The organism is Paucilactobacillus nenjiangensis (assembly GCF_008632615.1).
In the GTDB taxonomy this organism is placed as follows: domain Bacteria; phylum Bacillota; class Bacilli; order Lactobacillales; family Lactobacillaceae; genus Paucilactobacillus; species Paucilactobacillus nenjiangensis.
Map to the genome: position 1 here is coordinate 1441789 of NZ_CP043939.1, position 57671 is coordinate 1499459.

The 57671-nt window shown below is 37.9% G+C and carries 56 protein-coding genes, 2 pseudogenes and 1 other annotated feature (1 of these 59 running past the window's edge); of the genes and pseudogenes, 12 read left to right on the forward strand and 46 right to left on the reverse strand.

What is annotated here, in order from left to right; genetic code table 11:
* The first annotated feature begins 61 nt into the window (after positions 1–61).
* The gene (locus tag F0161_RS07370) at positions 62–340 is read left to right on the forward strand and encodes a hypothetical protein (protein ID WP_137602434.1); all 279 of its coding nucleotides are present in this window, start codon (positions 62–64) and stop codon (positions 338–340) included.
* Between the two features lie 20 nt (positions 341–360).
* On the opposite strand, the gene obgE is transcribed toward F0161_RS07370, so the two are convergent.
* From obgE to F0161_RS07395, 6 genes and pseudogenes are all read right to left on the reverse strand, one after another.
* Positions 361–1662 carry a GTPase ObgE gene (gene obgE / locus F0161_RS07375; RefSeq protein WP_150204206.1) on the reverse strand — a complete coding sequence of 434 codons (1302 nt, stop codon included), beginning with the start codon at positions 1660–1662 and terminating at the stop codon, positions 361–363.
* 106 nt (positions 1663–1768) lie between these two features.
* The gene (uvrC, locus tag F0161_RS07380; protein WP_150204207.1) at positions 1769–3577 is read right to left on the reverse strand and encodes an excinuclease ABC subunit UvrC; all 1809 of its coding nucleotides are present in this window, start codon (positions 3575–3577) and stop codon (positions 1769–1771) included.
* A gap of 135 nt (positions 3578–3712) precedes the next feature.
* The gene (locus F0161_RS11595; RefSeq protein WP_225423096.1) at positions 3713–4102 is read right to left on the reverse strand and encodes a hypothetical protein; all 390 of its coding nucleotides are present in this window, start codon (positions 4100–4102) and stop codon (positions 3713–3715) included.
* A 114-nt stretch (positions 4103–4216) separates the two neighbouring features.
* Positions 4217–5515 (reverse strand): FtsX-like permease family protein, encoded by a 1299-nt coding sequence (locus tag F0161_RS07385; protein ID WP_225423098.1) that lies wholly within the window; start codon positions 5513–5515, stop codon positions 4217–4219.
* Positions 5516–5527: 12 nt separating this feature from the next.
* Positions 5528–6286, reverse strand: a pseudogene (locus F0161_RS07390) (ABC transporter ATP-binding protein).
* A 161-nt stretch (positions 6287–6447) separates the two neighbouring features.
* The gene (locus tag F0161_RS07395) at positions 6448–7194 is read right to left on the reverse strand and encodes an amino acid ABC transporter ATP-binding protein (protein WP_137602226.1); all 747 of its coding nucleotides are present in this window, start codon (positions 7192–7194) and stop codon (positions 6448–6450) included.
* A gap of 287 nt (positions 7195–7481) precedes the next feature.
* On the opposite strand from F0161_RS07395, the gene F0161_RS11445 reads away from it, so the two are divergent.
* Positions 7482–7625 (forward strand): SPJ_0845 family protein, encoded by a 144-nt coding sequence (locus F0161_RS11445; RefSeq protein WP_190318852.1) that lies wholly within the window; start codon positions 7482–7484, stop codon positions 7623–7625.
* 69 nt (positions 7626–7694) lie between these two features.
* Here F0161_RS11445 and F0161_RS07400 read toward each other — a convergent pair whose 3' ends face one another.
* From F0161_RS07400 to rpsO, 9 genes are all read right to left on the reverse strand, one after another.
* Positions 7695–7988, reverse strand: coding sequence for a nucleoside triphosphate pyrophosphohydrolase family protein (locus tag F0161_RS07400; protein ID WP_137602227.1), 294 nt, complete (start codon positions 7986–7988; stop codon positions 7695–7697).
* On the reverse strand, positions 7988–8581 hold the full coding sequence (gene yihA / locus F0161_RS07405) for a ribosome biogenesis GTP-binding protein YihA/YsxC (RefSeq protein ID WP_137602228.1): 594 nt from the start codon (positions 8579–8581) through the stop codon (positions 7988–7990). Before yihA ends, F0161_RS07400 begins: the two co-directional genes overlap by 1 nt.
* Positions 8582–8664: 83 nt before the next feature.
* Positions 8665–9912, reverse strand: coding sequence for an ATP-dependent Clp protease ATP-binding subunit ClpX (gene clpX / locus F0161_RS07410; RefSeq protein ID WP_150204208.1), 1248 nt, complete (start codon positions 9910–9912; stop codon positions 8665–8667).
* 169 nt (positions 9913–10081) lie between these two features.
* Positions 10082–11407: a trigger factor gene (gene tig / locus F0161_RS07415; protein ID WP_150204209.1), complete on the reverse strand. Its 1326-nt coding sequence runs from the start codon at positions 11405–11407 to the stop codon at positions 10082–10084.
* 158 nt (positions 11408–11565) lie between these two features.
* Positions 11566–12756: an elongation factor Tu gene (gene tuf, locus F0161_RS07420; protein ID WP_150204210.1), complete on the reverse strand. Its 1191-nt coding sequence runs from the start codon at positions 12754–12756 to the stop codon at positions 11566–11568.
* Positions 12757–12940: 184 nt separating this feature from the next.
* Positions 12941–13864 (reverse strand): hypothetical protein, encoded by a 924-nt coding sequence (locus F0161_RS07425; RefSeq protein ID WP_150204211.1) that lies wholly within the window; start codon positions 13862–13864, stop codon positions 12941–12943.
* 77 nt (positions 13865–13941) lie between these two features.
* The gene (locus tag F0161_RS07430; protein ID WP_150204212.1) at positions 13942–15657 is read right to left on the reverse strand and encodes a ribonuclease J; all 1716 of its coding nucleotides are present in this window, start codon (positions 15655–15657) and stop codon (positions 13942–13944) included.
* 20 nt (positions 15658–15677) lie between these two features.
* Positions 15678–16550, reverse strand: coding sequence for a 4-hydroxy-tetrahydrodipicolinate synthase (gene dapA / locus F0161_RS07435; protein ID WP_150204213.1), 873 nt, complete (start codon positions 16548–16550; stop codon positions 15678–15680).
* 160 nt (positions 16551–16710) lie between these two features.
* Positions 16711–16980 carry a 30S ribosomal protein S15 gene (rpsO, locus tag F0161_RS07440; protein ID WP_137602235.1) on the reverse strand — a complete coding sequence of 90 codons (270 nt, stop codon included), beginning with the start codon at positions 16978–16980 and terminating at the stop codon, positions 16711–16713.
* Positions 16981–17224: 244 nt separating this feature from the next.
* Between rpsO and rpsT the strand changes: the two genes are divergently transcribed.
* Complete coding sequence (gene rpsT / locus F0161_RS07445; RefSeq protein WP_137602236.1) at positions 17225–17479, forward strand: 30S ribosomal protein S20; 255 nt, start codon at positions 17225–17227, stop codon at positions 17477–17479.
* Positions 17480–17565: 86 nt separating this feature from the next.
* Here the strand turns inward: rpsT and holA are convergent, their stop codons facing one another.
* The 17 genes from holA to pdhA all read right to left on the reverse strand — a co-directional run bounded on the left by holA (position 17566) and on the right by pdhA (position 37432).
* Entirely contained in the window at positions 17566–18591 is a 1026-nt protein-coding gene (gene holA, locus F0161_RS07450) for a DNA polymerase III subunit delta (protein ID WP_150204214.1), read from the reverse strand.
* Positions 18561–20669: a DNA internalization-related competence protein ComEC/Rec2 gene (locus F0161_RS07455; RefSeq protein WP_190318853.1), complete on the reverse strand. Its 2109-nt coding sequence runs from the start codon at positions 20667–20669 to the stop codon at positions 18561–18563. Before F0161_RS07455 ends, holA begins: the two co-directional genes overlap by 31 nt.
* 192 nt (positions 20670–20861) lie before the next feature.
* Positions 20862–21341: a ComE operon protein 2 gene (locus F0161_RS07460; RefSeq protein WP_137602239.1), complete on the reverse strand. Its 480-nt coding sequence runs from the start codon at positions 21339–21341 to the stop codon at positions 20862–20864.
* 76 nt (positions 21342–21417) lie between these two features.
* The gene (locus tag F0161_RS07465; protein WP_137602240.1) at positions 21418–22050 is read right to left on the reverse strand and encodes a helix-hairpin-helix domain-containing protein; all 633 of its coding nucleotides are present in this window, start codon (positions 22048–22050) and stop codon (positions 21418–21420) included.
* A 50-nt stretch (positions 22051–22100) separates the two neighbouring features.
* Positions 22101–23114 (reverse strand): SepM family pheromone-processing serine protease, encoded by a 1014-nt coding sequence (locus F0161_RS07470; RefSeq protein ID WP_371858085.1) that lies wholly within the window; start codon positions 23112–23114, stop codon positions 22101–22103.
* A gap of 28 nt (positions 23115–23142) precedes the next feature.
* Positions 23143–23625, reverse strand: a complete 483-nt coding sequence (gene coaD, locus F0161_RS07475) for a pantetheine-phosphate adenylyltransferase (RefSeq protein WP_137602241.1) — start codon at positions 23623–23625, stop codon at positions 23143–23145.
* Positions 23622–24188: a 16S rRNA (guanine(966)-N(2))-methyltransferase RsmD gene (rsmD, locus tag F0161_RS07480; protein WP_137602242.1), complete on the reverse strand. Its 567-nt coding sequence runs from the start codon at positions 24186–24188 to the stop codon at positions 23622–23624. Before rsmD ends, coaD begins: the two co-directional genes overlap by 4 nt.
* Positions 24188–24481, reverse strand: coding sequence for a YlbG family protein (locus F0161_RS07485; protein ID WP_318635330.1), 294 nt, complete (start codon positions 24479–24481; stop codon positions 24188–24190). Before F0161_RS07485 ends, rsmD begins: the two co-directional genes overlap by 1 nt.
* Before the next feature lie 126 nt (positions 24482–24607).
* A complete protein-coding gene (locus F0161_RS07490) occupies positions 24608–28033 on the reverse strand; it encodes a pyruvate carboxylase (RefSeq protein WP_150204216.1) in 3426 nt (1141 codons plus the stop codon).
* A 52-nt stretch (positions 28034–28085) separates the two neighbouring features.
* Complete coding sequence (locus F0161_RS07495; protein ID WP_150204217.1) at positions 28086–29255, reverse strand: FtsW/RodA/SpoVE family cell cycle protein; 1170 nt, start codon at positions 29253–29255, stop codon at positions 28086–28088.
* Between the two features lie 154 nt (positions 29256–29409).
* Positions 29410–31254 carry a translational GTPase TypA gene (gene typA / locus F0161_RS07500; RefSeq protein WP_137602418.1) on the reverse strand — a complete coding sequence of 615 codons (1845 nt, stop codon included), beginning with the start codon at positions 31252–31254 and terminating at the stop codon, positions 29410–29412.
* Positions 31255–31351: 97 nt separating this feature from the next.
* Positions 31352–32122 carry an inositol monophosphatase family protein gene (locus F0161_RS07505; RefSeq protein WP_137602417.1) on the reverse strand — a complete coding sequence of 257 codons (771 nt, stop codon included), beginning with the start codon at positions 32120–32122 and terminating at the stop codon, positions 31352–31354.
* 5 nt (positions 32123–32127) lie between these two features.
* Positions 32128–32409, reverse strand: coding sequence for a UPF0223 family protein (locus F0161_RS07510; protein WP_137602416.1), 282 nt, complete (start codon positions 32407–32409; stop codon positions 32128–32130).
* 178 nt (positions 32410–32587) lie between these two features.
* Positions 32588–34009: a dihydrolipoyl dehydrogenase gene (lpdA, locus tag F0161_RS07515; protein ID WP_137602415.1), complete on the reverse strand. Its 1422-nt coding sequence runs from the start codon at positions 34007–34009 to the stop codon at positions 32588–32590.
* 7 nt (positions 34010–34016) lie between these two features.
* On the reverse strand, positions 34017–35309 hold the full coding sequence (locus F0161_RS07520; RefSeq protein ID WP_150204218.1) for a 2-oxo acid dehydrogenase subunit E2: 1293 nt from the start codon (positions 35307–35309) through the stop codon (positions 34017–34019).
* 36 nt (positions 35310–35345) lie between these two features.
* Positions 35346–36323, reverse strand: coding sequence for an alpha-ketoacid dehydrogenase subunit beta (locus F0161_RS07525; protein WP_137602413.1), 978 nt, complete (start codon positions 36321–36323; stop codon positions 35346–35348).
* Positions 36324–36325: 2 nt separating this feature from the next.
* A complete protein-coding gene (gene pdhA / locus F0161_RS07530; protein ID WP_150204219.1) occupies positions 36326–37432 on the reverse strand; it encodes a pyruvate dehydrogenase (acetyl-transferring) E1 component subunit alpha in 1107 nt (368 codons plus the stop codon).
* Positions 37433–37755: 323 nt separating this feature from the next.
* On the opposite strand from pdhA, the gene def reads away from it, so the two are divergent.
* Positions 37756–38319 (forward strand): peptide deformylase, encoded by a 564-nt coding sequence (gene def, locus F0161_RS07535; protein WP_137602411.1) that lies wholly within the window; start codon positions 37756–37758, stop codon positions 38317–38319.
* Positions 38320–38368: 49 nt separating this feature from the next.
* Here the strand turns inward: def and F0161_RS07540 are convergent, their stop codons facing one another.
* The gene (locus F0161_RS07540) at positions 38369–38842 is read right to left on the reverse strand and encodes a hypothetical protein (protein ID WP_150204220.1); all 474 of its coding nucleotides are present in this window, start codon (positions 38840–38842) and stop codon (positions 38369–38371) included.
* Between the two features lie 151 nt (positions 38843–38993).
* Between F0161_RS07540 and F0161_RS07545 the strand changes: the two genes are divergently transcribed.
* Together F0161_RS07545 and F0161_RS07550 are read left to right on the forward strand one after the other, a co-directional pair.
* Positions 38994–39206: a DNA-directed RNA polymerase subunit epsilon gene (locus F0161_RS07545; protein WP_137602409.1), complete on the forward strand. Its 213-nt coding sequence runs from the start codon at positions 38994–38996 to the stop codon at positions 39204–39206.
* A gap of 92 nt (positions 39207–39298) precedes the next feature.
* Positions 39299–40246, forward strand: coding sequence for a diacylglycerol/lipid kinase family protein (locus F0161_RS07550; protein WP_150204221.1), 948 nt, complete (start codon positions 39299–39301; stop codon positions 40244–40246).
* A gap of 56 nt (positions 40247–40302) precedes the next feature.
* On the opposite strand, the gene F0161_RS07555 is transcribed toward F0161_RS07550, so the two are convergent.
* Positions 40303–40512, reverse strand: coding sequence for a hypothetical protein (locus tag F0161_RS07555; protein WP_137602811.1), 210 nt, complete (start codon positions 40510–40512; stop codon positions 40303–40305).
* Positions 40513–40807: 295 nt separating this feature from the next.
* On the opposite strand from F0161_RS07555, the gene F0161_RS07560 reads away from it, so the two are divergent.
* Complete coding sequence (locus tag F0161_RS07560; RefSeq protein WP_150203812.1) at positions 40808–42124, forward strand: ISL3 family transposase; 1317 nt, start codon at positions 40808–40810, stop codon at positions 42122–42124.
* Positions 42125–42233: 109 nt separating this feature from the next.
* Here F0161_RS07560 and F0161_RS07565 read toward each other — a convergent pair whose 3' ends face one another.
* Positions 42234–43412: a C40 family peptidase gene (locus tag F0161_RS07565; RefSeq protein WP_225423100.1), complete on the reverse strand. Its 1179-nt coding sequence runs from the start codon at positions 43410–43412 to the stop codon at positions 42234–42236.
* Between the two features lie 258 nt (positions 43413–43670).
* Positions 43671–44198 carry a hypothetical protein gene (locus F0161_RS07570; RefSeq protein ID WP_150204222.1) on the reverse strand — a complete coding sequence of 176 codons (528 nt, stop codon included), beginning with the start codon at positions 44196–44198 and terminating at the stop codon, positions 43671–43673.
* Positions 44199–44369: 171 nt separating this feature from the next.
* Positions 44370–44591, forward strand: a binding site (T-box leader).
* Positions 44592–44691: 100 nt separating this feature from the next.
* Between F0161_RS07570 and F0161_RS07575 the strand changes: the two genes are divergently transcribed.
* From F0161_RS07575 to tnpA, 4 genes are all read left to right on the forward strand, one after another.
* Positions 44692–45486, forward strand: coding sequence for a 2-keto-4-pentenoate hydratase (locus F0161_RS07575; RefSeq protein WP_137602813.1), 795 nt, complete (start codon positions 44692–44694; stop codon positions 45484–45486).
* 115 nt (positions 45487–45601) lie between these two features.
* Positions 45602–46024: a Spx/MgsR family RNA polymerase-binding regulatory protein gene (locus F0161_RS07580; protein ID WP_150204223.1), complete on the forward strand. Its 423-nt coding sequence runs from the start codon at positions 45602–45604 to the stop codon at positions 46022–46024.
* A 135-nt stretch (positions 46025–46159) separates the two neighbouring features.
* Positions 46160–46819, forward strand: coding sequence for a histidine phosphatase family protein (locus F0161_RS07585; protein WP_150204224.1), 660 nt, complete (start codon positions 46160–46162; stop codon positions 46817–46819).
* Positions 46820–47027: 208 nt separating this feature from the next.
* A complete protein-coding gene (tnpA, locus tag F0161_RS07590; RefSeq protein ID WP_150204225.1) occupies positions 47028–47489 on the forward strand; it encodes an IS200/IS605 family transposase in 462 nt (153 codons plus the stop codon).
* A 155-nt stretch (positions 47490–47644) separates the two neighbouring features.
* Here tnpA and F0161_RS07595 read toward each other — a convergent pair whose 3' ends face one another.
* From F0161_RS07595 to mnmA, 7 genes and pseudogenes are all read right to left on the reverse strand, one after another.
* On the reverse strand, positions 47645–48211 hold the full coding sequence (locus tag F0161_RS07595) for a TIGR01440 family protein (protein ID WP_150204226.1): 567 nt from the start codon (positions 48209–48211) through the stop codon (positions 47645–47647).
* A gap of 34 nt (positions 48212–48245) precedes the next feature.
* On the reverse strand, positions 48246–49244 hold the full coding sequence (locus tag F0161_RS07600) for a ribose-phosphate diphosphokinase (RefSeq protein WP_137602644.1): 999 nt from the start codon (positions 49242–49244) through the stop codon (positions 48246–48248).
* Between the two features lie 77 nt (positions 49245–49321).
* Positions 49322–51793 carry an SF1B family DNA helicase RecD2 gene (recD2, locus tag F0161_RS07605; RefSeq protein ID WP_150204227.1) on the reverse strand — a complete coding sequence of 824 codons (2472 nt, stop codon included), beginning with the start codon at positions 51791–51793 and terminating at the stop codon, positions 49322–49324.
* A 21-nt stretch (positions 51794–51814) separates the two neighbouring features.
* Positions 51815–52489 carry a tetratricopeptide repeat protein gene (locus F0161_RS07610; RefSeq protein WP_137602656.1) on the reverse strand — a complete coding sequence of 225 codons (675 nt, stop codon included), beginning with the start codon at positions 52487–52489 and terminating at the stop codon, positions 51815–51817.
* A 12-nt stretch (positions 52490–52501) separates the two neighbouring features.
* Complete coding sequence (locus F0161_RS07615) at positions 52502–53161, reverse strand: histidine phosphatase family protein (protein ID WP_150204228.1); 660 nt, start codon at positions 53159–53161, stop codon at positions 52502–52504.
* An 87-nt stretch (positions 53162–53248) separates the two neighbouring features.
* Positions 53249–53590, reverse strand: a pseudogene (locus tag F0161_RS07620) (transposase); the annotation flags it as partial.
* 168 nt (positions 53591–53758) lie between these two features.
* Positions 53759–54892: a tRNA 2-thiouridine(34) synthase MnmA gene (gene mnmA, locus F0161_RS07625; RefSeq protein WP_137602647.1), complete on the reverse strand. Its 1134-nt coding sequence runs from the start codon at positions 54890–54892 to the stop codon at positions 53759–53761.
* Positions 54893–55221: 329 nt separating this feature from the next.
* Here mnmA and nrdI point away from each other — a divergent pair, with 329 nt between their 5' ends.
* Complete coding sequence (gene nrdI, locus F0161_RS07630; protein ID WP_137602648.1) at positions 55222–55683, forward strand: class Ib ribonucleoside-diphosphate reductase assembly flavoprotein NrdI; 462 nt, start codon at positions 55222–55224, stop codon at positions 55681–55683.
* 69 nt (positions 55684–55752) lie between these two features.
* On the opposite strand, the gene F0161_RS07635 is transcribed toward nrdI, so the two are convergent.
* The 3 genes in view from F0161_RS07635 to F0161_RS07645 are tightly spaced (at most 17 nt apart) and all read right to left on the reverse strand, a layout consistent with a single transcriptional unit that may run on beyond the window.
* Positions 55753–56094, reverse strand: a complete 342-nt coding sequence (locus F0161_RS07635; protein ID WP_137602649.1) for a DUF1831 domain-containing protein — start codon at positions 56092–56094, stop codon at positions 55753–55755.
* A gap of 17 nt (positions 56095–56111) precedes the next feature.
* Positions 56112–57260, reverse strand: coding sequence for a cysteine desulfurase family protein (locus F0161_RS07640; RefSeq protein ID WP_150204230.1), 1149 nt, complete (start codon positions 57258–57260; stop codon positions 56112–56114).
* A 9-nt stretch (positions 57261–57269) separates the two neighbouring features.
* Positions 57270–57671, reverse strand: the 3' portion of a protein-coding gene (locus F0161_RS07645) for a 5'-methylthioadenosine/adenosylhomocysteine nucleosidase (RefSeq protein ID WP_150204231.1). Its footprint extends 294 nt past the window's final position; the window shows 402 of its 696 coding nt (coding positions 295–696); its start codon lies beyond the right edge, outside the window; its stop codon occupies positions 57270–57272.

Sequence of the window (57671 nt, forward strand, 5' to 3'; positions counted from 1 at the left end):
TACATCACTATAATAATTTTAGCATAGTTTATGCAATCAAAAACACTAACTGGAGGAACTTATGCGATTAATTGACTTCAACACATCAACAGCCGACCTATCCGGTTCGCACATTATTTATGTCGAAATAAATCACCAAAGCCATCCAATTAGTGAATTAAATTTAGGTCCAACGGGCCAAATTATTTTGATTACAAATCTCAAATTGAAACCACTCACCTTGAATCAATTTCAAGCGCGGGTTTCACAATTAAATCCAGACGAACATTTTTACTATCAAGACACAGATACCCGTTTATTTGGATATCGATTAGACCACAATAATATTTTATTAGGCTAATTCGATACTAAGTACACAGATTATTCTACGAAATCAAAAGTAAATTTCCGAATTTGAACGGTGTCGCCAGTTTCTGCCCCGGCCGAACGTAATGCTTCGTCAACACCCATTGAACGCAGTTGACGAGCAAACCGCATTGCGCTTTCTTCATGATCTAAATCAGTCATGTCAAATAAGCGTTCTATCTTATTACCAGTCAAAATCCAGACACCATATTCATCTTGATTGATTTCAAATGGTGCTTCATCTTCTTCAAATTTGTAGAGCTCAGAAACTGTTTCATCTGCATCATCTTTCATCAAGAAGGATGGAGTTTCATCTAATAACTTAGCCGTTGCTTGTAACAATTCAGCGACTCCTTGATGGGTAATCGCAGAAATTGGGAACAGGACAGGTTTGACTTCAAGCGAATCATCTGCTGCCAATTGTTGCTTAAAGATTGCCAAATTATCAGCTGAGTTAGGTAAGTCCATTTTTGTGGCTACCACAATTTGTGGACGTTTCAACAATTCGGGATCATAACTCGCTAATTCAGCATTAATTGCTTTAAAACGTGTAATCGCCTGGTCTTCATCTTCATTACTCATATCAACCATGTGCAAAATTACTCGCGTACGTTCTATGTGACGTAGGAATTGTAAACCAAGTCCAACACCCTTTGAAGCGCCAGCAATTAATCCAGGCAAGTCAGCCATGGCAAAGTCACGACCGTCATCTAGTTTAACCATCCCCAGGTTTGGAACCAACGTGGTAAATTCATATTCCGCAATCTTAGGCTTTGCACCCGTGACCACTGACAGAAATGTTGATTTGCCAACTGATGGAAAACCAACCAACCCAACATCAGCCAGCATTTTCAATTCAAGTTCTATTTCTAACTTTTCTCCAGGTTCACCATTTTCAGCAATTTCTGGCGCTGGATTTTTAGGACTGGCAAAGCGAATATTACCACGACCACCACGACCACCAGCAGCAACGACTAATTCATCGCCTGCATCGACTAAATCGCCCATGATGATACCAGTAGCCGTGTTTCGAACCGTAGTTCCTTGAGGTACAGAGATCACTGTATCTTCGGCACTACGACCAGTCATTTGCTTAATCATACCTTTACCACCATCCGTGGCTTTAAAAATATGATGATATCGGAAGTCCATTAAGGTTCTTAACCCTTCATCGACCCGCAGGACAATACTGCCCCCACGTCCACCATCGCCACCGGCTGGGCCACCGTTTGGGACGTACTTTTCGCGACGAAATGCAACCATTCCATCGCCACCCTTACCGGCCCGTACTTCAATTTTTATTTGATCTACAAACATTTATTTTCTCCGTTCAAATTTATCATAAGCTACTAGTATAGGTGATTTTCAAGTGATAGTCAAAGTATGTCAGCAACGTTAACTAACTGGCTTGCGTAGTCTTCACCTAATCATGACTACTGCCCTTGGCCACTTCTGCATTTTTTTGTAAAGAGACCTTAATTAGTTGGGCGGTGTTTTGTGGAATGCCTAACGCCCGCAGTTCATCAATTGACGCTGCCGCAATTTTACTAATTGATCCCATTTCTTTTAACAATTTATTTCTTGTGCGTGGTCCAACTCCAGCGATTTCATCCAGTCGTGAACTGAGTGAATGCTTATTATGCACTTTACGATGGAACGTAATTGCAAAGCGATGCACCTCGTCTTGAATTCGTTGCACTAAATAAAATCCCTGACTTTTAGGGTCCAAATTAATATGTTCATCATTATCACCAAACAATAAATCTGCCGTTTTATGATGATCATTTTTAACCATTCCCACGACCGGAATTTCAAGTCCAAGCTCATTTTCAAGCACATCCTTAGCCGCATTCATCTGAATCTCTCCACCATCCATAAAAATCATATCTGGCATAGCTTCATGTTCTTTCAATAAGCGGGTATAGCGCCGACGAATGACTTCTCTTGTGCTGGCAGCTTCATCCGCATGATCGACCGTTTCCAACTTATACTTTCGGTATAGATTTTTATTTGGATGGCCATCCGTAAAGACGACCAATGCTGAAACTAAATCTGAGCCCTGAATGTGAGAGTGATCAAACGCTTCAATTTTATGACCTAATGGTAATCCTAAAGCATCTGCAATCTCTTGCATTGCTCCTACTGACTTTCGTTCGTCTAATTCCAACAATCGGAATTTTTCTTCCAGTACAAGCCGAGCATTTTTCTCGGCCAGTTCGAGCAATTCTCGTTTTTCACCACGTTGCGGCGTTCGAACCGGTACGCCTAAAATTTCGCTAATTTCGTCCGCTTGAATCCCTTTTGGTACCAAAATTTCTTTAGGTAACACATTGTTCTTTCGATTATAAAACTGCATGATAAACGTCGTCATTTCTTCTTCAGCCGTATCAATGATTGGAAATAATCGTTTTTCACGTTTCATTAAACGGGTTTGTCGAATAAAGAAGACCTGAATCGATAACCAACCTTTATCCATATAGAAATTAAATAAATCTCGTGGCGTTTTATCGTTAGAAATGATTTTTTGCTTTTCAACGGTTACATCAATATAGTGCAATTGATCGCGTAAGTCACCAGCGCGTTCATATTCCATCGTTTCGGCAGCTTGTTTCATTTCCGCGTTTAATTTTTGTTTGACCTTGGTAGTATTCCCACTTAAAAATGACTTAATCCGTTTGATTTGTGAATCATACTTTTCAACGGTGACCTCTTGAAAACATGCACCCAAACATTGACCCATATGATAGTACAAGCAAGGACGTCCTTGATAACCATTACAGCGTCTTAATGGATACACTTTTTGAATGAAATGAATCGTCTCTTCGGCCGCATAAACATTTGGATATGGTCCGAAATAATAGGCACCATCTTTTTTAACTTCACCGGTAATTTTGATTTGTGGGTCCCGTTCTTTGGTGATTTTAATGTAAGGATAACCCGTGCCACGCTTTAAGCGGATATTGTAATAAGGTTGATGTTTTTGAATTAACGTAATTTCTAATAAAAATGATTCTTTATTAGTCGAGGTCACGATAGTTTCAAAGTCAGCAATCTCGCTGACTAATCGTGCAGTTTTACCTTCATGGGCACTTTTAAAGTATGAACGCACTCGATTACGTAAATTTTTTGCTTTTCCAACATAAATAATCTGGCTGTTTACATTTTTCATCATGTAACACCCAGGTTCTGCTGGTAACAATGCTAATTTATGTTCTAAATATTCACTGGCCATAGGCTCGACCTCCGTTTCAGATAACTTGTTAAATTATAGGCTATTAAAGTACTTTTGGCAAAAAAATGAACTTTATTTCGACAAAAAAACATTGAACTGTTTTTAACACCAGTTCAATGTTTTTTATTTTATCAACTAGTCGGTCATAACAATTTTTTCGTACAACCACACTGTAATTACATAGTAGATCAGATAGATGACGATAAACGCCACAAATGGGATTAGGATTCCATTGTATGGATCAATCAACAATACTTTGAACAGCTGCAGTCCAAACAAGACGTGAACGACACCCAAGACCGCTGGTAATCCAAACAGTACAGCTAATTCGCTTCGAATTGATTTTTTCAATAATGATGGACGAACGCCCATTCTATTAAGCATATGGTAACGTCCCTTGTCATAATCAGCACCTGCTAAAATTTTGAACATCAAGGTACTTGCTAGCATCGCTAAGAATGCTAAGCCCAAGAAGTAACCCATAAAGGCGAGCCCACCGAAGAGTCCAAGATACAATTGATACATTGTGTACTTGCTGCTCAAACGTCCGCTGTTTGAGAATAACTCATTCTCATAGTTTTGAATTTTCTTTGCAACTGTCAGATTAGCCTCAAAATCTTTGAGTCGATACGTAGTCAGTTATTGCGTTGCACCACTCATCTGATTCAATTCAGCCTGCGTCACAAATTTCATTTGATGATTAGCAGTATCATTTTTGACATTAGTTAATCTAATTACTTCATATGAGTAAGATTCTGGCTTTTCACTCAACGTTGCAGGCGTAATCTTTTCATATTTGTTTATCGCCATACCCTTACTATCCCGCTTCGGATAAAGCATTGGTGATTTATCAAATTCAGAGCCAATAAAGTAAACAGTGTTACCTTCCACCTTATATTCATAGGTCGCACTACTTTTAACTCCAGTCAACTGATCGGTTAATTGGTTCATTTTTTGATTGTGCGTATGAGTGACAACATCATATGTTGCAGAACGACTGGTAATTTCAGGAATTTGGTTTTTGAAATTCATCCCCACCGTAATCGCCCCTAAAGCTAAGGCAAACAAAATTGAGAAGACAGATAAAATCATAGTGTATGAATGGACTCGGAAACTTAATTGTGACAGGGTAAAATTCCGTAAGCCTTTATTGGCAAACTTAACGTTACGTTTGACCAAGTTGATGACCACAATCACCACGGCGTTAAACAGTAAATAACTGCCTATGACGATGGTCACAAGCGCAATCGAAATCGACAGTAACTGTAACGTTTCAATCGCAGCCATGGCCCAATAGCCCACCTCTAAAGAGATGAGACCCACGATTGTTTGAAGTAGCTGAACTCCCCATTTAGCCTTGTTACGGGTTGGGGTTTGGTTTGAATGTAATAATTCTAAGATCGGCGTTTGACGCATTTTAGATGCGTTAACTAACGCAGCCAAGAAGAAAATCACAATGAAGAAAATCAACGTATCAATGATGGCTGGAAAATAAAAGGCACTGAAGTTTCCAGCAGAGACACCAATCATTTTAATCAATGCATTCCCGACACCAGCCGTTAATCCAACTCCAACTACCGCTCCGATGACAGTTGCGACGACCCCAATGATGAGAGTTTCAACAAAGATTAATTGGCTAATTTTAGAACTTTTAGCGCCTAACATCATAAATGTGGCATAATCCCGTTTGCGCATCGACAATAAAAATGTATTGGCATACGACACATATACGAAGGTAATCACCATCAATAAGATGGCACCAAACATAAAGACAATTTTGGCATTTGCACCTGCAGCATTATTGGTAATAAAAGATTTGTTTGTAGCTAACGCCATAAACATATAAAAAATTGCACTACTGATAATCAAGCCAGAAAACAGAACAATATAATCACGTAATCGATTTTTAATTCCGGCTAGGGCAAGTTTATTTAACATTAATCCTGCCTCCTAATCTTGAAAAGTGCCAAGTTCATCAAGGATTTCTTTATAGAAATCTTGTTGTGACTTGTCACCACGAACGAGTTCAGTACCAATTTGACCATCTTTAATAAACAAAATGCGTTTCGCATAGCTAGCCGAATATGGATCATGAGTTACCAGTAAAATTGATACGGCGTGTTGTTCATTTAAATCACGCATTGTATCTAATAATTCTGTGGCACTTTGTGAATCCAAAGCTCCAGTTGGTTCATCACCAAACAAAATTGCTGGATTGTGTACCAAAACTCTAGCAGCCGCAATTCGTTGCTTTTGCCCACCACTGACTTCGGTTGGATATGAATCCAAAATTTGTTCAATTCCCAAAGTAGCAGCAATTTCTTCAACTTTTGAATTAATTTGTTTTGGTGAAACACTTTGTAATGATAATGGTAATGCGATATTTTCACGTGCGGTCAAACTTTCCAACAAGTTAAAATCTTGGAAAATAAAGCCAATTTGACTGGCACGAAAATCAGCAAGTTGATTGCCCTTTAATTACGTCACACCACTACCATTAATCAGAACAGAACCACTGGTTGGTTGATCAAGCGTGCTTAAAATATTCAATAAGGTGGTTTTACCGGATCCACTGGCTCCCATAATCCCAACAAATTCACCAGATTCAACTTCAAAGCTAACGCCTTTCAAAGCTTGATACTGTTTCTCGTTTTTCTTACCATACGTTTTGGTAACATCTTGCACTTCAACAACATTTGATTTGTCCATGTTTTTCATCCCCGTTTTTTAATAGTATATTTAATTCCTAATGCAATATTTCATAGTGTATTAGTTTACTATTACACTATATCCACTTTCAGATAATTTTGCAAGCTTTTTCAAAAAAAATAACCACATCGTTAGTTTTAACGGTGTAGTTAATTATAAGCCTAGGCTTCCAAAATCTTTTCCAAAAAGTCTTTAGCACGATCAGTTTTAGGGTTTGAGAAAAATGTTTCTGGATCTGCGGATTCTTGAATATATCCATCCGCCATGAACCAAATTGTATCTGCCACACTCTTAGCAAAGCCCATTTCGTGTGTGACCACGACCATTGTCATGCCTTCGTCGGCTAAGTCTTGCATAACTTTCAAAACTTCACCAACCATTTCAGGATCTAAAGCACTAGTAGGTTCATCAAATAACATTACTTCTGGATTCATAGCCAGTGCGCGCGCGATTGCAACCCGTTGCTGTTGTCCACCAGATAAACTGACTGGGTAAGCATCTGCCTTATCAGACATACCAACTTTTTCCAATAATTCTTTCGCACTTTTTGTGGCTTCTTCATCTGAGACATTTTTAACTTTTTTGGGTGCCAATTTAAGATTTTCAATCACTGTCATATTTGGGAATAAGTTGAAGCTTTGGAAAACCATCCCCATTTTTTCACGTAACTGATTAACATGCTTTTCATCAAGGGTGGTTAAATCAGTGCCCTCAAACAATACAGATCCACTTGTTGGTGTTTCTAATAAATTGAGACAACGTAAAAAGGTTGATTTACCTGCTCCTGAGGGTCCAATGACACAAATCACTTCTCCAGATTTAACTTCTTCTGAAATATCCTTTAAGACAGCATTTTTGCCATAAACTTTTTGTAGCTTATCAATTTTAATTACTGGTTGAGTTTCCATTTTCAGTTCCTCCTCGGCAATTTATATATTGCCCGTTTCAATGTAAGTTATTATACTATTTATTGTTTGTTTATTCAATAACTTTTCTTTATATCCATATTTTATGCAGAAATATGTGAAATATGCGAATATAACTGCATAATATTCATGGTACCTTTGAATATTATTCAACATTTAACAACATTATTCTTGTACCATAATACATAATCAAGATTTCTATTTAATTTACAATCTTGGCTTATCATGCTATGATTTAACACAATAAAGATACCGAAAGGACAAATAATATGGGATTATTAGCAAACCGTAAAGAAGATTTAGACGAAATGTTCGCCAAATTTGCCTCAGAACCAAAACCAAAAACAGAACATAAACCTAAAGACAAAAACGAAAAAGAAACCAAAGACGAAAAGAAAACTACTGACAAGTAGACTTATAGTTTCTATTCAAACAAAAAGCTAGTCCAACTCATAATTATGAGCTGGACTAGCTTTTTTTAGTTAATCTCGATAACCGTCAGGATAACGATCATTTAATGTTTTAATGTTTGTTTGAGCAATCTCTTCAAAGGAAATATCGGCCCATTCTGCGACTTGAGAAAGATACCAGAGAACGTCACCCATTTCGTGTTTCAGCTCTTCTTTGTCGAGTTTTTGGCCTCTGAAGGTATAGTTTTTAACTAGATCAACTACTTGACCAGTTTCACCAGCTAATCCCAAGGCACAATTAGTCAAAACTTGTTCATTTCCGTAAAGCGTCCGGTTGGCAGCTTTTTGATATTCATTAAATTCCATTATTCGACTCCCCCAATATGTTGTTCAATCCAATCCCAAACTTTTTCTTTACCAAACTTGGTTTCGGCAGAAAAGAGGACCAGTTCTGTATCTCCATCCATATTTAAGGATTTTCTGATTTGGCTTTCTGCTTTATTGCGGACACCAGGTTTGATTTTATCAACCTTAGTACCAACCACCAACACTGGAATATCGTAATATCTCAACCATTCATGCATTGAAATATCGTCAGCCGATGGCTCATGCCGTGAATCAACTAATTGAATCACACCGCGCAATTGTTGGCGAGACGTCAAATAATGCTCAATCATTTCACCAAATTTTTCACGTTCTTTTTTGGAAACCTTAGCGTACCCATATCCTGGGACATCCACAAAATACAATTGATGTTCCACTTCATAAAAGTTCAAAGTCCGCGTTTTTCCAGGCTGACTGGATGTTCTCGCCAAACTCTTTCGATTAATCAGTACATTCGTTAAGGATGATTTCCCCACATTTGAGCGACCAACCAATCCAATTTCTGGATATCCGGTTGTTGGGTACTGTGTTTCCGAAACGGCACTCATTACAATTTCAACTTCATGAACTTCCATGTTGTGTAACCTCCACTGCGACTTTTTTACAATAAAAGAGACCCGATCAAGGGCCCCCAATCAACATCATTTAGTATAACATGTTATGATGCTTTTTCTTTTAAAATATATTCTGGTTCTGATCCATTTACAACATTGCGCTTGTTAATCACCACTTTAACAACATCTTCGCGGCTTGGTAATTCGTACATCACGTCACGCATCACATCTTCAATGATAGAACGGAGTCCACGAGCACCAGTCTTACGTTCAATTGCTAACCTAGCCATTGCTTTTAGTGCCCCATCTGTAAATTCAAGGTCACAATTATCGAGCTTAATGAGGCGTTGGTATTGCTTAACCAAAGCATTTTTAGGTTCAGTTAAAATGCGTACCAAATCATTTTCATCGAGTAACTGAAGTGCAGTTAAGATTGGCAGACGTCCGATAAACTCGGGTATCAATCCAAATTTCAACATATCTTCAGGATTAACATGCTGTAGAACATTCTTTTCAGTCACGTCATCAATTTCTCGTGAGTTACTACCGAATCCAATCGTTTTATCACCGAGTCGATCTTTAACAATCGATTCAATGCCATCAAAAGCACCACCAACGATGAATAAAATGTTTTTGGTATCAATCTGAATGAATTCTTGTTGCGGATGCTTACGGCCACCCTGAGGCGGAACATTAGCAATTGTGCCTTCAAGAATTTTCAATAGGGCTTGTTGAACCCCTTCACCGGAAACGTCCCGCGTAATTGAGACATTTTCACTCTTCTTAGCAATCTTGTCGATTTCGTCAATGTAGATAATGCCTTTTTCAGCACGTTCAACATCATAGTCAGCTGCTTGGAGTAGTTTCAAAATAATATTTTCAACATCTTCTCCAACGTATCCTGCTTCAGTTAACGTGGTAGCATCTGCAATTGCAAACGGAACATTCAAGATTCGAGCTAATGACTGAGCTAAATAAGTTTTACCTGACCCAGTAGGTCCAATCAAGCTAATATTACTTTTTTGTAATTCTGTACCGTCCTCATGATCATCAAGCATTGCATTAACACGTTTGTAGTGGTTATAAACTGCCACTGACAAAGTTTTCTTAGCATCTTCTTGGCCAATCACGTAATCGTTCAATTTGCCAACAATTTCAGCTGGTGTTGGTACATCTAAAAATGAAGCTGCAGAATCTTCAGCAATTTCTTCATCAATAATTTCTTTACATAAATCAATACATTCATTACAAATATAAACCCCAGGACCAGCGACAATTTTTTTCACTTGATCTTGTGATTTACCACAGAATGAACAATTTACGGAATCCATTCCAGTAGTATCTTCAAACATTATCAGATTCCCCCTCTTATTGTTTTCATCTATACAATCATATCAAATCTGAGACAACTTTACGAACAATTGACTCACGACTAGATTATAAGGTAAAAAATGAGCTGCACCAAAACAAAAGTTTTGGAACAGCCCACTTTTTTAGTGAATTATTATTTATAACAAAATGTTATTTCTTGTCTTCACTATCAGCAGCTTTTTTTGCTGTCTTTTCTTGTTTGGCTGAATCACGAACGATATCAACAGCTTTCTTAATCGCAATGTCATGTGCCAACATTTCACGAGAAAGTGCTTTTTCAACAGCGTCTTCTTCCATACCGTATTGAGCAGCTAAGTCTGTAATTTCAGCTTTAACTTCATCATCAGTAGGAACAATTTTTGCGTCTTCAACAATAGCTTCCAAGACAAGGTTAGTCTTGACACGACGTTCTGCATCACCAGCAAATTGTTTTTGCAAATCTTCTTGTGAAGAACCAGTGATTTGGAAGTACATTTCAGGATTGATACCTTGTTGTTGCATGTTAGCTAAATATTGTTGCATTTGACGATTAGTGTCATCATCCAACATAGCTTGTGGGATTTCTTTGATTTCAGCGTTATCAACGGCTTGGCCAATAGCAGCTTCTTCAATGGCTTCCTTAGCTTGTGTTTCTTTTTGTTCTTTTAAGTTAGCTTTAGTCTTGTCTTTTAATTCATCAAGGGTGTCAACATCTTCATCAACATCTTTGGCGAATTCATCATCAAGTTTAGGAAGTTGTTTTTCCTTAACTTCATGAATCTTAGTTGCGAAAATAGCTTCTTTACCAGCGAGTTCTTTAGCTTGGTAATCATCTGGGAAAGTCACTTTAACTTCAACATCTTCACCAGCTTTATGACCAACTAATTGATCTTCAAAGCCAGGAATAAATGAGTTTGATCCTAATTCAAGTGAGTGGTTATCGGCAGAACCGCCATCAAACTTTTCACCGTCGATTGAACCAGAGTAATCAATCACAACTGTATCGCCATTTTTAGCTTCTTTGTCTTCTTTAAGCACAAGTTCAGCTTGTTGTTGACGTTGTTTTTCAAGTTCTGCATCAACTTCCTTCACTAAAACACGAGTGCTTTGCTTAGGAACAGTTAATCCTTTATATTCACCAAGTTTTACGTCTGGCTTAACAGTGACGATGGCTTTTAATACCCATGGTTGATCTTTTTCCATGCTTTCAGCATCGATGTGTGGTTGGTCAACTGGTTCGATGCCAGCTTCTTTAATAGCAGCTTCATAAGCTTCTGGTAAAACGATGTTCAAGGCATCTTGATACAAAGCTTCTTCACCATACATTTGGTTGAAGATTTGGCGAGGCATCTTGCCTTTACGGAATCCAGGAACTGCCAAAGTCTTTTTGGCTTTAGCAAAAGCTGAATCGATTCCTTTCTTAATTGTATCAACATCAATATCAAATGTTAATGTTCCTTGGTTGGTTTCGCTATCGCGTTCCCATTTTGCTGACATGTTGTTTCCTCCATACACTATTAATCATTTATTTAAAATACTTTTTTTCATACCTGTTAAGTCTACCGTATCGAACGAAAAAAGTAAACATTTGAAAGTTAAATACAAAAAAAACTTGGTAAACAAAGTTTACCAAGTTTGATTTAAATACTTATATATTAGTCTTCGATTTCTGAAACGACACCGGCACCAACAGTATGGCCACCTTCACGAACAGTAAACTTAAGACCCTTTTCAATAGCAACTGGGTTGATAAGTTCTACATCAAATGTAACGTTATCACCAGGCATAACCATTTCTACACCGTCTGGCAAACCGATAACACCGGTAACGTCAGTAGTATGGAAATAGAATTGAGGACGGTAGTTTGAGAAGAATGGAGTATGACGTCCACCTTCTTCTTTAGTCAAGATATAAACTTCCGCTTTGAAAGTTTTGTGAGTCTTGATTGAGCCAGGAGCGGCCAAAACTTGTCCACGTTCGATTTGATCGCGGTTAATACCACGAAGCAATGCACCAACGTTGTCTCCGGCCTCACCAGCATCAAGAGTCTTACGGAACATTTCAAGACCAGTAACTGTAGTCTTTGTAACGTCATCATGAAGACCAACGATTTCAACTTCATCACCAACGTGTACTTCACCACGATCGATACGACCAGAAGCAACAGTACCACGACCAGTAATAGTGAATACATCTTCAACAGGCATCAAGAATGGCTTGTCTGTATCACGTTTTGGAGTTGGAATGTATGAGTCAACAGTATCCATAAGTTCCATGATAACTTTTTGTTGTTCTGGATCGCCTTCAAGTGCTTTAAGAGCTGATCCACGGATAACAGGAATATCATCACCAGGGAAATCGTATTCTGAAAGTAATTCACGTACTTCCATTTCTACTAAGTCAACTAATTCGTCATCATCAACAAGATCAGTCTTGTTAAGGAATACAACGATGTAATCAACACCAACTTGGCGAGCAAGAAGGATATGTTCACGTGTTTGTGGCATAGGACCATCAGTTGCGGCAACAACAAGGATGGCACCATCCATTTGTGCAGCACCAGTGATCATATTTTTAACGTAATCAGCATGTCCAGGTGCATCGATATGGGCATAGTGACGCTTTTCAGTTTCATATTCAACGTGGGCAGTGTTGATAGTGATACCACGTTCTTTTTCTTCAGGAGCAGCATCAATAGTTGCAAAGTCTGCAGCTTCAGCCAATCCCTTAGTAGCTAACACTGCTGTGATAGCTGCTGTTAAAGTTGTTTTCCCATGATCAACGTGGCCAATAGTACCAATGTTAACATGGGGTTTTGTACGTTCATAATGTTCTTTTTCTGCCATTATTAAAACCCTCCAGATAATTGTGTAAGTATGATGTCAGCCACTCGGTTGCAACTGACACACCTTTAATAAAGATTATACTACTTCCCCTCGATAATTAAAAGTCATTTACGACGCTTCAAGAAGAAACCTTAACCATTATATACAGTACAAATTTATTTGTAAACAATAAAATCCAAACTTTTTAACCCATATTGCGAAAAAGCTGCTCAGCCAAGTCACTTAAAGTTTTTTGCCATACCAGCATTGACTCGATTTCAGGAGCCACTTCAGAAATTTCCTGGTTCTTTATTTTTTTAATGGAAATTTCCACCCAAACCTGGTAATCCACTACGACTTTCTCAATAAACGGATAACTAAAGACCATTTGCAACTTAAATTCTTGTAATAAGCCATTGAGTAATACTGGATCATCATCACCCATCAAATCCCTAAATAATTGGTTCACATTGAGATAAATTGGATTTTCATCTAACGGAGTGACTTTGACTGCATTAAATTCGTGCTCCTGGTCATCAATCCACAACATTTTTAAATCTTGATCTAATTGAAGTTGTTGCAAAATTTGTACAATTGAAGACCGAATCAGAATACTCGTGTAAGCATCTCTTAACAAAAATGCCGCCCCTTTGACGTACTCATTGAGTGGTAATTGATACGCATTTTCAAATCGTTGCTTTTGTTCAGCAAAGGTTGCATCACCCAGATGATAAAAATGTTTAGCATTCGTGGCGATGGTTTCGGTTAAATCAAGCTCCGCCTGTTCTTCCGCCCGTGTTATTTGTGCAATTAATTTAACTCTGTGGGCAAACTCAACTGAATTTGCAAATACTCGCGCACGGATAAATTGATTCGTTGCTAAAAAAACTGCGATGATTAATTCAACGGTTGTTGAATCACTCAAATATTGAGTTTCAAATTCTAAGGCATAGGTTAAGGCAGTTTGATACTGTTCATCTTCGTATAACGACTGCACCAATAATTTATTAACTTCTTCATCTGGGGTTTCTTGATATAGGGTTTCCAGTAAATCGCTGGCTGTCCCCCAATTTTCATTTGTGATAGCAATTTTCGCATCTTCCAACATTTTTAACTGCTTATCATCCATTCATGTCACTTCCTTAAAGAAAAAGAACTGCGACAAAACTAATGTTTTGCTGACAGTCCTTCAAACTTAGCTATTTATTATTCTGATTCTGTTTGCTTTTCTTGTTGCTTAGGTTTTTTCTTGTTGATTTTACGTGCATGTTGATTGACTTCCATGATGACTGGAAGAATCACTGGATGACGCTTGGTTTGTTCAAATAAGAAACGGTTTAATTTGTCTCGCACATCTTGTTTTAGATGTCCCCAATCAAATTCTTTGTTATCTAAATTATCTTGAACAGTTTCTTCAACAAGTTTGGCGCTTTGATTCATTAATTCACGGTTCGTCTTAACAAAAACAAATCCGCGTGAAGTAATTTTTGGTTGTGCCACAATTTTTTTCTTGCGACGATCAATAGTTACTACAACGACAAAGATACCATCTTCAGCCAAGACACGACGGTCTCGAAGGACGATATTTCCAATGTCCCCAACGCCGATACCATCAATCATCGTGTCGCCAACTTCAACACTATCTCCCAGATGCATTTCTTTACCATTAAAATCAAGGACATCACCCTTGGATGTGATAAAGATATTTTCTGGATCAATGCCAACTTCTTCAGCTAGTTTTGCATGTTTACTCAATAAACGATACTCGCCTTGAATAGGAATGAAATATTTTGGCTTCATGAAGTTCAACATCAGTTGTAAATCATTTTGGCTCGCATGACCTGAAGGTTGAAGATCATCAGAGATAGATTTCACTTCTGCCCCGGCACGATAAATCATGTCTCGAGTTTTTTGAACGGTCGTTTCCATTGCGTTTGAAGGAGTTGTAGTAATAAAGACCAGATCATTAGGTCCTAATTTAACGTCCTTGTCATCGCCATTAGCCATCTTTTGTAGTGATTTAATAGGTTCACCCATCTTACCAGTTTCTAAGATAACCACTTGTTCGTCTTCGAGTTCGTTAGCTTCTTCAATTGTAATCAAAATCTTTTCTTCAGGTAATTTGATTTTACCTAATGACATTGCCGTTTTAACAATTTTTTCTAAATCATGACCAGAAAGTACGACTTTACGATCAACTTCTGAAGCTGCATCTAAGACTTGTTGAATTCGTAAGATATTCGATGCAACACTGGCTACGACAATCCGATTTTTCGAATAGCGGAAAGTTTCCACAATATATTCAGCGATTGTTTTTTCGCGTTCGCTTTGGCCAAAGTTCTCGGCACCAGCAGAATCACTTAACAGTGCCAAAACGCCTTCCGTGCCAATTTCAGCTAACCGAGCCAAGTCAGTTTGATAACCTGGTAAGGCAGTTTGGTCGAACTTGAAGTCCCCAGTGTAAACTATGTCTCCACTATCAGTTTTTAAAACGATTCCCAATGATTCAGTAATCGTATGGGTAGTTTTAAAGAATGACACAGTGACGTTGTCAAAATCAATTTCTGTCTTTTGATCGACAACGTGAAAATCATCTGTGTTTTTGCCTTTAACGCCAAGTTTGGCCAAAGCGATTGTTAAATCTGACCCAAACACTGGTACTTGGAAATCATCCAAGAAATATGGTAAAGCGCCAATTGCATCTGCGTGTCCATGTGTCAAAAATACGCCTACGACACGATCTGCATTTTCTTTTAAATATGTCCAGTCAGGAATGACCACGTCAATTCCTAACATCTCATTTTCTGGATATTTTAAACCACAGTCTAAAATAAAAATTTTGTCGTCCACTTCAACAGAATACATGTTTTTCCCATTTTCACGTACTCCCCCAATCGGAACGATCCGAATGTTGTTACTCATTAATTCACCTTTGAATCTTTCTAGATTTCTAAAATCTTAAATAATTTTGCTTCTTCTTCTTTGTCCAATGCCAAGATTGGTAAACGGCATCCCCCAACAGTGTGTCCTTGATAGTTCAATACTGCCTTAACAGGTGATGGTGATGGATACATAAACAATGCATTCATTTTAGGTGTCAATTCACGTTGAATCGCAGCGGCTGCTTTCACATCGCCCTTATCAACATCAGTGAACATTTCACTGATTTCATTACCAAATACATGACTGGCAACAGAGATTAAGCCTGAGCCACCAATTTCTTTAGTAGCTAAAGCTAAGTTATCTTCGCCGGAATAAACATAGAATCCGTCAGCAGAGCCCTTAACGATTGCACCCAAGTCATCAATGTTAGTACATTGCTTAACACCCATAATATTGTCGACATGACTTAATTCAATCACAGTATCAACTGCCATCGTCACACCTGTCCGTCCAGGAATGTTATAAATAATAATTGGAACAGGACTTTCCTTAGCTACCGCCTTGAAATGAGCAATCATTCCTTTTTGGTTAGGCTTGTTATAATATGGTACGACGACTAGCGCAGCATCAACACCATCAATTGCACCAGCTTCTTTAGTGAAGTCAATGGTTTCTTGAGTGTTGTTTGAACCAGTACCGATTACCATTGGTACACGGCCCTTTAAAATGCGTCCACTTTCTTTATACAAAGTGATTTTTTCATCGTGAGACAAGGTTGGTGTTTCACCAGTTGTACCACCAACAATAAATCCTTTGGTACCATTATCAATCAGATAGTTTAATACGTTCTCCAATCTAGCGATATCCAATTGGTTATCGTCATCAAATGGTGTTACAACAGCGGTCATCAAATCTACATTCTCAAATGTCATCTTAAATTTCCCCTTTATTCAATTAATATTAGTCCGAATAGATACTTATTTAAGTTTACCACATAATTCACAAATTGCGATAACTATCACTAGCTACGGCAAAGTTATTTTTTACTATGTACAAAAAAAGGGAAGAGCCTATGCTCAACCCTTCCCCATCTTAACGACGTAATCCTAATTTTTGGATTAGATCACGGTAACGAGCAACATCATTCTTACGAAGATATGCAAGCAAGTTACGACGATGACCAATCTTTTTCATTAGTCCGCGTTGTGAATGAAAATCTTTTTTATGAACACTTAAATGTTCATTAAGTTCGTTAATGTCAGCAGTTAAAACTGCAACTTGAACTTCAACAGAACCTGTGTCACCTTCGTGACGAGCATATTCTGTCATGATTTCAGTTTTACGTTCTTGTGAAATAGCCATGTTAGTTTCCCACCTTTCATAATAATTAATGCGACCATTTTCTAAGTAAAACGTCGGTGAGGATCGCTAAACTGAGAAAAGGTTACGTCAAAACATTTTTTGACTCTTAATAATATACTGTATTTAATCTAATAGTGCAAGTTTGTTTCACTAATCTATCCTTGCAAATACTTGAGTCATTTTGTATAATGTTTAGTGTTGAAAAAATCAGCTTAGATAAACTATATTTCATGGAGGTGAAACCATGCCAATTATCCAATCTGCGTTTAAACGTGTCCGTGTAAACGAAAAGGCTCAAGAACGTAATGCTTCTCAATTAAGCTCAATGCGTACAGCCGTAAAGAAGTTCGAAAAGGCTAAGACTGCAGGTGCAGACAACCTTGAAGAAACTTTTAAGAATGCACTCTCAGCTATTGACCGTGCCCATTCAAAGGGTTTGATTAAAGCAAACAAGGCTGCTCGTGACAAGTCACGTTTGTCAGCTCGTTACGCTAAATAATCAATTTAACTGAAATATAAAGCGTCAAACATCTCTCGGTGTTTGACGCTTTTTTTATTTTTTATAAAATATTTTAAATCAACAATTTAAGAAGCTAACTTCGCATACTTCAACATGAACAGTTCAAATAATAATTGTGGGTTCCGAGTCGTCGTTTTTAACTGTTGTTCAATATCGACTAATCCGACATAGGCTTGCTCAAGTAATTGAGTTGAAAAACGTTTGACGGTTTGCATTGCCATTTTGACACGGAACGGATGTGCTTTGATTTCAGATGCAATCCCACCCTGACTTAACCCACGTTGAGCTAGAACTTGCACTTGAATTAATAACCGAAATTGCCCAACTAAGATTGCATTAATCATGATTGGTTGCTCTTGGCTCTCAATTAAGTCTTGATAGTGTTGAATGGCTAATTGCTGGTTTTTGGCCAAGACTGCGTTCACTAAATCAAACACATTTTGATCTAATGACTGTGGTACCAGGCCTCTTACTCCGTCTAAGGAAATCTTTTTAGTTTGCAAATCAAATAGTTCCAATTTTGAAATTGAACCAGCCATTAAGGAATAATCCGCGTTTGTTCTGGTGACTAGTTCATCTAAGACTGCCTGCTCCATTTGATAACCATCAGCTTGAACTTGCTGTTTGACTAGTTTACGAGCTGCCTGTTCAGTCAATGGTGCTGCGCTGACCTCTTCAGCAACTTTTTTGAGCTGTTTAACAATTTTTTTACGACCATCTAATTTTTCATAAGGCGCCATAAACACTAAAATTGTATCAACTTCTGGATGAGTTAAATAATTTTCTAAACTATCTAAATCGTGATCAATTTTAGTTGATTTATTCTCACCAGTTAAAAAATATGGTTTATTGACGAGCACTAACCGCTTATCACCAAAAAATGGGGCTGACATAGCATCATCAAGCGCCACAGCTAGGGGTGTCGTTTCCATATCATAGCTGCCGACATTCATGACTTTTTGGTCTTCCGGAATCAGCTGGTTAAAGGCTTCTCTGGCTTGTTCCATTAAAATACTTTGTTGACCCAAAACTACATACACTTGCCCCACTGGTTTTGAAGTTAACTGTTTTCGTAAGGTGGTAACATCCATGTCAGTTCATTTCCTTTCAGGATAGTAATCCATTTTTGATGATTAAAAGGATCAAATTCATATTTAATCATACCGTACTTTTGCGTCGATAGCGATGGAACATTTTGTTTCTTTAATGTCTTCATAGTCTTATTATTAGGGTGCCCATAACGATTCATTCGACCGGCGGAAATAATCGCCACTTCCGGCTGCACTTGTTTAATGAAACTAGGTGCCGATGCCGTCTTACTACCATGATGGCCTAATTTTAAGACATCGGTTTTCAAATTAGGATATCTCTTAATAACTTGTTTTTCACCATTTTGATCCAAATCACCCATAAATAGAAATTGCTTGTGGCCAAATTTGCCGGATAAAACCATTGAATCTTCGTTGGCACCCTTGCCGGCCTTAAATGGATGCAATATTTGTAAAGGAAAGTTGGCGATTTGACTACTATCAGTCACCGGTACAAGTTTACTATGTTGGTGTTGGGCCAAAGGTAAGACCTTTTGCTTAAAATTGGCTTGTGATTCCATCCCCGCCGGATAAATAATTTGTTTGACTTTGAGATGTTTTAAAACGTCGGAGCTATAACCGATGTGATCTGTGTCTTGATGCGACAAACAGAGTGTGTCGATTTGACTAATTCCCTTACTCTTTAAATAATTGACACTGACGCGCATTGCTCGACTGGTTGGTGACGTGCCATTAGCCCAATTTGGTTTAGGAAAGGTCAATTGACCCCCAGTATCAATCAAAATAACATTGCGATTAAATGGAGTTCGGATTAGGAAACTATCACCTTGACCAATATCAAAAAAGACCACTTCACCTGCCAACGGAAAATGAATCAGGCAAAAAATTGCTAAATAACTGGCAACTAACCCTAACCAGCAACGACGATTATTCGGTAGCGCAGCCACTATTAAGCTAATCACAAATAAGCCCATTGCCAACATCAATGGTGGCTTCCCGAAATGTATTAATCCTGGTAATTCGCCAATTTGATTGACCACAAATTGAAAAAGATTCAAACATTGCTCAATCAAATTCGTCACTTGTGGCAATGTGCCAAATGAAAGTGCAGCAACAATTACTAATGGAAAAATGACCACTGAAAAAAATGGAATCATCAAATAGCTGGCTAATAGACTCAACACATGCCATTCGAATACGAAATATAAAATTGATGGAAGCCCAACTAAATTGAGCAACACCGCATTCATCAGTGATTCGTGCTGGTCAGGTAAAAACTGCAGCATTAATGCTAATAAGTAGCTTAACTGCCCGCCTAACGTGAGTAACACATTAGGTTGAATCAATAAGCCGCCTAGAAGTCCAAGGCTCCAGATATCTACCTTAGATAAATGACACAGCTTAGCTTGACCAAATAAAGACAATTCGGCCATCAAGATAGACCGAATCAAGCTAGATGATCCGCCACCAATAATTAAATAGGCGGGTAACACAACGATCAAGACCCACGTGGTCCATTCTTTATTAAAATGCAATTCAATCAGTAAGCGCCGTAATAAACTGATGAAGATTACTACGTGCATCCCCGAAATACTGAATAAATGAATTAATCCGAGCTGTTTAACACCAGACATTTTTTCGTAAAAATCACTAGGCGAGTTACCAATTAATAAACTATTGCAATAATCTCGTGTCGTAGCTGGTATTTTGGCAAAATATTGAATTAAAAAGATGCGAATTCGATGACACTGATTTTGCCACACCAATTTAGTCGGAATTTTGGCACGTTGAATTGACTCAATTTTTTCAATATTTACTTGATTGTAGATGTGTTTCGTTAAGTTAAACTGGATGGAATCAAACTGATTTTCATTCGTGGCTGGTAGGATGCCCGAACGTTTCCCTTGGACAATCCATTCTGTCGTATCTTTGATTTTAGTAAATTGCTGTTGCTTAGCTTGCGAATCAATATAACCATACATCTGAACCTTTTGATGATGACTTAGGTCATAGGCAATGGCTGAATAGCGGTCACCATTCACTTTTAACTCATCAGGATAAACACGTAATTTAATTAACTGATCCTGTTGATTATTTAAAGTGGCATTGTTAATTTGCACAGCAAAATAACCACAGTAGCCCACCGCACCTAAGCTAGTGATTAAACAGACAAACAGTACTTTTTTCTTGTTCAGGGTAATGATTCGAATAATTAACCATACTCCGAACCACAGTAATAACCATTGTTTTGAAAACCAAGTGGAACAAATTAGTCCCGCACATAGCGCAGGAAACAGTAGATAATTTTTAATTTAGTCTTGGCTGATAAAGTCTTCTAATTTAGTTTCAGTGATAACATTTTGATCTAATTTGATATGATTTAATTCAATGTTTTTTAGTTTTAATAATTTCATGGCGTACTCGTCATTATGATAATTTCTTAAATAATTAATTTGGGTGATGCCAGCTTGCAATAACATTTTCGTGCATTGCAAACATGGAAAATCAGTCACGTAAATTGCTGCGCCGTCCGTGGACACACCAAAACGTGCACACTGTAAAATAGCATTCATTTCAGCATGAATGGTTCTCACGCAGTGTCCATCGACTAAATAACAATCGTGATCAATACAATGTTCATCCCCAGCAACGGAACCATTATAGCCACCAGCGATAATTCGTTTGTCACGCACAATGGTTGCGCCAACTGATAATCGTTTACAAGTGCTCCGGGAAGCTAAAAGCACCGCCTGAAGCATGAAATATTGATCCCAATCAATTCTCGTATCCATGGATTAACACCCTCTTTTCTTTTCATATATTATAATAAAAAACATTGATTAATCAAACCACTTGTTTCAAAACCAGTTAAATTGAAAGTTGATCTCTGATCTTATCGACACTTTTATCGCCGAAGCCACTCACCTCTTTGAGCTCGTCAATTGATTTAAATTGACCGTGTTGTTCCCGATATGCCAGAATTAAATCAGCTTTTTTGTCCCCCACCCCCGTAATTTGTGTTAGCTGTTCCTTAGTCGCCGTGTTCAAATTGACAATCGCGGCTTGACTTGTACTGTCTGCTCCCGCTTGACTACTTGTTGCACCGATTGGACTGGTGTCTTCCCCTTGCATCGGTACATATAAAACTTGCTGGTCCGTCACGGCTTGAGCCATATTGACGTGATTTGGATCGGCCCCAGTTAATAATCCACCTGCACAATCAATTGCATCCTGAGCACGTAATCCTTGTCGTAATTTATAGACCCCTGGCCGTTTGACTGCCCCTTTTACGTCCACATAAACTCCCGCATGTTGATCAGCATTGGGCGTCGCCAACCTTTTTTGACTGCTACTTTGTTCACTATTAGTCTCTGCTGAAATCGTAACTTCATCATTTTTAGCACCTTGTGAAGTCAGCATCACTACGATTGCGACAACGGCACAAATGCCAATTAAACAATATTTGCGATAATCTTCCCAAATCATTTTTATAAATTCCATCAAAAAAACCTCCTTTACTTAGTAAATACGTAAAAGAGGTCTAAATTGTGTTAATTATTTTGCAAATATTTAATTGCATCATCAAAAGTTTTCACTGGAACAACTTTCATATTTGGTGCATATTTTTTGGCAGTGGCTTTGGCTAATTGATAATTAGTCTTATGCTGCTCTTCGTACTTCAATAATGCTTTTGTCGGTTTCACGTATGGGGCAAAGAAAATTTTAGCGCCTGATTTTTTGGCAGCAATCACCTTTTTATCAATCCCTCCAATTTCACCAACCGAACCATCAGGGTTGATTGTCCCTGTACCAGCAATTTTTTGACCATGACGCAAATTTTGACCGGTTAATTGCTCGTAAATTTGTAAACTAAACATTAACCCGCCAGAAGGTCCACCTAACTGCCCAGGCTCAACATCAACCGGAATTTTAGTGGTTACCTTCACATTATCAGTCAAGACAATTCCAATCCCAGACCGAGTCGTAGTTAACTTAATTAACGGTTGGGTACTGGTTTTTTCTTTACCGTTATGCAAATAAGTCACCGTGACCTTCGTTCCCACTTTTTGCTTACCAATATATTTTTGATAACCAGTGGCCGTATCAAAGTGATGACCATTAACCTTGGTAACCGTGTCTCCTACTTTGATGTCGTGTTTAAATTTAGAATTCTTAGTAATTTGCAGAACATAAATACCTAAATATTTTTTGGTATATTCCTGACCAGCTGCTTTATAGGCAGTCGCAATCGATTCATTAATGGCGCTTTTCATATAAAAATTTTGAACTTTTTCATACGTGGCGTCACTAACACCACCCGTAATGTCATCTTCTTTTTCAATTGAGGCATGCGGATTGGCTAACGCCCATAAATAAGTGGCTGGCCGCGCGCGTTGTAAATAAACCGACGTAATCATAAAACTACCAGATTGCTTGTCTCGCTTATTATTCACACTCACGTAGCTCTTTAAATCATCAGCTGTTCCTGGACTTTCGATATACGAGTTCAACGGAAACAGCATAATGAAAGCTAAAACGACTAGGGCAACAACCCCAATCGTTATTTTTTTCCATCTAGCAAGCTTTTTCAAATTATTTTCCTCGTAACTTTTCCGCTAATTGTTTGCTGATACTACCAGGTAAATAATCATCAATATTGCCGCCATAAATGGCTACTTCTTTTAACAAACTGCTTGAAAGGTGTTGATACTTTGGATCTGCCATCATAAACATCGTTTCTACCTGATTATCCAGATGTAAGTTCATGGCCGCAATATCGCGTTCATATTGGAAATCAGCCGTATTACGCAAACCACGTAACAAATAATCTGCCCCAATTTTATTCATCAAATCAACCGTTAATCCTTCAGTGGTAATCACTGATACGTTCGGTAACTGTTGCACGGCTTCTTTAATTTGGTCAACCCGTTCTTGCACCGTAAATAGTGGTGTCTTAGAAGTATTAGTCATCACTGCCACTGCTAATTGATCAAATAATTGACTACCGCGTTTAATTAAATCTAAATGTCCTAAGGTTAGTGGATCAAAACTTCCTGGAAAAATTGCTACTTTCATCTCTCATTGCCTCCTACATAACGATAAATTGTTAAAACTGTAATCCCGTAATCCTGGTGACGAACTAGTTCAAAATCAGTTAAATCTTCAGGCAATTGTGCCTGTTGGTCGGTTTCGCAAACAATAATCGCCCCGTCGTCCAATAAATTTAACTCAACCATTTGATTCAAGTTATCCAGAATTTTTTGTTTAGCATAAGGTGGGTCCAAGTACACCAGTGCAAAGCTCATCTCGCGTTGTTGCAAGATTGCTAATGCCTTACTAGCTTCTTGTTTATAAATCTCAAATTTTTCTTCTTGCTTGGTTACACTAACATTATCTTTAATAGTTTTAATGGCCTGATAGCTCATGTCAATTAGCACGGCCTTATCTATTCCGCGTGACACGCCTTCTATACTTAAGCCGCCGCTTCCAGCATATAAGTCCAGACTATTGCCGCCATCAAAATAGGGCCCGATAATATTAAATAAGGCTTCTTTAACCTTGTCAGTAGTTGGTCGCGTACCATTGCCTGGAACTGCTTTTAATTTCCGACCACCAAATTCTCCTGCCACAACACGCATTAATTCTCATCCTCATCAATTTTATGATAAATTCCAGCCGCATTCAGATCAGACATTGTTGGATCAACATCTGGCCAATGCGAAATAACCACACGTTTCACGAATTTTAATTTGTTAATTCGCTCTTGTACATCCTCAATTTGTTCCTGATTAGTATACAAAATAACGTAATGCATTCTTGTTGATGAATATTCAATTTTGCCGAAGCGTCTTAATTGTCGCACCATGCGCATATTATTGACGTATATAATTAATGATTGTCTTGGTTTAATTTGAAAATCCATAATTACCATCTCTCTTTTTTATATACGAATATTGTATCAAACTTTGGCTTGTCTTGCTGACTTATCCAAATCCAAAACCAAGTATAAATCAAAACAAAAAATTGTAGCGACAATTTTCGCTACAATTTTAAAATATTAATCTGTAATTTCAATTAACAAGTCATTTGAATCAATCACATCACCAGCGTCAACCAAAACAGCAGCAACTTCACCATCAATTGGTGCTTGAATCGTTGTTTCCATCTTCATGGCTTCGGTAATGACAATTGGATCACCTTTTTTAACTTTGTCACCCTTAGCGACGATGACCTTCAGCACTGAACCACTCATTGTGGCCCCAATTTGACCTGGTTGAGATGGTTCGGCTTTCCGTTTCTTCACAATATTATGAGAAACACTTGCATCATTCACTTTAATTTCACGGGCATGCCCGTTAATGTCAAAGTATAATGTACGATTTCCTTCATCGTCAGGTTCACTGATTTGGTTCAATTGAACGATTTCAGACTGGCCTTCAGCTAAATCGACATCCACCCGTTCTCCAAGACGCATGCCTTGGAAGAATGTTGGTGTGTCAAGCACTGTCACAGGCCCATATTGTTCTTGACGTGATACATAATCTAAATAAACTTTCGGATACATAATATAACTAATCACATCATTGAAAGTAACATTATGACCTAATTTTTCAACTAATTCTGCTTCTAAAGCTTTAAAATCAGCTGGTTTTGTTAAGGTACCTGGTCGAACAGTAGATGGCGTTTTCCCCTTTAACACTAATTTTTGTAGTTCTTTAGGGAATCCACCAGCTGGTTGACCAAGATCACCCATGAAGAAGCTCACCACGGAATCAGGGAAATCTAATGAAGCACCTTGTTCCATCACGTCTTCAGGAGTTAAGTCATGTTGCACCATAAAGAGGGCCATATCACCAACAACTTTTGAAGAAGGCGTAACCTTAATAATGTCGCCAAACATCATGTTAACTTGGCGATATTTCTTTTTAACTTCTTCAAACTTATCACCTAGACGTAACGCATTAGCTTGTTGTTCCAAGTTTGAATATTGGCCACCAGGCATTTCAGTTTGATAGATATCAGTTTGTGGTCCCTGCATTTTGCTAGCAAATTGTTGATAATAAGGACGCACTGATTTCCAATAACGTTCAACTGCTTCAATATTTTCAATTGAAATATCGGGTTGACGATCCGTACCCTTCATTGCGTAATAGAAACTTCCCATACTTGGCTGTGAAGTCTTACCAGACATTGAACTAGAAGCCACGTCGACAATATCAACACCAGCTTTTGTCGCTTGAGCATATGTGTAGATACCATTACCGGTTGTATCATGCGTATGCAAATGGATTGGCACATCGACATTATCTTTCAACGTTGACACTAATTCATAAGCTGCTTCTGGTTTCAACAAACCAGCCATATCTTTAATAGCAATAATATGTGCACCTTGTGCCTGTAATTCTTTAGCTAAGTCAGTGTAGTATTTCAAGTTATATTTTGACTTATCTGAATCTAAAATATCACCGGTATAACACATTGTTGCTTCAGCAATTTTATTATTATCACGAACAAATTGAATACTCTTTTCCATCTGTTCAACCCAATTTAAACTATCAAAAATACGGAAAACGTCCATACCATCTTGCGCAGATTGGTCGATAAAGGCTTTGAGCGCGTTATCCGGATAATTTTGATAGCCAACCGCGTTTGAACCACGGAACAACATTTGAGTTAAAGTTCGTGGCATCATTTTACGTAATTCTCGTAAACGAACCCATGGGTCTTCGCCTAAGAAGCGATAAGCAACGTCAAACGTCGCTCCGCCCCACATTTCGTAAGAGAACAAAGTCGGAAATGCTTTTTGCAGTCTTGGTGCAATTGTTTCCATATCCTTAGTGCGCATCCGTGTGGCAAATAAGCTTTGATGTGCATCACGCATAGTGGTATCGGTCAACAGGACTTTATCCTGATTTTTAATCCAGTCCACTAACGCATCTGGTCCTTTAGCATCCAAAACATCCTTGGCGGTCACTGTGCCAGCTGGAATTGGATCAAAATCTTCATTGTAACTAAATTCAGGATAATATTTCTTTTCACGACTGACACCAGGAAAACCATTAACCGTTGTCGTGGCAATATAGGTTAATAATTGTTCACTTTCATCCGGTTTTTGCGCCAACTTGAATAGTTCCGGGGTTTGATCAATAAAAGTCGTTGAAGCCAAACCACTACGGAAAGTGGGATGGTTGATAACGTTTTTCATAAATTCAATATTCGTTTTCACACCGCGAATGGTGAATTCATCCAACACCCGAATCATCTTGTCACAAGCTTCCTCATACGTATCAGCTCCGACAATTGCTTTGACAAGTAGTGAATCGAAATAACGTGTAATCACAGATCCGGTGTAGGCATTACCACCGTCAAGACGCACACCGTTACCACCTGGAGAGATATATGTAGAAATTTTACCAGTGTTTGGCATGAAATCGTTTGTGGCATCTTCTGTTGTCACCCGTGCTTGAATAGCAGCACCGTGGTACGTAATTTCGTCTTGTTGTGGGTAATTAATCTCTTTGTGTAAATCTAAGCCCTGAGCAATCAAAATTTGCGATTGAACAATATCAAACCCAGTGATCATTTCGGTAATCGTATGTTCAACTTGCACACGAGGGTTAACTTCGATGAAATAGAATTGATCGCCATCAACTAAAAATTCAACCGTAGCGGCATTTAAATAATGTACGTGAGTTAAAAAGTTAACTGCGGCCTGGCAAATTTTTTGACGTAATTCAACTGGTAGCGCCACAGCAGGTGCAATTTCAATCACCTTTTGATTCCGACGTTGCACCGAACAATCACGTTCGAACAAATGAATCACGTTTCCATGCGCATCTGCCAAAATTTGAACTTCAATATGTTTAGGACTTGCTAAGTATTTTTCTAGATAAATCTCACTGTCACCGAAAGCTTTGGAAGCTTCACTTTGAGCAGTATTGTAAGCATCAACTAATTCTTCTTCGTGTTGCACAATCCGCATTCCACGACCGCCACCACCATTGGCAGCTTTAACAAAAATTGGATAACCAATTTTTTCTGCAGCAATTTTTGCTTCTTCAACAGATTCAACTGCGTGATCAGTTCCTGGAATGGTAGGAACGTTGGCTTCATTGGCAGCAATTTTTGCTTCCATTTTGTCACCAAACATTTCCAAGTGCTCTACTTTGGGTCCAATAAAAGTGATGCCTTCTTCGACGCATCGTTTATTAAATTCTGCGTTTTCGGATAGGAATCCATATCCTGGATGAATTGCGTCAATATTGTGTTCTTTGGCAATTCTAATGATATCTTCAATATCAAGATATGCTGCAATTGGTTCTTTACCTTCACCTACCAAATAAGCTTCATCAGCTTTAAAACGATGTTCTGAATATTCGTCTTCTTTGGCATAAATTGCCACCGCTGTCATGTTTAACTCATGAATCGCCCGAAAGATTCGTGTAGCAATCTCACTTCGATTTGCAACCAATACACGTTCCATTAAAGAAGTCCTCCATCCGTTTGTGAAAATTTCTGCATTTGTGAAATTTTAACTATTTTACCACTTTTAAACGCTTTTGTTGAGAAGAAATGTTTATTACTAATCCTAACGACGCGCACAAAACTAGCATACTTGAACCCCCGTAACTAATAAACGGAAATGTAACTCCGGTAATTGGTACCAAGCCTGTTACGCCGCCCACATTGAAAAATGTTTCAACTGCAAAGAATGTGGCCACTCCATAACAGATTAATGACTCATATGTTTTTTGACAACGGACGCCGACCCAAACTGTTCTGACAATAATTATGCCTAATAAGAATAAAATCATCATCACAAACAACACACCCATTTCTTCGGCAATAATCGCTAAAATAAAATCAGTATTGGGTTCTGGTAAATAACCCATTTTTTGAATACTATTACCCAGTCCAACCCCGAACAATCCTCCATGAGCGATTGCATAATATGAATTGACTAATTGATTTCCGGCCCCTCTGGCTGTGCCAAATGGATTGGCAAACGCCACAAATCGTGCCAACTTATAACTGCCGTTGGAACCACTAGAAGCAATATGTGTCGCAACTGGGCCCAGGATAATCATCAATGCTCCCGTAACTAGCACAATGAAACTAGCTCCCCATTTCCAATTAATTCCACTGGCCAAAATCATAACCACTACAATTGCTAAGTTAATAGCTGCACCACCGGTATCAGGTTGAATTGCAATCAGTCCAATTAGCGCCACAATCCAGATATACATTTTAAAAATATCCAATTCATGAAATGACGCTTGTAGCCCATAAGACATTGCTTTTTGATGTTTAGCAAAGATATCTGCGACGTATAAAATTAATAACAGCTTACAGATTTCTGCCGGTTGAATACTCATAAACGGCAGGTTAATCCAACCTTTAGCACCATTAACTGATTGACCCGCAAACAGCACATACAACATCATCGCCACTACGACAAAGAAAAACGTTTTTATCATGATTGGATGTCGCCACTTGTCAATGTTCATTGCAGTCATCAAAATTAACACCAGTAATCCTAAAATCACGTAGATTCCCTGCTTAATTAAATAACCAGTTGGTGTCCCCCCATTTTGAACGGTAATATCTGAACTCGCTGAATAAACCATCACCAGTCCAATCATACATAGTAGGATATATGGCACAAATAACCAATAATCCAAAAATCTTAGCTTTCCCCTTCGCATTTCGTAACGCTCTTTTCTTCATAATTATTATCGAGTTAATTCACTTATTATATCATATCCATAATTGAGAAAAGTTTAAAAATGGATATGGAAAGGCCTAGAAAACACAAAAAATCCTCGGAAAATTTCCGAGGATTGATTATTTATAAATTAATTATTTTTTTGAAGCAATCTTACGTTTTTTAGCTTCTTTTTCACGTAAAGTTGAATCAAGAATTTGCTTACGCAAACGAACATGATCAGGTGTAACTTCACAATATTCATCATCATTCAAGAATTCAAGTGATTCTTCAAGTGAAAGGTTAAGAGGAGTCTTAATCCGTGCCATTTCATCAGAACCTGATGAACGAACGTTAGTAAGGTTCTTACCCTTAGTGATATTAACTGTAATGTCATTTTCACGGCTATTTTCGCCAACAATCATTCCTTCATACACTTCTGTACCAGGTTGAATCATCAACGTTCCACGGCTCTCAATTCCCATCATTGCGTATGTGGTAGCCTTGCCAGAGTTCATTGAAACCAATGTTCCCTTTGAACGACCAGGATTCCAGTTTTTAATTACTGGAGCATACTTTTCAAATGTATGGTTCATAATTCCGTAACCACGAGTTTGTGACATAAATTCAGTTGGGTAACCAATTAGGCCACGTGATGGAGCAAGGAATGTCAAACGAGTTTGACCATTGTCTGTCGATTCCATGTTTTGCATTTCACCCTTACGTTGTGCAAGGCTATCAATAACTCCACCAGTATATTCGTCAGGCGTATCAATTTGAACTTCTTCAAATGGTTCTGACATCACACCATCAACTTCGCGATAGATAACTTGTGGACGTGAAACACCTAATTCAAAGCCTTCACGACGAAGGTTTTCAATTAAAATTGAAAGATGTAATTCACCACGACCAGAAACTGTCCATGCACCAGGTTGATCAGTATCATCAACACGTAAAGAAACGTCGGTATGCAATTCAGACTTCAAACGATCTTCAAGTTGACGTGAAGTAACGAATTTACCTTCGCGACCAGCCATTGGTGAGTCATTAGTCCGGAAAGTCATTTGCAATGTTGGTTCGTCAATCCGAAGAATTGGTAAAGCTTCAGGATGAGCTGAATCAGCAACAGTTTCACCAACGTTAATTTCTTCCATCCCAGCAACCGCAATCAAATCACCTGCAACGGCAGATTCAATTTCAAGACGCTTAAGACCAAAGAAACCAAACAATTTAGTAACACGGTAGTTCTTCTTTGAACCATCAAGTTTCATTACTGAAACGTTGTCACCAACTTTGATTTGTCCACGGAAAATACGACCAATTCCGACACGACCAACGAAATCATTATAATCCAATAAGGCAACTTGGAATTGTAATGGTTCGTCACGATTGTCAACAGGAGCTGGAATCTTTTCAACGATTGTTTCAAAGATTGGCTTCATAGTTTCCTTTTGAGTTGATAAATCTGGATCCAAACTTGATGTTCCATTCATAGCTGAAGCGTACACTACTGGGAAATCAAGTTGTGATTCGTCAGCGCCTAATTCGATAAACAAATCAAGTACTTCATCAACAACTTCTGTAGGACGTGCACCTGGACGGTCCACCTTATTGATAACAACAATTGGTACTAATTTTTGATCCAATGCTTTTTTCAACACAAAACGTGTTTGTGGCATTGTACCTTCGTATGCATCAACGACTAACAATACACCGTCAACCATCTTCATGATACGTTCAACTTCTCCACCGAAATCGGCATGTCCTGGTGTATCCAAGATATTGATTTGGCGGTCGCCGTACTTAACGGCTGTATTCTTTGAAAGAATAGTAATTCCACGTTCACGTTCAATCGCATTTGAATCCAAGGCACGGTCTTCAATCGATGAGTGTTCGTCTAATGTGTCTGATTGTTTCAACATTTCGTTAACTAGGGTTGTTTTACCGTGGTCAACGTGGGCAATGATAGCAATGTTACGAATATCGTCACGTAATTTCAACTTTATTTCTTCCCTTCATTTTTGAGCAAAATTTGGTATCACATTTTTGCAACCGATTAGCATAAAAAAACTGTGACATCGGTCACAGTCAACCAAACTAATTAGCAAGTTCAATGACTTCTTGGCTTGCTCTTTGCGTCGCTACTAATACAACAGTCGATGATAGCATATCTAACTGTGTTCCGTCAATACTTTTGACAACTAAGCCGAGTGTTTCTGCTAACACTTTGCCAGCTCCAAAGTCCCACGGCCGTAAGTAAGATATGTATCCACTCAGCTCACCATTAATAGTTGCAACATATTCAATTCCAGCACTGCCATACATTCTTGGCCCTCGACTAACCCGTGCCACATCTTGTAAATTGAATTGGTTTTCAATTAACAATGGACCACTAATCCCAATCAAGGAATCTCTAAGTGGAACATCTTCAGGTGCCTCTAATTTTGTTTCATTTCTAAATACACCCGAGGCTGGACCACCATGATATAAGTCATCATTCATGACATCAAAAATATAACCAAGCACTCCTTCACCATCGTGATAAAGCGCGATCATGATGGCAAAATGATTTTGTTGCATTACAAAATTCATCGTGCCATCAATTGGATCAACAATCCACGTCCAGCCATCTGTTCCAGTGACCTGATCACCAAAACCCTCTTCACCTAAAATTTGAGCCTCAGGTAAAATTTTTCGCAATCCTAATATCAAACTTTGTTCATTTCTTTTATCAACAGTCGTCACTAAATCTTTTCGCCCTGTTTTTTCATCAACATCAATTGGCTGCGACATACTTTGAATTGTGTCATCTTTAACTTGCCGAATCAATTGTTGAACTTGTCCATCAATTTCTTTTAAATCCATCATTAAACTTACCGTTCCAATCGAATTGTTTTCCTATCACTTGAATTTGCCAATTTGATTACTTCATAAAGTACGTAACCAGAATCATGTGCAAATTGTCGACCAAGTTGTTTTTCTTCAGATTTAGACTGCACAATGTCTTTAAATTTCCGATACTGTGTCAGCACTGCCTCACGATTTGCGCCACCTTCATACACATCTTCGACCAAGCCAAACATGTTCGTGACAGTAATTAGTTCTTCTGTTGTCCAATCATCATTTATTGGATAACTATAATTTTGGTTGTCCATTTTTATCTCCGTAATTTTATTGTTACTTAGATTTTACCACCGAATCAACCTGACCACACGAAAAATGAGAGTTTGAGTAGAAAATCACTTTTCACTCGAACCCTCATTTTAAACTCTATTACTTAAACGAACATTACTAAACGTGTTTCAACGATTAATAGTTGTTACACATTAATTTCTAGATGTGTGTTGGGAAGCCCAATGCAACGTCAGCAGCTTCAGCGATTGGTTCGCTAAGTGTTGGATGTGGATGGATAGTCAATGCGACATCTTCGACATTCATCCCGCCATTAACAGCTAAGGATAATTCAGCGATTAAGTCACTTGCTCCAGGTCCAACAATTTGTCCACCAACTAGATTGCCTTCATCTTTAGTAAATACCAAACGAACGAAGCCTTCTGGTTGATCCAAACTAACTGCACGTGCGTTACCTGCAAATGGGAATTTAGCAGTTTTGACATCTAATCCCTTGTCTTTAGCTTCGGCTTGGTTTAAACCAACTGTTGCTAATTCTGGATCAGCGAAACAAACTGCCGGAACTCCAACCCAATCATTGGCAGTGTTTTTACCTGAGATTGCACCAGCGGCGGTTTTACCTTCAAAGAAGGCTTTATGTGCCAATGCTGGTCCAGCCACAATATCACCAATTGCAAAAATGTTTTTAACATTTGTGCGACCTTGATTGTCAACTTCAACAAGACCATGATCATCCATTTTAACGCTGGTCATTTCAAGTCCAAAGTTATCAGTATTTGGTTTACGGCCAACAGAAACTAAGCAATAATCAGCTTTCAAGTCTGTAGCTTTACCGTCAACTTCATAAGTGATTGTTACACTCTTATCATCTTGAACTGACTTTTTAGCCATAGCGCTGGTGATAACATCAACACCCTTGTTCTTCAATTGTTTGAGTACAACAGCTACCATGTCCTTTTCAAAATTAGGCAAGATTGATGGTGTTCCTTCAAGGATAGTTACGTGTGCACCTAAATTAGCATATGCACCAGCTAATTCAGTTCCAATGTAACCACCACCAATAACAACTAATTCTTTAGGAATTTCTGGTAAGTTAAGTGCACCGGTTGAATCGATGACACGTTTTTCAAACTTAAATCCTGGGATTTCTATTGGACGACTACCAGTAGCAATAATTAAATTCTTAAATTTAATTGTTTGTCCACCGCCATTGTCCATGAATTGTTTAGGTCCAACATCCATAGTACGCAGTTGAGAATCATTGTCCAGGAATGCTTCCTGATTGAGAACTTCAACCTTGTGTTTTTGGAGCAACATTTTAACACCGCTTGTCATACGATCAACAACGGAATGTTGTTTCCAATCTTGAGTCTTAGTAAAGTCAATTGTTGCTGGTTTTGTCGTGATTCCAAAGACAGAAGCATCGTTAGCCTCTACCAAACGATGACCAGCATTAATCAATGCTTTTGATGGGACACATCCAACGTTAAGACAAACTCCGCCTAACGTTCCTTTTTCAATCAAAGTCACTTTTTGACCTAATTCAGAAGCCCGAATTGCAGCGACATATCCACCAGGTCCACCACCGATAATGACTGTTTCTTTTTCTTCAACATCTGCCATGTGAAAATCATCCTTCCATCAACATCATTGCAGGATCATGCAATAATTGTTTCATGTAATTTAATGCATTTTGTGCTAATGCACCATCAATCAAACGGTGATCATAGCTCAATGATAATTTAAGCATATTACCAACTACGATTTCGCCATCTTCATTGACATATGGTTCCTTGGCAATTTTACCAACACCTAAAATAGCAACTTCAGGTTGGTTGATAACTGGAGTAAACCAGCCGCCACCAATTGAACCAACATTACTGATTGTGATTGATCCACCACTCATTGCTTTAGCTGATAATTTACCAGCATATGCAGCTTCAGTATTTTCGCTAATTTCCTTAGCAATTTCGAACATGCCCTTAGAATCAGCATCTTTAATGTTTGGAACATATAATCCATCATCAGTGTTGGTTGCAATACCGATGTTGTAATAATGTTTGTAAACAATTTCTTGTGATGCATCATCAATTGAAGCATTCAATTCTGGATACTTCTTGATAGTTGCAACTAATGCTTTGACAACATATGGCAAGAAAGTCAAATGAATTTCTTGATCTGCAGCAACTGTCTTGTACTTCTTACGATTAGCCATCAAGGCTGAAACTTCAACATCATCAAATGATGTAACATGTGGAGAAATGTCTTTTGAAGTCCGCATTGATTTAGCAATAATCTTACGCATTGGTGACATTGGTTCGCGAGTTTCAGCATCCCCATTGTCAGACTTGTAAGGTTTAACTGCTTGTGCAGTTGCTTTAGCTGGTGCGGCTGCTGGTGCTGCACCTGTAGTAGCAGCTGGCGCAGCGGCGCCACCGTAATTGTCAATATCTGCTTTGACAACTTGACCATGATTACCACTTGGGGCAACTGTACTGATGTCAATACCCTTATCACGAGCATATTGACGTACTGATGGCATTGCCAAAACTAATTTGTTTGGTTCTGCTAATGCTGCAACTGTTGCCGTAGCAGCGGGTGCTGGTGCAGCTGCTGGTGCTTCTGGAGCGGCTTCTGCTGCTGGAGCAGCTTCTGCAGGTGCACTATCATCACCAGTGTCTGGAGATCCATCATCAATTTCAACGAGAGTATCGCCAATTTCAACTGTGTCTCCTTCTTGTGCAACAATTTTTTTAATAGTACCTGAAACTGGAGTAGGCAACTCCGAGACAGACTTATCGTTTTGAATTTCAACGATTGTGTCGTCTTCTTTGACTGTATCTCCTTCTTTTACGAGCCATGAAGCAACTTCACCTTCAGCCATTCCTTCACCAAGCTCTGGGAGTGTAAATTTAAAAGCCATATTGTATTCATCCCTTCTGAAATTATTTTGGTAATTTTAGTAGCTTAAAGTCTCACGTACTTTTGCTTCAATATCATCTGCATTTGGAATCCAAACATTTTCAGCTTGAGCAAATGGATAAACACTATTTGGCGCAGCAACTCTAGCGATTGGTGCATCAAGTGACATAATAGCGTGTTCTGAGATTTCAGATGCAACAACTGCACCAACCCCTGCCATTTTTTGTGCTTCTTGAACAACAACAACTTTATGAGTTTTTTCAACTGAGGCAAAAATCGTGTCTGTATCAATTGGTGATAATGAACGTAAGTCAATAACTTCAGCAGAAATATTTTCTTTAGCTAATTTTTCAGCAACCGTTAATGATTCATTAACTTCTGCACTATAAGCGACGATAGTAACATCTGTACCTTCACGAACAACTTTGGCTGTATCCAAAGGAACAGTATATTTTTCATCAGGAATATCGTCTTTCATTGAACGATATAATTTTAAGTTTTCCATAAATAATACGGGATCATTATTTTCAACTGCAGAAATTACTAATCCTTTTGCATCATATGGATTACTTGGAGTAACAACACGCAATCCTGGAACTCCTGTAAAGAAGTTTTCAAGGTTATCAGCATGCATTTCAGCGGTATGAGTACCACCACCAAATGGTGTTCTGATAGTAATTGGTGAATGTTTTAGCCCACCAAAGCGGAAACGCATACGAGCCATTTGGCCTGCAATTGAATCCATTGCTTCAAAAGTGAATCCCATAAATTGAATTTCTGGAATTGGACGCCAACCTGTTAGTCCAAGACCAACAGCTAGACCTAAAATACCAGATTCTGCTAATGGTGTATCGAATACTCGATCTTCACCATATTTTTCTTGTAGTCCTTGGGTTGTTCTAAATACACCACCGTTTTTACCAACGTCTTCCCCAAAAATTAAAGTCTTTGGATCTTCATCAAGTAGAATATCTAACCCATCAGTAATTGCTTGAATATATGATTTTTTAGCCATGATTACTTCGACTCCTTTTCTTCAAATTCGGCGATTTGTTTAGCAATATCAGGTGTAGGAACTTCAAAGGTGTTCTTCAGCATATCAGAAACCTTTTCTGGTTCTGTAGCATCAGCAACTTTCAAAGCTTCCTTGAATGATTCTTTGCATTCTTCAACGTAAGCATCTTCTTGTTCTTGTGACCATTGGCCCTTGTCAGTAAGATATTTACGCATTCTGATCAATGGATCATTGTCGAACCAAGGTTTTTCTTCTTCCTTTGTACGATAACGACTAGGATCATCACCAGCACTACTATGAGCACCAAAACGATAAGTTAAAGTTTCAATCATAACTGGTCCGCTGCCGGCTGCAGCAAATTCACGAGCTTCTTTAGCAACAGCATAACAAGCTAAGATATCCATACCATCAACTTGAACACTTGGAATACCAGCAGCAGCAGCTTTTTGAGCTAAAGTAACGGCAGCAGTTTGTTTTGGACGTGGAACTGAAATTGCATACCCGTTATTTTGAATAATAAAGACTGCAGGTGCTTGATAAGCTCCAGCAAAGTTCATACCTTCATAAGTATCACCTTGAGAAGTACCACCATCACCTGTGTATGAGAATGCGACTGCATCTTCACCATTTTTCTTAAGTCCTAAAGCAACTCCGGCAGTTTCAACCATTTGGGCACCAATGATAATTTGTGGCATTAATGCACGCGCCTTAAATTGGTTACCAACCACATGGCCTCTTGACCAAAGGTATCCTTCTGCAACAGTTGCACCATGTTGAATTAATTGTGGAAGATCACGATAAGCAGGTAACAGATAATCATTTTCCTTAAAAGCAGAAACCGTACCCATTTCACTTGCTTCTTGACCATAAGTTGGTGCATAGAAGCCTAAACGACCTTGACGTGAGAAATTCATCGTTTGTTCATGCAGTGCTCGTTCCCAAACAAGTTTCTTCATGAAATCAAGCAGTTGTTCATCCGAAAATGTTGCCATCAATTCCTTATTAACAACTTTTGCATCATTATCTAAAATTTGGACTGGTTTGAAGTCACCGCCCAAATCGGCCTTAATTGCTGCAAAGTCAACGACTTTCTTACTATCTTTAGCCATACCTAACACGTTCCTTTCTATATTAACGTTACACGTCTCCTTGAAATGTAAGCGCTTTATTTGTCTACCCCTTTAGTATACACTGCCACTCTCTAATTGCAAGGGGTGTCTTGGTCAATTTTTCCTTATTCGTATTTAAAGTAGTGACTACCGAACAGTAAAATAGTTCACAATCGATACACATATGCCATTTTTTGCCCAGTATATCAACATTATAATTTGCTCACAGTTTCACATTATCCCTAAAAATTTTATGCTTATGTCATTCACATTTAAATATGATAAAATATAATTATTGAAAAATTTGAATGGAGCTGAATATTTTGTTTTTAATGAAAGATATCACTCGAGATGGTAATCCCGTTCTGCGTCGCTATGCTGACGACGTTCAATTTCCACTCTCGAAAGAAGATCAGCAACTAGCCACCGATATGATGGAATATCTTGAGGTCAGTCAAGACCCAGAATTATGCGAAAAGTACGGATTACGCGCTGGAGTTGGTTTAGCTGCACCGCAAGTGGGAGTTTCTAAACAAATGGCCGCAGTACTTGTCCCACCAGCTGAAGAAGATGATACTGAACCTGAGTTCAAAGATGTCATCATTAATCCTGTCATCATCAGCGAATCAGTCCAATACGGTGCACTATCTGAAGGTGAAGGCTGTCTGTCGGTTGATGAAGATGTTCCTGGTTATGTTCCTCGTCATGACCGTATTACGCTCCGATACCAAGATGTGGCCGGTGAAACACATACGATACGTTTGAAACATTATCCAGCAATCGTCTGTCAACACGAAATTGATCATCTTCATGGCATGCTATTTTATGATCATATTAATAAAGAACATCCTTTTGAAGCACCGGAAGATACAATTTTATTCGGGTAAACTATAAAGAGCCGTTAATGAAATTCATTAACAGCTCTTTTTGATTTGCTTAAGATAATTTGGCTAAGTCTTTGACATACTCAGCAGTAGATTCATTTACGACGTAGGCAACATCTATATGTAACTGATCCAAATATGTCCATAAATCAGTTACTATAAAGATTCTGTCGACATCTTCATACGACTGAATATCATTTTGGTCAGCATAAGTATTTAATTGCGAATTTAGTTGCCACCTCACCTCATCAAAATTAATTTTATTTGGCCCAACTGTAAATTGGTATTCAAATGCCATTACTCCTGCTCCCCACATATTGGCAACTGTTTCAGATGCAAATTGTGAATCCGGTGTTTCAATGTAGTCACGTTCAATTAAAATTGGGAGTACATCGTTCATGGCAGCATCCGTTATTTTTTGAGCATCATTGGTAATAATGGAGATTGCTCGTTTCGAAATCATTCGATGCACTAACAGATACACTAAAACTGCAACTACTATTGCTACTATTATACTAATAATCACAGTATCACCTCTTTCTATTAATAGAATAACATTATATTCTATCCTCAGAAAACAATATCATTCAATTTAGTTTGTCTGTTAGCATTAGTAGTAGTAATGTGCTAAAATTAAACTTGATTTACATCGATTTTAAATACAAGGAGTTTTGAAAATGATTTTTAAAGTATACTACCAAGAAACAAAAGTTCGTAATCCTAAACGTGAAGATACCCTTTCAATGTATGTTGAAGCTGATTCATTACCAGCCGCACGTGTCCTTGTGGAAGAAAACACAGATCACAACATTGAATTTATTGAACAACTTTCTGATAAAGCCTTTGAATACGAAAAAGAAAATCCAAACTTCAAAATGACTACATTTTAATTAACTTGCGATTTGATTAACGTCCAGGCGGGATTCCTGGGCGTTTTTATTTTTGTTAAATTACCTCAATCTAACCCATCGGGAGAACATCCATGTTTCTAAACATCATATTAAATAATACAGCTGGAAGCGGAAATGCCCGACATTCGTGGGAAATCGTGCAAGCAGAGTTGGAAAAACGACATGTTAGATACGAACTAAAAGTATCCAAATATAGTGGCCACGCTGAAAAGATTGCACTACAGTTGGCCAAGAAAGCGACCCCCGACTCCATTATCGTGGTACTTGGTGGTGATGGAACGCTGCATGAAGTCGTTAATGGTCTGCTAAAGCATCGTCGCGAACTGCCTTTTGATGTCCCTGTTGGCTACATTCCATCAGGCTCCGGTAATGATTTTGCTACTGCTTCAAAAATGACGACGGATCCATTGACCGCACTTGAAGATATTTTGTCATTAACAGAACCAACCACCATCAACGTTGGCTATTATGAAGAAGCAATGCGCCATGAGCGTGGCTTTTTTGTGAATAATATTGGAGTTGGCTTTGATGCTGCCATTGTTAGTCGCACTAATTCTGCTACTTCAAAAAAGGCACTCAACAAATTGCATCTAGGATCACTCTCGTATGTATTTTCGCTAATTGGTGTCTTATTTCATCAAGATTCATTTCAATTAATGGTTCACAACCGAAACAATCATGATATCTATCAAAAAGCGTTTCTTGTGACGACCTCGAATCATCCATATTTTGGTGGAGGGGTTCCCATCTTGCCAAATGCCAACGTCCACGATCCTGACTTGGAACTAATTGTGATTGAACGCCATAACTGGTTAATTCTGTTATGGATTGCGTTATTTATTCCCTCTGGAAAACACTTAAATTCTCATTGGGTACATCACTACAAATCAAGCTCAGTTCGCTTAACGACATCCTCATTAGAATTCGGACAATCAGATGGAGAAGAAATGGGTAGCCGTTTCTTCGACTTATCAATGAATACAGTTCAATACCCATTTTGGATTAAGTCTAGAAAATAAAAGACATCAAAACTGCTCTACACAGTTTTGATGTCTTTTTTAACGACTTAGAAGTATTAATCTTCAGAAGCGTCCATAGCTTCCAAAATCATACTTAATTCACTACACTTACTTCTAAGTTCGTTCATATCTTTTCCATATTTAGGTTCTATTGTTACAGTACCAATAGATTCAGTCTTACAACTGTCAGCTTCTTTCTGACAAAGACTATCTAATTGGTTTTGAGCGTCAGTCAATTCTCTCTGAATCTCAAATCTGTTACTCACTCCAAACACTCCCTCGCGTACTAAAGTATCAAAAGCAAATTCAAATTTGCAACACTGACTATATCACCAATTTAAGGAAATGTTAAGAGTTTTAACTTTACAATTTGGTTACATAAAAAGCCCCCCCAGATGGGATGGCCAAAGAAAATTTTTATGGCTCTATACTTTTTAGCGTGGAAGGTTAACAACCTCTACGCTTTTTTATGTACATTCTAAAAATCCGTAAAAAAAGACACTAGTTTATACCTAGTGTTACACTTTAATCGGCAAACCAAAATGAAAGTAGGTAAAACTAATGTCCATAAATAATTCTATACTAAGATCTGCAGGATTAACAGATAAATCAATTAAATTTTTGATTGATGAGAATGGAGAATTTAATCATACAATTCATAATGATAAACATGATGATACGCTGATGCTATACGGGGAACTATCAAGGTTCCCTGAAAGATGCCCATACTGTGGCTTTCCGATGGAAAGCAATTACTATCATAACGGTACCGACGAAGTCCGACTATCATTACCTTCTACAAATGGGTTCAAACAAGAATTAACCTTAACCAAGCAAAGATTTCAATGTTTAAATTGCTACGGTACATGTACTTCAATATCACCTGATTTTATTGAAAATTCAAAGATAACTAAGCCTCTTTGGAAACAAATATTTGACTTGGCAAAACAAGATATTAGTGAAAAATTAATTGCTCATATTACTAGATTATCAACATCTAAAGTACATGTAATTATTTCTGCATCCGCTTCGGACTACGTAACTGATACAACACAACAATTACCAAACGTAGTTTGTATCGACGAAGTAAAATATCGAAAAGGTCATTTTGGATTCGAAATACTTAACGGAAATACCAGTGAATTTATCGAAATTTACCCTCAGCGTGATAATAAATCAATTAGGCAATATTTATCACAATTCTCATTAAAAAACCGGCAAAAAGTAGAAATTGTTGTTATGGACATGAACGCTGGGTACCAATCACCCATACGAGAGCTATTTCCTAACGCTATTATTGTAGTCGATCGATTTCATATTGTTCAATTAGCTATGAAAGCTGTTCAATCTGAAAGGATCAAAATACAACGGGAACTCAGCGACAAGAAGCATAATCGTGTTTACAAATTATTAAAATCAAACTGGAAATTTTTCTTAAAAGCAGAACGTAATATCGATACCTCAAACACGAAGTGGTTTCGTGGTGTACATGAATATATGTATCCTCAGGATGCATTACAACTAGTTTTTAAAGACTTTCCGAACTTTAAAACAGTGTATGATGTTTATCAAAGTGTTCTAGACGCTCGGTTTAATCATACTTTCACGCCATTAGAACAACTAATTAATAATTATAAAAATAACAAAACTGAAATGGATACTGTGATTAAAACATATAAAAAGTACATCAAGGGAATTAAAGCAGCATTCGAAAATAATGCGTCTAACGGCCGATTAGAGGGCACAAATAGACGAATCAAACAAATTGGTAGAACTGCCTACGGCTATGCCAATTCAATGAATTACTTTTATAGAATTAGGATTCAGTTGCATAACAAGTTTATTTTAAAGCAGCAGTTTTTAACTTTTAAAGTATGAAAAAAGTGCAATACCAATCATCAATTGAGATTGATATTACACTTCTATTCATAAGCTTTTCATCAGCGATTATTGTTTTTTCACGCTATTTGACAAAGAGCCATTTTTATTAGTTGACAGTTCCAGCAAAACTAGGCATGAAATAGCTGCTAATTGACTGAACTTGTACATTTTCACCAGGTTCTGGAGCGGCAACAAATTGTCCATTACCAATATAAATAGCAACATGGTAAGTTGAACCATGATTACCCCAGAATAACAAATCACCAGGTTGTGCATCTGAAACAGATTTTTGTGTTACTTCAGATTCAAGCGATACAGTATAGTGAGCTAATGACTTACCTTCAGCGTTTTGGAATACGTATGCTACCAATCCAGAACAATCCATACCACTTAAGCTGCTTCCACCCCAAACATAAGGGATACCGGCATTAGCTAATTTGACAGCTAAACTAACAACTGATCCTGATTGTAAATCTGAATTAGTGTTCGTAGTTGTGGTAGTTGATGTTTGGCTTGAAGAATTATCAACAGCGGCAGTATCGTAATTTGTTGTATCTGCTGTACTAGTTGATTCAGTATAAGTTGATGCTGGTGCTTCACTAACGCTATCAGTAGCAGTAGTATCTGCACTAGTATCACTTTCAACAACTGCGCTACTTGCAACAGTTGAATCACTTTCAACTGGAGCAGCACTTTCGGCGGCTGTATCGCTTTCAACAACTGCACTGCTGGCAACTGGTGCGGCACTTTCAGCTGCGGGTGCGCTGCTTGCGACTGCACTGCTTGCAGCAATGGCAGTAGTAGATAAGTTCAAGACTTGTCCAACATAAATCAAATTACTATTATCAATGTTGTTGTTTGAAACTAACACATCAGCACTCACTCCGTATTTTGAAGCGATGCTTGAAATTGAATCTCCACTCTTAACAGTATAAGTACTGTCTGAATTAAGTGCACTTGCACTAGATGCAGTAGCAGTACTTGTAGCAACTGCGGCTGAGCTAACTGGAGCAGTAGTACTACCAGCTGAAATGTTCAACGTTTGTCCAGCATAAATCAAATCAACTGAAGAATTAACTTTTTGAACGTGCGCATTATTTGCTTCGATATCAGAAACAGATACTCCGTACTTTTGGGCAAAATCCCAAATTGTGTCTCCAGCTTTAACTGTAACAGTATCAGCGTTAGCAGTTTGTGTGCTAATTGCCATTAATCCTAAGGCTCCAACTGTACCTAATACAGCGCCTTTTACATATTTCGGTTTTTGTTTCGTAGTACTTTGCATGTTTCCACACTCCTCTTTTTAACAACGTCATATAAAACTATCTCATCACTCAAATTTCTATTTGTTTAGTAATGAGCTTTCGATAACTAGAATATTTATCAGTGGCTACATAGTAACATGATATTTGTATATTGAAAACAGTTACCAAACGTATACAAATGAATTAGATGCATATTACACAATGCCCGTAACACGAGGATTGTTGCTAAATCAATCTCAATTGAACACACTTTACTTATTGTTACAGTAAAATTACAATTACTTTACAAGATGTAATTTTATCTTTTCATGATCATGTTGAACCATCAAGTGATTACTTTTAATTTTCACAGTACCAGTCTGTTGATTACCGAATTGACGATAAAAATCACTTTTTGCAACAGTTTCTGAATTTCTAACATTATTTGAAGTTAAATCATCAGTAGATGCGTAGGTTGTCACAACCACAGACTCCGGTGTTAATTTAACAACCCCTTTTAATTTTGTGTATGTGCCAGTGTAGATTCGCTTCCAAACCTGACTCACCGTATTTGATTCTGTCAAAGTATAATTTTTTGAATCTGTAAAGTTTACTTCTATAGTAACTTTTTGATTATTAGGGTAGCTAGCTGATCCTTGCCATTTACCTTTGAACGTTGGCTTGGTCACTTTCTTTTTGGATGTGGTACTTGTTTGATCTACTTTTTTTGCCTGATGATTGCTGACTTGATTAAAGGTTAAAACACCTATTCCGGCAATCAAAACAATTAAAATGACGATAAATTCTGGTAAATGCTTGTTTTTCATAATATAAATTCCAATCTATTTCGTAATGTTCTAATACTATCATAAAACCTGAATTTTGTTGAATTTGTATAATACATATTTTGATAATTAGTCAGTATTTATCATCAAATTTTAAAAAAAGATTTGACAAAGTAATCAAAAGTGAGTAGATTAAGCATTATTAAAACTTGATTAAAAACGTCGACTAGGAAGTAGTTGCTTTCTGAATTTTAGAGAACCTTGGGTTGGTGAAACAAGGTAACCGGAAATCAATGAACATCGCCTACGAGTTATATAATCATCATTCAGTTGATATTATATTGGGTAGCTACCATTATCAGCGCCGATTCGGCACGAGATGTAGTTAAGTTATTAACTACAATTAAGGTGGTACCACGCTAACACGTCCTTTTTATTAGGACGTGTTTTCTTGTTTTAATAACATATTTTTTGAAAATTGGCCAATTTTCATCTACTTAATGACACTTACATAATTTTATTGGAGGAATTACATATGACAAATTTAACAGACGTAACAGCTCAAGAAGCAAAAGTTGCAGAAACATTATTTAACGCACTGGAAACACAAACTAAACTAGTTGAAGCAGATGTTAAAGATTTAGTCACCACAGATGAATCTGCTTACCGAGTGCAACACGCCTTAACTGAATTAAAGAAGGAAAAAGTTGGTGGTTACAAAGTCAGTTTAACTAGCAAGCAAACTCAAGACATGTTTGATTCTGATTCACCTTTATACGGTGTCGAAGTAGAACATCAATGGTTAACTTCACCAGCAACTGTTAAACTGACCGATTTAATGGAACCCTTAATTGAAGTTGAATTGGTGTTCACAGCTAATGAAGATCTCTCAGCAAATGATTCCTTGGAAACTTTACTGCGTAAGACCTCTGTTTCACCCGCTGTCGAGCTCCCTGACGCACGCTTTGTTGATTGGTTCCCATCATTATCAAAACACATGGTAATGGCTGACAGCGCTGTCAGTGGACGTGTAGTCTATGGTACTCCTCATGATACTTCCACTATGGCTGTCCAAGATTTAGAAAAAGTTGAAGCAACTTTGAAACTTGACGGTAAGGAATTAGCTTCCGGGGCCTCAACTGAAGTCTTAGGGAACCCGCTTAATTCTTTGTCTTGGTTAGTTAAAAAGCTCGACAGTCAAGGGCTCAAATTAACCGCCGGACAACGAGTTTCGAGTGGTACATTTGTCTTGCCACCTCACCTTGAAGCTGGTCATTATACCTGTGATTTCACCAACGGATTTGGTAGCGTTGATCTTCATGTTCAATAAAAATTCATACTAATTAAGATTTAGTATTTACTTATCTAAAATAAAATAAATTAGTTGATACCTTTTCAATTGTGCGGTAGAATTTACCTCAACTAAGAAAGAGAAGGTGTCTATTATGGTAAAAATGTATTTTCACACAAACGATCCTTCAAAACGTAAAGCCGTTAAGTGGCTCGCAGAACATAATGTAGATATTGAACAACGCAACATTGAAAACGAACCCTTAACTGAAGCTGAAATTATGAACCTGTTTACCCTTTCAATTGAAGGAACGGATGAATTAATTTCAAAACGTTCGAAGGATACTAAGGCTTTAAACCAAGATACAGATCAAATGACTTTGAAACAATTATCAGAAGCCATTCAAAAAGCTCCACATATCTTAAAAAACCCAATTATTTTTGATAAGCATAAACTCGTAACTGGGTTTGACCTAGAAAAAATTGGTGCATTTGTACCCAAGAGATTACGTAAACTGGAATTATCAGCCCTCTTTGCCAAACTTTACCCAGCCGGTACAAACGTCAAATTAGCTTAAATCCTAACAGTTGTCGTCAACTTTCGTTGCGATGACTGTTTTTTTGTTGGCGCAATTTTAATCTTTATGACAACCTAACTATTTGTAGTAAACTATATTCATAAGTTTTTACAATCTGATGAGGAGTCATAAATAATGAAAACAGTTAACGTATATATCGTGCGCCACGGAGAGACTATCTTTAATACCTTAGACAAATTACAAGGTTGGGCAGACTCGCCTTTAACTGATAAGGGTATCCAACTTGCCATTGACACAGGCAATACATTATCCAACGTCCATTTTAATTCTGCTTACGCTTCTGACATGAAGCGAGCCATTGATACTGCCAAATTAATTCTCAAACCAAATAAATACCTGTCACATTTGAATGGTGAATTACCCGAATTTAGGGAAGCTTTTTTTGGACTATTTGAAGGACTTGATAATATGTCCTCTTGGAAATCTATCGCGACCCCCTATGGTGCTTCCACCCAAGCTGAAATGTTGGAAGAAGTTTCACCGTTAGTCGTCCGTGACCGAATGAAAAAAGCTGACCCCACAGGTTTGGCAGAAAATGGCGAAGAATTTATTACCAGAATCCATCACGGTTTCAATCAAATATTTGATTCATCTGCTGATAACGACAATGTGCTAATTGTAAGCCATGGGACTTTGATTCGTGCCCTCGCCATTCAATATGGTGATTCCTCGATGGATCCTGTTCATGAATTTCCTCTCAATGGTGGTATCACCAAAATTATCGTTGGACCAAATAAATTAACCGTAACTGAATACAATCAAACATCAATCTAAAAAAATGGTACTCATTCCGTCGTCTACACGACTTAATGAGTACCATTTTATTTTGCGTCTTTAGACCTGGTTGAGCACGTCAAGTGTGCGAAACAAAAAACCACCTGCTATGCGGGTGGAGAGTAAATGGGTTATACAAAAATGCCCCCATCAGATTTAGCATGAAGGTGTCGAAGCCAACATAAAAAATCGAAAGGGAGCATTAAATATGGCGAATAAACTTAATAGTCTTGCGCACACAAAATGGTATTGCAAGTACCATATCGTATTCACACCAAAGTATAGAAGAAAAATCATTTATAATCAATATCGGAAGGATCTACAAAACGATATTAGGTTGTTATGCCAGTACAAAGGTGTTGAAATAATTGAAGGACACATGATGCCAGATCATGTACACCTGTTGGTCAGTATTCCACCCAAATTAAGTGTTTCAAACTTTATGGGATACTTGAAGGGCAAAAGTACGTTAATGATGTTTGACCAACATGCGAATTTAAAATATAAATTTGGAAACAGGCATTTCTGGTCAGAAGGATATTATGTTAGTACAGTTGGTTTGAATGAGGCAACCATAACAAAATATATTAGAGATCAAGAAAAGCATGATCAAGCGGTAGATAAGTTAAGTGTTAAAGAATATGAAGACCCTTTTAAGGGTTCCAGGTAAGTAATAACGTCGCCACTTAAAGTGGCGGCAAAAGTGACAAATGCATTCAATTGGCTTTGATGAAATAAAAAGCCAGCGCCTTGAGACGCTGGCAAGTACATAGGGCTTATAGCCCATGAACAAACCACCCGTTTTACGGGCGGTTATGATTAATATTAATCTATTGGTTTCCAAACATATTGTGCTCGTTCGCCACCAATTAACTTGGGACGACTTGTTAAATATGTGATATGTGCGAATCCTATTTCAGTTACAGAGGTTCTCAACGGAATCTGAACAAACTTAACATGCTGTCCAATCGCGGTGTCACCGATATCAATTCCACCAGCTGCGACGATATGCTCCACTTCAACGGGATCAGCAAACCTTTCATATGCGGCAACTTGGGTTGCTCCACCTGCATGAATTGCGGGCACCACGAGAACTTCTTCATATCCTCGTTTTTCAGCTTCACTACGTTCCATCAAAAGCGCTCTGTTCAAATGTTGACATCCTTGAACGGCTAAATGTAATCCTCTTGCTTGTAAGGCAGGTAAAATAACATCGATAACCATTCTTCCCACTTCAATTGACGAATCTTTACCGATTGTTTTCCCATGTATTTCACTGGTACTTGAACCTAAAACAACTAATGCGTCTTTGGCAAAATCTGCCTGGTCTAAGAACTCTTTAACAGCAATTTTTAGTTGTTTTCTGCTATCTTCTAAGTTAAATTCTGTCATATTCTCATTCCCTCTTTGTTAATGCATCTTACACCTAAATCTGAGCGTTTTTATTATCTGAACTAATAAATAATGCATCCACCGGTTCATTATTATGAATATGTCTAATAGCTTGTGCTAATAAAGGTCCGACAGATAATTGGACCAGTTTAGCACCCTTCTTTTCTTCAGGCAAATCAATTGAATCAGTGACAATCATTTTTTCAATTGATGATTCATCAATCTTTTTCATTGCCGAATTTGAGAACACGGCGTGTGTCGCACACGCATACACTTTATCTGCTCCGAAATTCTTTAATGCCGTGGCAGAGACAGACATTCGAACCCCTGTGTCAACAATATCATCTACTAAAATTGCGGTTTTCCCTTTCACATCCCCAATTACGTATTCCGGAACTGATTCATTTAACCGCTCAATTTCTTCAGGACTCCGATTATCGATAATTGCGATTGGTGCTTTTAAGATTTCAGCTAATTTACGTGCTCTGGTAACTCCTGCATGATCAGGGGCGACAACCACGATGTTTTTAAGAATATCTTGACTGTAGAAGTAATTTGCCAATAATGGTGCTGCTAGCAAGTGATCAACTGGCACATTGAAAAATCCTTGAACCTGAGCAGCATGCAAATCTAATGCAACTACCCGGTCAACGCGATCCATTTCAAGCATGCTGGCGATTAATTTAGCGGTAATCGGTTCACGAGAACGTGCTTTCCGGTCTTGACGTGCATATCCATAATATGGAATCACCACGTTAATTGTTTTGGCACTTGCTCTACGTAAAGCGTCTACCATAATCAAAAGTTCCATCAAGTTAGTATTAACAGGATCTGAAATCGATTGAATTACATAGACTTCACACCCACGAATACTCTCATCAATCGTAATTTGAATTTCTCCATCCGCAAACTGTTTCAGGGTGGAGTCACCCAAAGGTAGTCCAAGCGATTTAGCAACATCTTCCGATAGAGGTTTGTTTGAACTTAAAGCGAAAATTCTGACATTTTCTGCATTTTTCATTTGTTGTACCATTTGTGGGCTCTCCTTCAATTTTTCTATTCGATTTATTATCGCAACAATTCACACCGCTTGCAAGTTTCTATTACTATTTATTGTGACTCAACAAAGTCTTTAGGTTTGATTCCGCTCATTCCAATCATTGGATCAATCTGACCATTTTCTATCGAGTTAATGGTTAAGATATATGATTTCTTTTCTGACTCGTTATCTGGCTCATTAGTTTCAGTTGTTGTTTGTGTTTTAGGCACATCTTCTGTTGGTTTGACAATCATTGGCTGCATGACCGAACCATTGAAGATTTCCTCTAGCCTCATCAGTAAGGTAGTTTTACGATTTACTGCCTCATTTTTAATTGCTTGAGCAAAAGCTCGCGGTTCGCCAATTAGCACCAGTTTGCTTTTAGCTCGCGTTATTGCTGTATACAACAAATTTCGTTGTAGCATACGACTATATTGTGAAACCATTGGTAAGATGACCATTTCAAATTGGCTACCCTGTGATTTATGAATCGAAATACTGTACGCCAATGTTAATCGTTGCCATTCATTTCTGGTATAAGTCACTTCATTTTGATCAAATTCAATCACCATTCTATCTGTTTTTGGCCCTTTTTCTTGAGGTACACCCAAATCTATACTGACGATTGTCCCAATATCACCATTGAACACATTATTTTCAGGGCTGTTTACTAAGTGGAGAACTTTATCTCCAATCCGGAATTCTTCACCCCGATATTCAACTGACTTAGTTTTTTCATTTTTAATTTGATTAAAAATATTTTGTGCAATTGAATTTAAGCGATTGATACCGGCACTTCCTCGATACATTGGTGCCAATATCTGAACTTGCATTTTGGAATATTCACGTGTTTTTGCCCTTTCAACAATTTGTTGAATAACTTCAGAAACTTGATCTGTTCGACATGGAATAAACGATCTGTCCTTAAATTGTTTTGTTAAGTCATTTGGAACCTCACCTAATTTAATAGCATGTGCCAATGGAATAATCGATGATTCTTCAGACTGTCGATAAATATTGGACAATTCAACCTTTGGTAATTTAGAAAAATCCAGTAAATCATGGAATATTTGACCCGGTCCAACAGAAGGTAATTGATCCTTATCTCCTACAAGAATGATTTGCATCGTACTTGGAATTGCGGCTAATAACATTTTAAATAGTGAAATGTCTACCATAGATAACTCATCTACGATCAATAATGATCCGTTTAAATCATGCACGTTAATATCGTTTGATTCTTCACGTCCAGTCAAACCAAGTAGCCGATGAATGGTACTGGCAGGTAATCCCGTCGTTTCACTCATTCGTTTGGCAGCACGACCAGTGGGTGCGGCAAGTAAAATTGGAAATGGCGTATCTTTATACGCATTGATATCTAAAGAGTACTGATGTAACTCTGCAAATGCAGTCACAATACCTTGAATAATTGTGGTTTTTCCAGTACCAGGTCCACCAGTTAATAGGAAGATACGCGATTTTAACGCTTGCGTTATGGCCTGCTTTTGAGACTCATCATACTCGATATCATTGCGTTTCATGATTTTTAAAATGGTCTTTTCGATTTTACTATCATCAGACAAGACATCTTCATCACTATTCAGCCGATGCAAATGTTCAGCAATTTGCCATTCAGCATTAAATAAATTAGTTGGATAAATTCGATTATCTTGCGCAACAATTTGGTTAGAACTTGCCAATGCAACCAGCCTATCAGCCACTTGTTTGGGATTAATTCTGACATTCCGACTTTCTTCTAACAATTGAACGGTTTGTGTGAGTAACGGCTTAGCCATTGTATATGTATCGCCCGTTTGCATCGTCACATCATCTAAGACTTGCAATACACCCGCATCAATTCTTCGAGTATCATCAGCAGGAATTTGCAGCTTCTCAGCAACTTGATCAGCTTTTTTAAAACTAACTCCCTCAATGTCCCTAGCTAATTGATAAGGATTTTTTTCAATTCTCATTAATGTCTCATCACGGTACTTTTCAAAAATTGATGTAGCTAGCGAACTCCCAAAGCCAAAATCATTTAATCCAATGATTATTTGATCCATTCCTCTTGAATCAGCCAGATTATCAATGAGAGTTTTTACAATGGCAGGCTTTAAGTTTAAGCCAGTCAGAGCATCTGGATCATTAACAATTTTATCAATTGCACCTACTCCAAGTGCATCAACAATTTTTTCGGCAGTTTTCTTTCCAACACCTTTGAACTGGTCGCCAGATAGAAAGGTAATTAAACCTTCTGCAGTCGTTGGTTGCATGCTGTGATAATTACTAGACTGAAATTGTTGGCCATATTTAGGATGATCCACCAGCTTGCCTTCAAATCTGTAAGATGTTTCTTCATTAATTTCACCAAAGTTTCCAGTGACAACCACCTCATCGTCATGCCAATCAAAACTTGTCTCTTCAACTTTAACTAACAATACCTTGTAAAAATTATCTTGACTGGCAAAAAAGGTAGCCTCAACTTTGCCCACAAAAAAAGAAGATTCACTCGGATTTTCAAATAAATTCATTGAATTGTCCATTTCGCGTTTCTCCTCTTTTAATTATTTATTACTATCTTGTAGTGTCTTTTCAATATCTGCGATTTTTTGTTCGCTTCTAGCATAATAGTCAGGGTCAAGTTGTTTAGCTTGTGCCAAATAATCATGATATTCTTCACCCAACACCATTGCAACCAAGCCACGATTAAACTGTGTTTCAGCACGACCAGGATGGTGTTCTAAAATGTCATCATAATAGGCTTTGGCCTGTCTAAAATCACCCAGTGCTAAAAATGCATCCCCCAACACTTCATTGATTTCTGGATCTTGCTTACGTAAATCATGAGCCGTAATCCCATATGCCAAGGCACGTTTATAATCATGTTTTTGAACCAAACTTTGTGCCAACATTAAATAAGCATCGGCTTTTAGTTTTGGATTTTCAATTTGGTTATATTCTTTAATCGCTTCATCATAGTTACCACGTTCGTAGTATAAATTCCCTAAACCATACTTAAGCAAATTAGTAGATTTAGTATCATTTTCGAACAACCCTAACGCCTTCATGAACAGTTCTTCCGCTTGTTCATGGCTATTCAATTTAGTTAATAGTGAGCCCAAATCATAGTAGTTTTGAACCTTATCTGGATGCTGATCAATTGCCGCAACTAATTTTGAAATCAGCTGTTCAGACTGTTCCTTCATCTTTTCTCGTTGACCCTTTGATTGATTGTCCATCATCTTCCACCCCTAAATTGTGTCTGTCAAATCTTTCTCTTTATGCAAATAGTCAGTTTGATTCCAACTGATAATTTTAAAATCTTGACCATGATTTTTCGTTTCAAGAACTGTAGTCGAGGTATTACTTAAGCCACCGCGATCTCGTAAGTGAGCAAGAGGTACTCCGACAATTCCATTCAATGCTGCATTCAGCGCTGCCCCGTGTGAAACTACCAAAATGTTTTCGTCATCTGCTGCAGTTTGTAAAATTTCATGAATTCCGTGATTAAATCGTTGAATCAATGCCGGAAATGATTCTGCTCCAATTGCAGTCGGATCATATTGATCTGGATGATTTCTAAACGCATCAAATTCCACCGGATATTGTTGCTCAACTTCAGAAAATAGCATTCCTTCCATTTTACCCAAGTTAAATTCAGCCAATTCATTCATTAAACTAACTCTAATGGGCTGCTTCAAATCGGCCACTAATTCAAATGCCGTTATTCTTGCACGCTTAATGGGACTTGCATATAACCGTGAAAATGGAATTCCTTTTAGCGATTTAGCTAATAATTTTATTTCATCATAACTCTGTGGTAATAATGGCGAGTCTCCATGCATTCCCTGGTATCTTGATTCGAGGTTCCATTCAGTTTTTCCATGTCTAATAAAATATAACTTTGTCATTTTTCACCTATGTTTAATTTCAATACTTCATTATCCCAATTATACCGTCAAACTTCAACTGTTTACATATTTTTTATACCCGGAAATCTTGATTAAGTTAGAAACTTCTTTACTGGATCGAAAATTATTGATTGTTTTGTAAGAAATTGTGGCATCTTGACTCAACCATTTCATTGGAATATTTTCGGTATTCATTTCAACAATTCTACGTCCAGAAAATACTTTGCGAGAATACGCGAAAAGGAGCATTTTTATTAACATAGCCGGATGATAAGCAGGACGACCAGTGGTCGCCACAGAGGTTTCAATAATATTATGCGGAATTGTCTCAACAAACATATCAATTAGTCTCGCAATATGGTTATTAGGAATATCAAAATTTAAGTTTAAAGCGATGCTAGTTTGTGCTGTGTTATAATTCTTGTACATGGAAGGAAACTCCTTTACTGTTTTGTTGTTTGGTTTGGTCGCTAACATCATAACAGGAATTTACTTCCTGTGTACATAGTTAAAGGGACTTTGGAGTGTTTTTCCAAAGTCCCTTTATTTTTTATAGCCTGGAATTAGTTTTTTTCCAGCCACCTTATTTGAATTTCATTAGACATATTGAAGTGTTTTTGCTTCATTGTAAGCTACATCAATGATTGCACTACCGAGGCACTCATCACCATCATAAAAGACAACGGCTTGTCCTGGGGTAATGGCACGAGCTGGATCATCAAACTTCACAGTTACTTCGCTACCATCGTCTGCAACTTTGACGGATACACCGACATCTTGCTGACGATAGCGGAACTTAGCTGTACAATCAAATGACTCGCCGTTCTTGGTATCATCACCATCAACCCAGTGAATATCACTAGCTGACAAGTGAGTCGCATAGAGCTTTTCGTTATGGTAGCCTTGACCGACATAGAGGACGTTCTTAGTTTGATCTTTACCAATTACAAACCAAGGATCGTTATTCTCGCCGCCTCCGCCAATACCAAGACCTTTACGTTGGCCAATAGTATAGTACATTAAACCAGCGTGTTGGCCCTTAACTTCACCATCGAGTGTTACCATATCACCTGGCTTAGCAGGAATAAAGGTACTCAAGAAATCACGGAAGTGACCCTTCTCACCGATGAAGCAAATCCCAACGGAATCTTTCTTGTCAGCTGTGGCTAATCCAGCCTTAGTGGCGATTTCACGCACTTCCGGCTTAGTCAATTTAGCTAATGGGAACATTACCTTGTCAAGTTGATCATGTCCAAGTTGACTGAGGAAATATGTCTGATCCTTGTTCTGATCGGTGGCACGCATTAAATGCATGTTACCATTCTCGTCACGCTCTAAATCAGCATAGTGCCCAGTTGCGATATAGTCCGCACCTAATTGCTGAGCGTACTCAACAAAGGCCTTAAACTTAATCTCCTTGTTACAAACAACGTCTGGGTTAGGAGTGCGATCTTTTTTGTACTCATCAAGAAAATATGAGAATACACGATCCCAATACTCTTTCTCAAAATTAACTGAGTAGTATGGAATACCAATTTTCGCAGCAACCTTTGCCACATCCTTGTAATCTTCCGTAGCCGTGCAAACGCCATTCTCGTCAGTGTCGTCCCAATTTTTCATGAACACACCAACCACATCATAGCCTTGCTGCTTAAGCAGCAAAGCTACAACAGATGAATCGACGCCGCCACTCATGCCGACTACAACACGAGTTTTACTGTGATCTGTCATTTCATCACCATCATTCATATAGATTCTGGAAAAATCCACGAGTTGAAGGTCGTAATAATCCAGTACTTAAAATAATAACACAAACCCTACTATTGTTCATCTATTAACACTTTTTATTAAACATTTAATTAACCGAAAATTATCAATCAATAACAAATTATAAACAGTTCCGAACTTTTTACATTTTTTTAAATTAAAAACCCTTGAGAGTATGGTAATCTATCTCTTATCAGAATATAATAAATATAAATAGTTGATTTCGTTTACTTTTTTAAAATCATGAAGTAATGTATTATTATACATGTTGGGAAGAAAGAAGAGGTAACAACTTGAAAGAAATCTATATTCTATATATTTCTATCGAAGGAAATACGCAATCATTTTTAGATCGTCTTTGTCGTTACTCCAATCAACAAAATGCAATTAACTCCGATAAACCACTTGTTAAACTGCGTGAAATAACCGATCAAACCGACTTTGAGGACGAGCAAGAGAAATTTTTTGCATTCGTCCCTACCTATTTAGATGGTGGTAATGGTATCGATTCTGGTGTTAAAGAGTTGATGACAAATTCACTTGGTGAATACATCGCCTTCCATAATAACTCTAGGCTCTGCATTGGAATTGTTGGTAGCGGCAATATGAATTTTAATGAACAATATTGTTTAACCGCCCGTCGATATTCCAAGAAATTTGACGCTCCCGTCATTGATGATTATGAGCTACGTGGGACGTCTGCTGATATTGAAAGAATTTACAACAATATGGCTGGCATCATCAAGGAACAATAGTTACTAAAAATGGTACTCCTGAAATTATTTCAGTGAGTACCATTTTTTCGTTCTATATTACTTAGAGGATTAGCTTTTAACAAAAATGCCACGGTCAATCATGCCGTTTAAAATAAAATGAAGTTGCTCCGTAAACTCAGCAGCTCTAGCATGAGTAAAAATATTAACAGCCATTGTACCACTCTGATTGACAGTATTCATTTTGAATCCATCCAACTCAGGGCTAACCGATATTTTCAAGCGTGCTGCAGGTGTAAATGGTGACTTTTGGTCCAATGGCGCTTCATATGAATACGTTCCACGTTTGGAAATTGCAAAGCCCAAATCACGTAATGCATAACTTTTTATTTCTGAACTAATTGAATAAGTATCCGTATCTCCTGGAAGTTTAATTGCTTTTTCAAATGCCATTTCCCCAACCACCTCGTCTATTTTGTTAAGCGCTGATAAATTGAACTTAAAGCTTCAATGAAGTCTGTAATTTCTTGTTCCGTTGTATAGCGACCGAAACTAATGCGGATGGACTCACTAATACGCTGACTATCTTCACCAAACATCGCGGTCAAAACGTGTGATGGTTCAAGACTACCAGCCGTACATGCTGATCCGCCAGAGACAGCAAAGCCAGCTAAATCCAAATTGGTTTGCATAATGTAGGTCGAAATCCCTGGAATCCAAATATTGAAAACATGATTTAAACTATTTTCATTTAATTCACCATTAATTTCAAAGTTCACATCGTTAGCTTTCAATCCATTAATAATTTGTTGTTTAAAGCCAAAATACTTTGTTTGTCGAGCAGCTTTTGTTTCTGAGGTAAGTGCCTCCACTGCCTTTTGAAATGCTGCAATGCCGGGTACATTTTCGGTTCCAGCACGTCTCTTCGTTTCTTGTTCTCCACCTTGGATAAAACTAGGAAAATTTGTCTGATTGCTTTTATATAAAAAGCCCATCATTTTAGGTCCATTAATCTTATGTGCTGAGGTTGACAACATATCAATATGATCAGCTTTTACATCGATATCCAACAAGCCATACGTTTGCACAGCATCTGTGTGAAACCAGGCCTGATGATTTTTTAGGATTTCACCAATTTCATGAATCGGCATCCGGCTACCTACTTCATTATTACCCATCATGATGGATACTAAAATTGTATCACCACGCAAAGCGTTTTTAAAATCATCGATAGAAATATTACCGTGCTCATCAACTGGTAAATAAGTAACTTCAAAAGCTTCTTGTTTTAATGTTTCAAGTGGTTGCAAAATTGCTTCATGTTCAATGGCCGTCGTAATGATATGTTTGCCTAGCTTTGCACGACTACGAGCCGTCTGGAAAATTGCGGTGTTGTCACTTTCGGTTCCACCACTTGTAAAAATTATTTCAGTTTCTTTGGCATTAATACTCTTGGCTAAAGCCCGACGAGCAACTTCCATCACCATACTAGCTTCACGACCTAAACCATAGCCAGTAGAAGCATTACCGTACACATTTTGCATCTTATCAACCATTACATCAATCACTTCGGACGACATGGGTGTCGTCGCAGCATTGTCTAAATAAACTTGCTTCATTATATACCTCTACTTGTTTTGATTTGCGAATAACGTTAACAGCATTTTAGCTGAACGTTTGCCTGCATCAATGATGAAATCATCAAACGACACACTGGCATCTTCATCGCCTGTGTCAGACATTGCCCGTACCACGACATATTGTACATCGTGGTCATTGGCTACTTGTCCGACGGCTGCACCTTCCATTTCACTTGAAAGTGCTGTTGGAAAATTAGCTTTTATTTCATTAATCTTGTCACTGCTAGCTACAAATTGATCTCCAGAAACTATCAATCCAGACAAAACATTTAAACCGGTTGATTTGCCCGCTTCGATAATAGCTTGAGACCATTTTTCAGAAGCTTTAAATGTCGCTGGTTGACTAGGCAGTTGGCCGTAAACATAACCAAAGGCCGTCACATCAACATC

Coding starts and splice junctions, on each gene's coding strand:
- recD2 (WP_150204227.1), bottom strand. CDS start 51,793: ATGGACAATTCAATGAATTTATTTGAAAATCCGAGTGAATCTTCTTTT.
- F0161_RS07640 (WP_150204230.1), bottom strand. CDS start 57,260: ATGAAGCAAGTTTATTTAGACAATGCTGCGACGACACCCATGTCGTCC.
- rpsO (WP_137602235.1), bottom strand. CDS start 16,980: ATGGCTATTTCACAAGAACGTAAAACTGAAATCATGACAGAATATGCT.
- coaD (WP_137602241.1), bottom strand. CDS start 23,625: ATGAAAGTAGCAATTTTTCCAGGAAGTTTTGATCCACTAACCTTAGGA.
- rpsT (WP_137602236.1), top strand. CDS start 17,225: ATGCCAATTATCCAATCTGCGTTTAAACGTGTCCGTGTAAACGAAAAG.
- F0161_RS07370 (WP_137602434.1), top strand. CDS start 62: ATGCGATTAATTGACTTCAACACATCAACAGCCGACCTATCCGGTTCG.
- F0161_RS07525 (WP_137602413.1), bottom strand. CDS start 36,323: ATGGCTAAAAAATCATATATTCAAGCAATTACTGATGGGTTAGATATT.
- F0161_RS07575 (WP_137602813.1), top strand. CDS start 44,692: ATGACAAATTTAACAGACGTAACAGCTCAAGAAGCAAAAGTTGCAGAA.
- F0161_RS07600 (WP_137602644.1), bottom strand. CDS start 49,244: ATGGTACAACAAATGAAAAATGCAGAAAATGTCAGAATTTTCGCTTTA.
- mnmA (WP_137602647.1), bottom strand. CDS start 54,892: ATGACAGATCACAGTAAAACTCGTGTTGTAGTCGGCATGAGTGGCGGC.
- F0161_RS07580 (WP_150204223.1), top strand. CDS start 45,602: ATGGTAAAAATGTATTTTCACACAAACGATCCTTCAAAACGTAAAGCC.
- F0161_RS07430 (WP_150204212.1), bottom strand. CDS start 15,657: ATGAGTAACAACATTCGGATCGTTCCGATTGGGGGAGTACGTGAAAAT.
- F0161_RS07460 (WP_137602239.1), bottom strand. CDS start 21,341: ATGGATACGAGAATTGATTGGGATCAATATTTCATGCTTCAGGCGGTG.
- uvrC (WP_150204207.1), bottom strand. CDS start 3,577: ATGGCCAGTGAATATTTAGAACATAAATTAGCATTGTTACCAGCAGAA.
- clpX (WP_150204208.1), bottom strand. CDS start 9,912: ATGTTTGAAGATACTACTGGAATGGATTCCGTAAATTGTTCATTCTGT.
- F0161_RS07610 (WP_137602656.1), bottom strand. CDS start 52,489: ATGGACAATCAATCAAAGGGTCAACGAGAAAAGATGAAGGAACAGTCT.
- F0161_RS07565 (WP_225423100.1), bottom strand. CDS start 43,412: ATGCAAAGTACTACGAAACAAAAACCGAAATATGTAAAAGGCGCTGTA.
- F0161_RS07635 (WP_137602649.1), bottom strand. CDS start 56,094: ATGGCATTTGAAAAAGCAATTAAACTTCCAGGAGATACGGATACTTAT.
- F0161_RS07395 (WP_137602226.1), bottom strand. CDS start 7,194: ATGGAAACTCAACCAGTAATTAAAATTGATAAGCTACAAAAAGTTTAT.
- F0161_RS07520 (WP_150204218.1), bottom strand. CDS start 35,309: ATGGCTTTTAAATTTACACTCCCAGAGCTTGGTGAAGGAATGGCTGAA.
- tig (WP_150204209.1), bottom strand. CDS start 11,407: ATGTCAGCAAAATGGGAACGCGATAGCGAAACCAACCAAGGAACATTA.
- F0161_RS07485 (WP_318635330.1), bottom strand. CDS start 24,481: ATGGTAATTATGGATTTTCAAATTAAACCAAGACAATCATTAATTATA.
- F0161_RS07505 (WP_137602417.1), bottom strand. CDS start 32,122: ATGATGGATTTAAAAGAAATTGATGGACAAGTTCAACAATTGATTCGG.
- F0161_RS07545 (WP_137602409.1), top strand. CDS start 38,994: ATGATTTTTAAAGTATACTACCAAGAAACAAAAGTTCGTAATCCTAAA.
- F0161_RS07490 (WP_150204216.1), bottom strand. CDS start 28,033: ATGGAACGTGTATTGGTTGCAAATCGAAGTGAGATTGCTACACGAATC.
- pdhA (WP_150204219.1), bottom strand. CDS start 37,432: ATGGCTAAAGATAGTAAGAAAGTCGTTGACTTTGCAGCAATTAAGGCC.
- dapA (WP_150204213.1), bottom strand. CDS start 16,550: ATGACATTTGAGAATGTAGATTTGATGACCGCTGTTGTAACACCATTT.
- F0161_RS07510 (WP_137602416.1), bottom strand. CDS start 32,409: ATGGACAACCAAAATTATAGTTATCCAATAAATGATGATTGGACAACA.
- F0161_RS07385 (WP_225423098.1), bottom strand. CDS start 5,515: ATGTTAAATAAACTTGCCCTAGCCGGAATTAAAAATCGATTACGTGAT.
- F0161_RS07495 (WP_150204217.1), bottom strand. CDS start 29,255: ATGCGAAGGGGAAAGCTAAGATTTTTGGATTATTGGTTATTTGTGCCA.
- F0161_RS07400 (WP_137602227.1), bottom strand. CDS start 7,988: ATGGAATTTAATGAATATCAAAAAGCTGCCAACCGGACGCTTTACGGA.
- F0161_RS07615 (WP_150204228.1), bottom strand. CDS start 53,161: ATGACAAAGTTATATTTTATTAGACATGGAAAAACTGAATGGAACCTC.
- yihA (WP_137602228.1), bottom strand. CDS start 8,581: ATGGAAGTTCATGAAGTTGAAATTGTAATGAGTGCCGTTTCGGAAACA.
- rsmD (WP_137602242.1), bottom strand. CDS start 24,188: ATGCGTGTTGTGGCAGGAGAATTTGGTGGTCGGAAATTAAAAGCAGTT.
- F0161_RS11595 (WP_225423096.1), bottom strand. CDS start 4,102: ATGTATCAATTGTATCTTGGACTCTTCGGTGGGCTCGCCTTTATGGGT.
- tnpA (WP_150204225.1), top strand. CDS start 47,028: ATGGCGAATAAACTTAATAGTCTTGCGCACACAAAATGGTATTGCAAG.
- F0161_RS07425 (WP_150204211.1), bottom strand. CDS start 13,864: ATGGATGATAAGCAGTTAAAAATGTTGGAAGATGCGAAAATTGCTATC.
- F0161_RS07550 (WP_150204221.1), top strand. CDS start 39,299: ATGTTTCTAAACATCATATTAAATAATACAGCTGGAAGCGGAAATGCC.
- tuf (WP_150204210.1), bottom strand. CDS start 12,756: ATGGCAGAAAAAGAACATTATGAACGTACAAAACCCCATGTTAACATT.
- lpdA (WP_137602415.1), bottom strand. CDS start 34,009: ATGGCAGATGTTGAAGAAAAAGAAACAGTCATTATCGGTGGTGGACCT.
- F0161_RS07595 (WP_150204226.1), bottom strand. CDS start 48,211: ATGACAGAATTTAACTTAGAAGATAGCAGAAAACAACTAAAAATTGCT.
- F0161_RS07585 (WP_150204224.1), top strand. CDS start 46,160: ATGAAAACAGTTAACGTATATATCGTGCGCCACGGAGAGACTATCTTT.
- F0161_RS07560 (WP_150203812.1), top strand. CDS start 40,808: ATGTCCATAAATAATTCTATACTAAGATCTGCAGGATTAACAGATAAA.
- F0161_RS07465 (WP_137602240.1), bottom strand. CDS start 22,050: ATGGAATTTATAAAAATGATTTGGGAAGATTATCGCAAATATTGTTTA.
- holA (WP_150204214.1), bottom strand. CDS start 18,591: ATGGATGTTACCACCTTACGAAAACAGTTAACTTCAAAACCAGTGGGG.
- obgE (WP_150204206.1), bottom strand. CDS start 1,662: ATGTTTGTAGATCAAATAAAAATTGAAGTACGGGCCGGTAAGGGTGGC.
- F0161_RS11445 (WP_190318852.1), top strand. CDS start 7,482: ATGGGATTATTAGCAAACCGTAAAGAAGATTTAGACGAAATGTTCGCC.
- F0161_RS07570 (WP_150204222.1), bottom strand. CDS start 44,198: ATGAAAAACAAGCATTTACCAGAATTTATCGTCATTTTAATTGTTTTG.